This is a genomic window from Mesorhizobium sp. AA23, assembly GCF_001672435.1.
In the GTDB taxonomy this organism is placed as follows: domain Bacteria; phylum Pseudomonadota; class Alphaproteobacteria; order Rhizobiales; family Rhizobiaceae; genus Mesorhizobium.
The window spans coordinates 287,261-344,931 of the sequence record NZ_LYTP01000028.1 but is presented as its reverse complement, the minus strand read 5'-3'; the positions used below and the strand labels follow the sequence as shown (position 1 = coordinate 344,931).

General features: G+C 64.6%; 51 protein-coding genes and 1 pseudogene (1 of these 52 cut by a window edge). 25 read left to right on the top strand and 27 right to left on the bottom strand.

Annotated elements, in window-relative coordinates:
* Positions 1-42: 42 nt before the first annotated feature.
* The 5 genes from A9K66_RS21375 to A9K66_RS21355 all read right to left on the bottom strand — a co-directional run bounded on the left by A9K66_RS21375 (position 43) and on the right by A9K66_RS21355 (position 4,454).
* A complete protein-coding gene (locus A9K66_RS21375; protein ID WP_066999040.1) occupies positions 43-267 on the bottom strand; it encodes a F0F1 ATP synthase subunit C in 225 nt (74 codons plus the stop codon).
* A 79-nt stretch (positions 268-346) separates the two neighbouring features.
* The gene (locus tag A9K66_RS21370) at positions 347-1,108 is read right to left on the bottom strand and encodes a F0F1 ATP synthase subunit A (RefSeq protein WP_066999043.1); all 762 of its coding nucleotides are present in this window, start codon (positions 1,106-1,108) and stop codon (positions 347-349) included.
* Positions 1,109-1,173: 65 nt separating this feature from the next.
* The gene (locus tag A9K66_RS21365) at positions 1,174-1,566 is read right to left on the bottom strand and encodes an AtpZ/AtpI family protein (RefSeq protein ID WP_066999046.1); all 393 of its coding nucleotides are present in this window, start codon (positions 1,564-1,566) and stop codon (positions 1,174-1,176) included.
* Positions 1,567-1,857: 291 nt separating this feature from the next.
* Positions 1,858-3,039: a cell wall hydrolase gene (locus A9K66_RS21360; RefSeq protein WP_067327803.1), complete on the bottom strand. Its 1,182-nt coding sequence runs from the start codon at positions 3,037-3,039 to the stop codon at positions 1,858-1,860.
* 140 nt (positions 3,040-3,179) lie between these two features.
* Complete coding sequence (locus A9K66_RS21355; protein WP_067328016.1) at positions 3,180-4,454, bottom strand: MFS transporter; 1,275 nt, start codon at positions 4,452-4,454, stop codon at positions 3,180-3,182.
* A gap of 118 nt (positions 4,455-4,572) precedes the next feature.
* Here A9K66_RS21355 and A9K66_RS21350 point away from each other — a divergent pair, with 118 nt between their 5' ends.
* Positions 4,573-5,490 (top strand): LysR substrate-binding domain-containing protein, encoded by a 918-nt coding sequence (locus A9K66_RS21350; RefSeq protein WP_067328015.1) that lies wholly within the window; start codon positions 4,573-4,575, stop codon positions 5,488-5,490.
* A 108-nt stretch (positions 5,491-5,598) separates the two neighbouring features.
* Here the strand turns inward: A9K66_RS21350 and der are convergent, their stop codons facing one another.
* On the bottom strand, positions 5,599-7,029 hold the full coding sequence (der, locus tag A9K66_RS21345; RefSeq protein ID WP_067327802.1) for a ribosome biogenesis GTPase Der: 1,431 nt from the start codon (positions 7,027-7,029) through the stop codon (positions 5,599-5,601).
* Between the two features lie 6 nt (positions 7,030-7,035).
* Positions 7,036-7,701 carry a tetratricopeptide repeat protein gene (locus A9K66_RS21340; protein WP_066999055.1) on the bottom strand — a complete coding sequence of 222 codons (666 nt, stop codon included), beginning with the start codon at positions 7,699-7,701 and terminating at the stop codon, positions 7,036-7,038.
* 202 nt (positions 7,702-7,903) lie between these two features.
* Between A9K66_RS21340 and A9K66_RS21335 the strand changes: the two genes are divergently transcribed.
* Positions 7,904-8,908 carry a polysaccharide deacetylase gene (locus A9K66_RS21335; protein ID WP_067327801.1) on the top strand — a complete coding sequence of 335 codons (1,005 nt, stop codon included), beginning with the start codon at positions 7,904-7,906 and terminating at the stop codon, positions 8,906-8,908.
* A gap of 69 nt (positions 8,909-8,977) precedes the next feature.
* On the opposite strand, the gene sbmA is transcribed toward A9K66_RS21335, so the two are convergent.
* From sbmA to A9K66_RS31285, 3 genes and pseudogenes are all read right to left on the bottom strand, one after another.
* The gene (sbmA, locus tag A9K66_RS21330) at positions 8,978-10,237 is read right to left on the bottom strand and encodes a peptide antibiotic transporter SbmA (RefSeq protein WP_066999060.1); all 1,260 of its coding nucleotides are present in this window, start codon (positions 10,235-10,237) and stop codon (positions 8,978-8,980) included.
* Between the two features lie 122 nt (positions 10,238-10,359).
* Entirely contained in the window at positions 10,360-11,520 is a 1,161-nt protein-coding gene (locus tag A9K66_RS21325) for a YbfB/YjiJ family MFS transporter (protein WP_067327800.1), read from the bottom strand.
* Positions 11,521-11,592: 72 nt separating this feature from the next.
* Positions 11,593-11,776, bottom strand: a pseudogene (locus A9K66_RS31285) (hypothetical protein).
* Between the two features lie 95 nt (positions 11,777-11,871).
* On the opposite strand from A9K66_RS31285, the gene A9K66_RS21320 reads away from it, so the two are divergent.
* The 3 genes from A9K66_RS21320 to A9K66_RS21310 all read left to right on the top strand — a co-directional run bounded on the left by A9K66_RS21320 (position 11,872) and on the right by A9K66_RS21310 (position 14,553).
* The gene (locus A9K66_RS21320) at positions 11,872-12,786 is read left to right on the top strand and encodes a LysR substrate-binding domain-containing protein (protein ID WP_067327799.1); all 915 of its coding nucleotides are present in this window, start codon (positions 11,872-11,874) and stop codon (positions 12,784-12,786) included.
* 140 nt (positions 12,787-12,926) lie between these two features.
* Positions 12,927-14,183, top strand: a complete 1,257-nt coding sequence (locus tag A9K66_RS21315) for an aminopeptidase (protein ID WP_067327798.1) — start codon at positions 12,927-12,929, stop codon at positions 14,181-14,183.
* A gap of 22 nt (positions 14,184-14,205) precedes the next feature.
* Positions 14,206-14,553: a DUF488 domain-containing protein gene (locus A9K66_RS21310; RefSeq protein WP_067327797.1), complete on the top strand. Its 348-nt coding sequence runs from the start codon at positions 14,206-14,208 to the stop codon at positions 14,551-14,553.
* Between the two features lie 197 nt (positions 14,554-14,750).
* Here the strand turns inward: A9K66_RS21310 and A9K66_RS21305 are convergent, their stop codons facing one another.
* The 9 genes from A9K66_RS21305 to A9K66_RS21265 all read right to left on the bottom strand — a co-directional run bounded on the left by A9K66_RS21305 (position 14,751) and on the right by A9K66_RS21265 (position 23,828).
* Positions 14,751-15,098 carry an ArsC family reductase gene (locus tag A9K66_RS21305; protein ID WP_082954003.1) on the bottom strand — a complete coding sequence of 116 codons (348 nt, stop codon included), beginning with the start codon at positions 15,096-15,098 and terminating at the stop codon, positions 14,751-14,753.
* Positions 15,099-15,282: 184 nt separating this feature from the next.
* On the bottom strand, positions 15,283-15,636 hold the full coding sequence (locus tag A9K66_RS21300) for a nuclear transport factor 2 family protein (protein WP_066988871.1): 354 nt from the start codon (positions 15,634-15,636) through the stop codon (positions 15,283-15,285).
* A 107-nt stretch (positions 15,637-15,743) separates the two neighbouring features.
* Positions 15,744-16,721, bottom strand: a complete 978-nt coding sequence (locus tag A9K66_RS21295) for a 2-dehydropantoate 2-reductase (RefSeq protein ID WP_067327795.1) — start codon at positions 16,719-16,721, stop codon at positions 15,744-15,746.
* Entirely contained in the window at positions 16,721-18,250 is a 1,530-nt protein-coding gene (locus A9K66_RS21290) for an acyl--CoA ligase (RefSeq protein WP_067327794.1), read from the bottom strand. Before A9K66_RS21290 ends, A9K66_RS21295 begins: the two co-directional genes overlap by 1 nt.
* Before the next feature lie 50 nt (positions 18,251-18,300).
* Positions 18,301-19,887, bottom strand: a complete 1,587-nt coding sequence (gene ggt / locus A9K66_RS21285; RefSeq protein ID WP_067327793.1) for a gamma-glutamyltransferase — start codon at positions 19,885-19,887, stop codon at positions 18,301-18,303.
* Positions 19,888-19,911: 24 nt separating this feature from the next.
* Positions 19,912-20,712 carry an ABC transporter permease gene (locus tag A9K66_RS21280; RefSeq protein ID WP_067327792.1) on the bottom strand — a complete coding sequence of 267 codons (801 nt, stop codon included), beginning with the start codon at positions 20,710-20,712 and terminating at the stop codon, positions 19,912-19,914.
* Positions 20,709-21,632, bottom strand: coding sequence for an ABC transporter permease (locus A9K66_RS21275; RefSeq protein ID WP_067327791.1), 924 nt, complete (start codon positions 21,630-21,632; stop codon positions 20,709-20,711). The genes A9K66_RS21280 and A9K66_RS21275 overlap by 4 nt, the downstream gene beginning before the upstream one ends.
* The gene (locus A9K66_RS21270; RefSeq protein WP_067328014.1) at positions 21,629-22,711 is read right to left on the bottom strand and encodes an ABC transporter ATP-binding protein; all 1,083 of its coding nucleotides are present in this window, start codon (positions 22,709-22,711) and stop codon (positions 21,629-21,631) included. The genes A9K66_RS21275 and A9K66_RS21270 overlap by 4 nt, the downstream gene beginning before the upstream one ends.
* A gap of 76 nt (positions 22,712-22,787) precedes the next feature.
* Positions 22,788-23,828 carry an ABC transporter substrate-binding protein gene (locus A9K66_RS21265; RefSeq protein ID WP_067327790.1) on the bottom strand — a complete coding sequence of 347 codons (1,041 nt, stop codon included), beginning with the start codon at positions 23,826-23,828 and terminating at the stop codon, positions 22,788-22,790.
* A 226-nt stretch (positions 23,829-24,054) separates the two neighbouring features.
* On the opposite strand from A9K66_RS21265, the gene A9K66_RS21260 reads away from it, so the two are divergent.
* Entirely contained in the window at positions 24,055-24,756 is a 702-nt protein-coding gene (locus A9K66_RS21260; RefSeq protein WP_066988885.1) for a GntR family transcriptional regulator, read from the top strand.
* Between the two features lie 9 nt (positions 24,757-24,765).
* On the opposite strand, the gene A9K66_RS21255 is transcribed toward A9K66_RS21260, so the two are convergent.
* The 6 genes from A9K66_RS21255 to A9K66_RS21230 form a co-directional block, all read right to left on the bottom strand.
* Positions 24,766-25,851 (bottom strand): ABC transporter ATP-binding protein, encoded by a 1,086-nt coding sequence (locus tag A9K66_RS21255; protein ID WP_067327789.1) that lies wholly within the window; start codon positions 25,849-25,851, stop codon positions 24,766-24,768.
* Positions 25,841-26,443 (bottom strand): cupin domain-containing protein, encoded by a 603-nt coding sequence (locus A9K66_RS21250; RefSeq protein ID WP_066988889.1) that lies wholly within the window; start codon positions 26,441-26,443, stop codon positions 25,841-25,843. Before A9K66_RS21250 ends, A9K66_RS21255 begins: the two co-directional genes overlap by 11 nt.
* A gap of 206 nt (positions 26,444-26,649) precedes the next feature.
* Positions 26,650-27,720: an ABC transporter substrate-binding protein gene (locus A9K66_RS21245; RefSeq protein ID WP_067327788.1), complete on the bottom strand. Its 1,071-nt coding sequence runs from the start codon at positions 27,718-27,720 to the stop codon at positions 26,650-26,652.
* A gap of 27 nt (positions 27,721-27,747) precedes the next feature.
* Entirely contained in the window at positions 27,748-28,569 is an 822-nt protein-coding gene (locus A9K66_RS21240) for an ABC transporter permease (RefSeq protein WP_067327787.1), read from the bottom strand.
* Positions 28,566-29,453: an ABC transporter permease gene (locus tag A9K66_RS21235; RefSeq protein WP_067327786.1), complete on the bottom strand. Its 888-nt coding sequence runs from the start codon at positions 29,451-29,453 to the stop codon at positions 28,566-28,568. The genes A9K66_RS21240 and A9K66_RS21235 overlap by 4 nt, the downstream gene beginning before the upstream one ends.
* Positions 29,454-29,549: 96 nt before the next feature.
* On the bottom strand, positions 29,550-30,833 hold the full coding sequence (locus A9K66_RS21230) for an FAD-dependent oxidoreductase (protein WP_082954001.1): 1,284 nt from the start codon (positions 30,831-30,833) through the stop codon (positions 29,550-29,552).
* A 196-nt stretch (positions 30,834-31,029) separates the two neighbouring features.
* Here A9K66_RS21230 and A9K66_RS21225 point away from each other — a divergent pair, with 196 nt between their 5' ends.
* The 5 genes from A9K66_RS21225 to A9K66_RS21205 all read left to right on the top strand — a co-directional run bounded on the left by A9K66_RS21225 (position 31,030) and on the right by A9K66_RS21205 (position 36,360).
* Entirely contained in the window at positions 31,030-32,187 is a 1,158-nt protein-coding gene (locus A9K66_RS21225; protein WP_067327784.1) for a fumarylacetoacetate hydrolase family protein, read from the top strand.
* 271 nt (positions 32,188-32,458) lie between these two features.
* The gene (locus A9K66_RS21220) at positions 32,459-33,391 is read left to right on the top strand and encodes a substrate-binding domain-containing protein (RefSeq protein WP_067327783.1); all 933 of its coding nucleotides are present in this window, start codon (positions 32,459-32,461) and stop codon (positions 33,389-33,391) included.
* Positions 33,392-33,495: 104 nt separating this feature from the next.
* On the top strand, positions 33,496-34,482 hold the full coding sequence (locus A9K66_RS21215) for an ABC transporter permease (protein ID WP_067327782.1): 987 nt from the start codon (positions 33,496-33,498) through the stop codon (positions 34,480-34,482).
* Positions 34,483-34,487: 5 nt separating this feature from the next.
* Positions 34,488-35,282, top strand: a complete 795-nt coding sequence (locus A9K66_RS21210; protein WP_067328013.1) for an ATP-binding cassette domain-containing protein — start codon at positions 34,488-34,490, stop codon at positions 35,280-35,282.
* Positions 35,283-35,337: 55 nt separating this feature from the next.
* Positions 35,338-36,360 carry a LacI family DNA-binding transcriptional regulator gene (locus A9K66_RS21205; RefSeq protein WP_067327781.1) on the top strand — a complete coding sequence of 341 codons (1,023 nt, stop codon included), beginning with the start codon at positions 35,338-35,340 and terminating at the stop codon, positions 36,358-36,360.
* A 388-nt stretch (positions 36,361-36,748) separates the two neighbouring features.
* On the opposite strand, the gene A9K66_RS21200 is transcribed toward A9K66_RS21205, so the two are convergent.
* A complete protein-coding gene (locus tag A9K66_RS21200) occupies positions 36,749-37,330 on the bottom strand; it encodes a TetR/AcrR family transcriptional regulator (RefSeq protein ID WP_066989382.1) in 582 nt (193 codons plus the stop codon).
* Between the two features lie 252 nt (positions 37,331-37,582).
* Between A9K66_RS21200 and A9K66_RS21195 the strand changes: the two genes are divergently transcribed.
* From A9K66_RS21195 to A9K66_RS21145, 11 genes are all read left to right on the top strand, one after another.
* Positions 37,583-37,819, top strand: coding sequence for a hypothetical protein (locus A9K66_RS21195; protein WP_067327780.1), 237 nt, complete (start codon positions 37,583-37,585; stop codon positions 37,817-37,819).
* On the top strand, positions 37,813-41,007 hold the full coding sequence (locus A9K66_RS21190; RefSeq protein ID WP_067327779.1) for a multidrug efflux RND transporter permease subunit: 3,195 nt from the start codon (positions 37,813-37,815) through the stop codon (positions 41,005-41,007). The genes A9K66_RS21195 and A9K66_RS21190 overlap by 7 nt, the downstream gene beginning before the upstream one ends.
* 14 nt (positions 41,008-41,021) lie before the next feature.
* Entirely contained in the window at positions 41,022-42,176 is a 1,155-nt protein-coding gene (locus A9K66_RS21185) for an efflux RND transporter periplasmic adaptor subunit (protein ID WP_067328012.1), read from the top strand.
* Positions 42,177-42,337: 161 nt separating this feature from the next.
* A complete protein-coding gene (locus A9K66_RS21180) occupies positions 42,338-43,030 on the top strand; it encodes a GntR family transcriptional regulator (protein ID WP_067327778.1) in 693 nt (230 codons plus the stop codon).
* Between the two features lie 27 nt (positions 43,031-43,057).
* Entirely contained in the window at positions 43,058-44,161 is a 1,104-nt protein-coding gene (locus A9K66_RS21175; RefSeq protein WP_067327777.1) for a mandelate racemase/muconate lactonizing enzyme family protein, read from the top strand.
* A 326-nt stretch (positions 44,162-44,487) separates the two neighbouring features.
* Complete coding sequence (locus A9K66_RS21170) at positions 44,488-46,152, top strand: ABC transporter substrate-binding protein (RefSeq protein ID WP_067327776.1); 1,665 nt, start codon at positions 44,488-44,490, stop codon at positions 46,150-46,152.
* A gap of 85 nt (positions 46,153-46,237) precedes the next feature.
* On the top strand, positions 46,238-47,176 hold the full coding sequence (locus tag A9K66_RS21165; protein ID WP_278057229.1) for an ABC transporter permease: 939 nt from the start codon (positions 46,238-46,240) through the stop codon (positions 47,174-47,176).
* The gene (locus tag A9K66_RS21160) at positions 47,173-48,057 is read left to right on the top strand and encodes an ABC transporter permease (RefSeq protein WP_067327775.1); all 885 of its coding nucleotides are present in this window, start codon (positions 47,173-47,175) and stop codon (positions 48,055-48,057) included. The genes A9K66_RS21165 and A9K66_RS21160 overlap by 4 nt, the downstream gene beginning before the upstream one ends.
* Positions 48,050-50,071, top strand: coding sequence for an ABC transporter ATP-binding protein (locus tag A9K66_RS21155; protein WP_245307630.1), 2,022 nt, complete (start codon positions 48,050-48,052; stop codon positions 50,069-50,071). Before A9K66_RS21160 ends, A9K66_RS21155 begins: the two co-directional genes overlap by 8 nt.
* Before the next feature lie 325 nt (positions 50,072-50,396).
* The gene (locus A9K66_RS21150) at positions 50,397-51,719 is read left to right on the top strand and encodes a homoserine dehydrogenase (protein WP_067327773.1); all 1,323 of its coding nucleotides are present in this window, start codon (positions 50,397-50,399) and stop codon (positions 51,717-51,719) included.
* A 121-nt stretch (positions 51,720-51,840) separates the two neighbouring features.
* Positions 51,841-53,328 (top strand): FGGY family carbohydrate kinase, encoded by a 1,488-nt coding sequence (locus A9K66_RS21145; protein ID WP_067327772.1) that lies wholly within the window; start codon positions 51,841-51,843, stop codon positions 53,326-53,328.
* A gap of 1 nt (position 53,329) precedes the next feature.
* On the opposite strand, the gene A9K66_RS21140 is transcribed toward A9K66_RS21145, so the two are convergent.
* Positions 53,330-54,292, bottom strand: coding sequence for a sugar-binding transcriptional regulator (locus tag A9K66_RS21140; protein WP_067327771.1), 963 nt, complete (start codon positions 54,290-54,292; stop codon positions 53,330-53,332).
* Between the two features lie 239 nt (positions 54,293-54,531).
* On the opposite strand from A9K66_RS21140, the gene A9K66_RS21135 reads away from it, so the two are divergent.
* From A9K66_RS21135 to A9K66_RS21125, 3 genes are all read left to right on the top strand, one after another.
* Entirely contained in the window at positions 54,532-55,518 is a 987-nt protein-coding gene (locus A9K66_RS21135) for an ABC transporter permease (protein WP_066989390.1), read from the top strand.
* Positions 55,519-55,631: 113 nt separating this feature from the next.
* Positions 55,632-56,570: a sugar ABC transporter substrate-binding protein gene (locus A9K66_RS21130; RefSeq protein ID WP_067327770.1), complete on the top strand. Its 939-nt coding sequence runs from the start codon at positions 55,632-55,634 to the stop codon at positions 56,568-56,570.
* 27 nt (positions 56,571-56,597) lie between these two features.
* Positions 56,598-57,671, top strand: the 5' portion of a protein-coding gene (locus A9K66_RS21125) for a sugar ABC transporter ATP-binding protein (RefSeq protein ID WP_067327769.1). 435 nt of this gene lie beyond the right edge of the window; the window shows 1,074 of its 1,509 coding nt (coding positions 1-1,074); the start codon lies at positions 56,598-56,600; the stop codon falls past the right edge of the window.

Genomic DNA, 57,671 nt, shown 5'->3' with positions numbered 1-57,671 from the left:
GCGGGGCCGCACCATGCGGCCCCTTTCGTCAGCGCGTGGTTCTTACCTGAAGACCAGCAGCAGCGCGATGAGGAGCGAGAAGATGCCCAGCGCTTCGGTCACGGCGAAGCCGAAGATCAGGCGGCCGAATTGGCCGTCAGCGGCCGACGGGTTGCGGAGCGCACCCGAGAGATAGCTGCCGAAGATGTTGCCGAGGCCGATGCCGGCGCCGCCCATGCCGATGCAGGCGATACCAGCGCCGATAGCAGCTGCTGCAGTTGCGTCCATTTCAAAACTCCTGTGGTTTTCGTAATCGTTGCGGTTGGTACGTTGGGTATGCTGGCGCCGGGGCGCCGGTGAAAATCGATCAGTGGCTCGGGTGCAGAGCGTCGTTCAGATACATGCAGGTCAGCACCGCGAAGACGTAGGCCTGCAGGAAGGCGACCAGCAGTTCCAGCGCCGTCAGGGCAACCGCCATGGCGAGCGGCAGGACCGAGCCGGCGATGCCGACCGCACCCAGCGCGCTGAGGCTGACGACGAAGCCCGAAAACACTTTCAGCGTGATGTGGCCGGCCAGCATGTTGGCGAAAAGACGAACCGAGAGGCTGACCGGACGCGAGACAAAGGAAATGACTTCGATCGCCACCACCAGCGGCATCAGATAGCCAGGCACGCCATGCGGCACGAACAGCTTGAGGAAGCCGAGGCCGTGCTTGGCGAAGCCGTAGACGATGACGGTGCCAATGACCAGGATCGCCAGCGTGAAGGTGACGATGATGTGGCTGGTGACGGTGAAGAAATAAGGGAACAGGCCGATCAGGTTGGCGACCAGCACGAACATGAACAGCGAGAACACCAGCGGGAAGAACTGCATGCCCTGCTTGCCAGCCGCATCGCGCAGCATGTTGCCGACGAACTCATAGGCCATTTCCGAGACCGACTGCAGGCGGCCAGGGATGAGGGCGCGGCTGGCGGTGCTCATGTAGAGGAAAGCGGAAGCGACGGCGATCGTCACGACCATGAACAGAGCGGAGTTGGTGAAAGAAATGTCGTAGCCGCCGATATGAAGCGGGATGATCGGATGGATCTGGAACTGGTGGATCGGATCGACCTGGTCAGCAGCAGCCACTTTAAATCCCCGTCAAAGCCACAACCGGCTTCTTAAGTTTCTTTCGCGCCTTGCGGCGCCTTACTTCAGTCCTTCGGTTCGGGCGGCTTGCCGCCCTGGCCGAATTCCGATGCAAGTCCCGACGAACGCAGGACATTGAGTATACCGGCGCCAAAACCCAGCAGCAGGCCGACGATCAGACCCCAGGGCGCGATTCCCGCCAAGCGGTCGATGATCCAGCCCAGGCCGACACCAACCACCACTCCGGCGATGAACTCGCTGGACAGTTTCAGGGCCTGACCGTAACCGGTCGCAGCTTTCGCTTCGTCTTTCCCCTCGAGCCGGTCCGTGCGTCTTGATGCAAGCGATGCTTCAAGCTCGCGCCGGCGGCGCTCAAGTTCGTCGTCGCGGATGGTGGCTTCTGGCTGCCTGCCGCGGCCGGTTTCTCCGGTTCCGTCTGGCCCGTTTTTGTCGGCCATCGCAACCCCCCTGCCCGGGCAGACGATCACCGTCCGTCCGCTTCTAAAGTCGCCGGCAACATAGTTAGCGGGTCCGCGCCCGTCAAGCCACGGGCCGAACTTCAAAGCGATGTATTTTCCGCTTTCAAATCAATGGGTTATCCGGGTGCGACATCGTGCCCGTCACGCCTGTGCGAGGACTCGGCGCGAATCCGGGCGACAAAGCCGCGCTGATCGGTGCGCGCAGCAAACGAGAAAGAGCGTTGCCGCGGGGTGCCGATCAAGCGGCTCAGTTCGAGCCGCCTAAACGGCTCAGCTCCAGCCGCCGCCATAGGTGCGATAGAAGATGTGCAGGCCGATCCTGGTCATGCGCTGCATGGCGCGCGCCCAGCCCGGATGGACGTAATTGGCGTAGTAATGCGTCGAGGATCCGACCTCGGGGATGAAGATCTTGCCGGCGGTCACCGCCATGGCGACATCCTGGGCGGTCTTGTACGCGACGGGGTCGTTGATGCGCTTCTTCCTGCCGTCACAGGCGAAGGAGAACTGGCAGCGGTTGAACCAGTTGTCGTTCTGGTAGACGACACCGCAGATCGTCTTCGGATAGGCAGGGTTGCGGACGCGGTTTAGGATCACCTGCGCCACCGCGGCCTGGCCGCGCACCGGTTCGCTGCGCGCCTCAAAATAGATGCCCTTGGCGAGGCATTCCTGTTCCGGCTTGGAGAAGACGGCCGCCGGCAGCGGATTCTGCATCCAGGCGTGATCCCCCTTGCCCATCGGCGGGATGAAGCGGCCGTCATTCGGATCGTCCTGCAGCAGAGCCTCAAAGGGCGAGGCCTTGGCATAGTCCGGCGCCGACTGGGCATAGGCGGTGGCGAGGATGTCCGGCTTGTCGTTGTTGACGAGAGCGACGAGAGCCGCCGGCAAATCCGGATCGGGCTTCTTGTCCTCGCGGATGTGGAAGGCCTGGGCGATCTGGATTTCCTTGCCCTTGATGCCGGGCTTGGCGAAAGTCAGCTTCAGGCCGCTGTCCATCGCCGGACGGAGCAGCGAGGAGGTGCGCTCGAAGATGGAGCCGGCGCTGAAATTCTTCGGCGGCGCAACGGGCGACACCTGGACGAGGCGGCCCTTCTTGTCGGCGCGCACGACGCGGTCCTCATCGGGCGTAGCGCCGGCGACATTGCCCTTGCCGCGGAGCGCCACCGTGCCAACGCCAGGCAGGTCCACGCCGGAGCCGGAGATCGAGCCCGTGGCGGCCGAATCGACGAACGGCATCTCGGCGGCGTGCACCGAGCCGGCGACGGATTTTTCGACATAGGCATTCCAGCGATGGCTGGGCGACTCCAGCCCGGACACGAGGCTTGCCATATCCTGGTAAGCGACGACGGACGGAAAGCCGACCCAGAAGCCGAGCCCCAGAACCAAAGGAGGAAGGAAGGAACGTTTATTCGCAACGGCGGCGGCGACGAGCCGCGTAAGAACGCGTCGATGCACGGAACTCTCCAGAAACGCTACTGACCCCGGAGAGCCAAAATGAAGCATTAACCTTGATGGGGGGTTAACGGCACCGATCGTGTTTTTTTCATGTTGCAGATAAGCCGGCCTCCGCCAGCTGTGGAAAGCCGGCGAAAACGTCAGGCCGTGCGCAGAAAAATCGGCCATGCGATCGCCGCGCAGATCGCGGCCGCCAGCCACACGCCCGGCCATGCGAAGAGAAGCAGAAGCCAGGGAATGGCGATCGGCACCAGGCAGAACCCGACAAAGACCAGAGTGTTGGCGAGGCTGAGCGCGGTGCCGACATGGCCGGCACCGGCAAGCGTCGCAAGCTCGGTATAGGCAACGCCATGCCAGGCCGATACGCAGATGCCGGCTACGATCACCATAAGGGGCAGGAGCAACAGCACCGACGGCTGCCTGGCTGCAGCGATGGCCAGAACCCATAGCACCAGGAAGGCCAGCGCGCTCAGCGCGCTGCAGAATCTCAGGAACGGCCTTCGGTTGCGGTGGCGGTCGGTGTAGCGGCCGCTCCAGACACGCATCACCATGGCGCCCGTCTGCACGGCGGCGAGGGTGGCGCTGGTCACCCATGTGCCCGTGCCGGCAAAGTCGTGCAGGAAGACGGAGGCAAAGGTGAGCACCGCCACCTGCGGGAAGCAGAGCAGGCCGATGGCTGCCGAGATGCGCCAGACCTCGATGTTGCGCAGCGGCGCCGGGCCGGTCGTGACGGCGGCGGCATGCGCGTCGCCTTGCGTCGGCGGCTCGTGCAACCAGCGCCGGGCAAAGCAAGCCGAGAGCGCGGAGAGAGCCGCCAGCAGGCCGAAGACGGCGGCGAAGCCGAAGCCCAAGGCTAGCCACGGCAGGACGAGCGCGCCGAGCCCGCCGCCAAGCGGCACCGCCGTCTGCCTGATGCTCATGGCGAAGCCGCGCTCGTCTTCGCCGAACCAGCCCATGATGGCGCGGCCGCTGGAGCCGTTGACGCTGCCGCCGAGCAGGCCTGCAACGAGCAGGCTGGCCGAAAGCAGCACGACACCGGGAGCGGCTGTTTTCGTCGGCACGACGAGGATTGCCATGGCAAAAAGCCACATGGCGGTCGCGCCGAGCCCGGTCAGCAGCACGCGGCGGTCGCCCCAGCGGTCGGTAAGCACGCCCCAGGGCAGTTCGCTGAGCGCCACGCCGAGGCCGAGCAGACCGAGCGCAGCGCCGAGCGAGGCATTGTCGAGATGGTAACCCTGGCGCATCACCACAGCCGTCGCCGGGATGCCGGAGAAGGTAGCGGAGAAGCCGGCATTGGCGGCGACGCCGATGCCGAGCACTTTCCATCGATGGGTGGGCCCGAAGGCGCGGCCAGCCGAAGCGGCGGCGCCTGCCGCGGACCGCCGGCAATCGTTGCGAGTTACGATGGCGGACATGATCTCGTATTCCCTCTGCGCCGGTCGATCGGTCTTGACCGGTCGGATGTAGCGCCATAGCTTCATCCAGAAAATCAGCAAGTTTTTGATCGATAATCCTGAAAATAAGGACGATCTCATGCGACGCGTCACATTCGACCTCGACGTGCTCAGGACCTTCGTCACCGGCATGGAGCTTGGCAGTTTCGCCAAGGCGGCCGAGCGGCTCGGCCGCTCGACCTCTGCCGTCAGCGCGCAGCTGAAGAAGCTGGAAGAACAGGCGGCGACCCCGGTCTTCCGCAAGGCGGGGCGCGGCCTGGCGCTTACCGAAGCCGGCGAGACGATGCTCAGCTATGCGCGGCGTCTCATCGAGCTCAATGACGAGGCGGCCTCAGCTATCCGCGACGTCGAGCTGGAAGGCCGGGTGCGGCTCGGCCTGCAGGAGGACTTCGGCGAGGCCGTGCTGCCGGAGGTGCTCGGCCGGTTTGCCCGTGCGCATCCCAAGGTCCGGATCGAAGCGCGGATCGGACGCAGCCATGAGCTCGCCGAGCGCGTCGTCTCAGGCAGCCTCGACATCGCGCTGGCCTGGCACGACGGCACGATCCTGCCCTACAGCCGGCATGTCGCCGAGGTGCAGGCGCGCTGGATCGGCCCGGCGAAACCGATGCAAGCCGGCCACAATGGTGAAGCGCTGCCGCTGGTGTTGTTCGAGGCGCCATGCCTGCTGCGCACCGTGGCGACCGAGACGCTCGACCGCGCCGGCCTCGCCTGGCGCATGGCGTTCTCGAGTCCCAGCCTCGGCGGCATCTGGGCGGCGGTCGCCGCGGGTCTCGGGCTGACGATCCGCACCGATATCGGCCTGCCAGCCACTGTCAGGGCGATCGCGCCGGGCGTGCTCGGGCTGCCGCTCCTGCCGATGATGGCGCTGCATCTGCACCAGAAGGATGCCGAGCTCGATCCGGTGGCGGCACGGCTGGCAGAGATATTGCTGGAGGCGGCGCTGGATACGCTGCCCGAGGGAGCGCGTTTCGGCGAGGGCTTGCGAGCGGTCGCGTAGGATTCCACGCTATTCTTCATCCTCGAGCGGAGCAAGGAGCGAAGCGACACGGCACAGACCCGTGAATGACGACGGGAGGGGCGCTGCCGACCCTTTCCCACAAAGGGCTCAGCGCTTCTTCGCCCGACCTGCGAAAGGATTCTCCGAGGTGCGCAGCGCCATGCGGATCGGCACGCCGGGCATGTCGAAAGCCTCGCGCAGGCTGTTCGAGAGGTAGCGGACATAGGATTGCGGCATCGCGTCCGGGCGCGAGCAGGAGACGACGAAACCCGGCGGCCGGGTTTTTGCCTGCGTGACATATTTGATCTTCAGCCGGCGGCCGGCGACGGCGGGCGGCGGATGATGCGCCAGAATGCCTTCCAGCCAGCGGTTGAGCTTGCCGGTCGAGACGCGGCTGTTCCAGACCTTGTGCGTCTTGATGACGGCGTCCATCAGCCGATCGAGGCCGCGCCCGGTCTCGGCAGAGACCGTCACCGCCTGAATGCCGCGCACTTGGGGAAGCAACCGCTCGGTCTTTTCGCGCAGCTCGGCCAGAAGCTCCTGCGGGTTGTCGATCAGGTCCCATTTGTTGAAGGCGATCACCGGCGCGCGGCCCTCGCGAATGATCAGGTCGGCGATTTGCAGGTCCTGCTTCTCGAAGGGGATGGTGGCGTCGAGCACGATGATGACGATCTCGGCGAAGCGGATAGCGCGCAGGCCATCCTGCACCGAAAGCTTCTCGAGCTTTTCCTGGACTTTGGACTTGCGCCGCATGCCGGCGGTGTCGAACAGCTTTATCCGGCGGCCGCGCCAGTCCCAGTCGACCGAGATGGAATCGCGGGTGATGCCGGCCTCGGGTCCGGTCAGCAGCCGCTCCTCGCCGATCAGCGCATTGATCAGCGTCGACTTGCCGGCATTGGGGCGGCCGACCACGGCTATGCGCAGCGGCTTGGTCTCGTCATAGGCCGGCTCGGCGTCGGGGTCGGCGATATCCTCGCCGATAAGCACCTCGCTCACGGCGATCTCATCGCCCGGCTGTTGCGCGTCCTCGCCGAAGGCGCGTTCCTCGCCGAGTGCCGCGATCACCGCATCGCGCAGATCGGGCATGCCTTGGCCATGCTCGGCCGAGACGGGGATCGGCTCGCCGAGGCCGAGTTCCCAGGCTTCCAGCATGCCGCCTTGCGCGCCTCGCGCTTCCGCCTTGTTGGCCACCAGCACCACCGGCTTGCCGGATTTGCGGACCACGTCGGCGAAGGTCCGGTCGTCGGGCATCAGGCCCGACTTGGCATCGACAGTGAAGAAGATCAGGTCGGCCTCGCGAATGGCGATCTCGGTCTGCTGGCGCATGCGGCCGGGCAGCGTCGAGGCCGCCGCATCCTCGAAGCCGGCGGTGTCGATGACGTCGAAGTGAAGATCGTAAAGCTTGGCGGCATGGACGCGACGATCGCGCGTCACGCCCGGCGTGTCGTCGACAAGCGCCAGCTTCTTTCCCACCAGCCGATTGAAAAGAGTCGATTTGCCGACATTAGGCCGGCCGATGATGGCGACTTTGAACGTCATCCGGGGTCACGAAGCGTTGCCCGACCCGCGGATCAGCTCGGACATCAACTGCGCCCGCTGGCGCGCATTGCGCGGGGCGCCGTCATCCGAAGCGATCTGGTCGAACAGTTTCAGCGCATCCGCCGACTTGCCTTCCTTCCAGGCGGCAAGGCCGAGCGCCTCACGCGCCGAGCTGCGCAGCGGATTGGTGTCGGCGGTGAGCGCCTCGACACGGCTGGAGACATCGGCAAACGAGCCGTGATCCACCAGCAGCAGCGCCGCTCTCAGCCTCGCCATGTCGCGGATGCCTGCGGGAATGGCGCTGTCGGCCGCGACCGCATCGAAATCCTTGACGGCGGCGTCGACGTCTCCCTTGTCGGCCTTGACGGTCGCCGCCCGCATGCGGGCGAGCAGCGGATAGGCGCCATAGCCATCCTTTTCAAGCTGATCGAGAGCGGCGATCGCCTCGTCGTTCTTGCCGTCATTTGCGAGCTTGAGCGCCTGCGAGAAGGCATCGCCCGACCGGTTGGCGCGGGTCTCGTCCCAGTAGCGGTAGCCGACGAAGGCGGCAGTCGCCACCACGATCAGGATCGCGGCACCGAGCAGGGCAGGACCAAAGCGGTCCCACAGCGCCTGCGCCTGCTCGCGACGAATCTCTTCGTTGACTTCGCGGATAAAACTGTCGTCCGACATCAATCAAAAACCATTGCGGCCCCGGAACGGAGCGCTTCTTGAGCCCCGCGTTTTAGCGAAATTTCGTCGGCATGGAAGGGGGATCGCCGGAAAATCGGCGGAGGCTCCCAGTGCCCCACAGGCCTTGCCGGAACGCATCGATGCTACATTTGGGCGATAGACGGCTTTCCTACAGCCCCAAAGGTTGCCCAAAAGGTTGCCAGTGCCACGTTCGTTCCGCGTCCTTGCGTTCAGCCTCGCCTGGCTTGGCTCCGTTGGCACGGCGCTTGCCGATCCGCCGAAACCGATGGCGGCGAAACCAAAGCAGATCGTGCTTATCTCCTTCGACAGCGCACGCGAGATCTCGCAATGGGAGCGCAGCCGCGCGCTGGCAAAGCGCACCGGCGCGCATTTCACGTATTTTCTGTCCTGCGTCTTCCTGCTCTCGCCGAAAACGCGCGCCGAGTACGTCGCGCCCGGCAAGGGTGCCGGCAAATCGAATATCGGCTTCGCCGCCTCGGAGCAGGATGTCGCGGACCGGCTGCAACAGATCCGGCTCGCGGCCGCCGAAGGTCACGACATCGGCAGTCATGCCTGCGGACATTTCGACGGCAGGGGCTGGAGCAAGGCCAACTGGCTGGCCGAGTTCTCGGCGTTCGGCCGCGTCCTCGAAAACGCCTATGCGATCAACGGCATTTCGCCCGAGCCCTCTGGCTGGCGTGAATTCGCCCGCCATGCCGTGATCGGTTTTCGCGCGCCGTACCTCTCGACCGGCAAGGCGCTTTACGAAGCGCTGCCCGAGGCCGGCTTCCAATATGACGCAAGCGGTGTCTCGAACGGCCCTGCCCTGCCGCGCGCAAAGAACGGCACCACCCGCTTTGCATTGCCGCAGATTCCGGAAGGGCCGAAGTCGAAGCGGGTGGTCGCCATGGACTACAACCTCTATGTTCGCCATTCGGGCGGCTTGGAGAAGCCGTCGATGGCGGGCGTGTTCGCCGACCGCGCCTATCGGGCGTTTCGCGCAGCCTTCGATGCGCAATACAACGGCAAACGACTTCCGCTGGGGCTCGGCTTCCACTTCACGCAGATGAATGCCGGCGCCTACTGGAACGCGCTGGAGCGCGTTGCCGGTGAAGTCTGCGTCATGGAGCAGGTCGAATGCATCAGCTTCCGCGACTATATCGAGCGGCAGCGCTCCGGCGATGCACGGGTTGCCGTGGGCGGCTGAGCCGCCCACTTCCAATCTCTTGCCTGGGCGCAATTCCGGACGGAAAGGCGCTCCGCAATTGTTCCGAGTTCACGCCGGATCCTCCGCGCTCTGCCGCGCGAGATAACGCTGGTCGATGTCTGGCAGCGGCTCGCCTTCCAGCGTTGCCTCGAAGGCGCGCAGGCGCTTGTGCACTGACTGCAGCTCGACGATGGTCGACCAGGAATTCAACAGGAACTGCAGCGAATTCGTCACCTTGCCGAAGGCGTTCGAAATCTGGTTCAGCGCACCGAAGGTGATCTTGTGCGCAACCAGCGAGGGCCCGAGGATCAGCAGCGAGAAGATGTTGTCGGCCTGCAGGTAGGTGTACCGGACGACGTTGAAATAGATGTAGTGGAAATAGAGCCTGAAGTAGTTGCGGCGCACATTGTCGAACAGTTCCGTCGTCGTCGCCGGCTGCGCCCGGTCGGGATGGTCTTCGCCGTAGACGAGTTCCTTGCGATAGGCGGCCTCGACGCGCTGGTTGCGGAACTGGAGGCCCGGCAGCTTGATGCCGGCGAGCATCACCGAGGCCGTGCCGAATATGCACCACCCCAGCGCGGCAACGACCAGGGGCTGCGGCACCGCGCCCAGGATCGGCAACTCGGTGATGTGCGCTTGCAGCTGGATCATCACCGGCAGGAAGGCGATGAGGGTCATGATCGACTGGACGAAGCTCGAGCCCAGGTCCTCCATGATCTGCGAGAAGCGCATCGTATCTTCCTGGATGCGCTGCGAAGCGCCCTCGATGTGGCGCAGCCGGCCCCAGTTCGCCATGAAGTAGTCGTTCATCGCTGTGCGCCAGCGGAAGATCCAGTGGCTGACGATAAAGGCGTTGACCACCTGCACGTTCATGCCGACCAGCGCCAGCCAGGAGAAGTCGGCCAACCCCCTGTAGAACTCGATGTCAGTCGATGGCGTCGTTCCGGACATCAGCCCCTGGACATAATCGAAGAAAGGTCCGTACCAGTTGTTGACGGCGACGCTGACCTGCACGTTGAAATAGATGAAGAAGAGAATGACGGCGGTCATCAGGATCGACCAGTTCTGCCACGGATGCGGAGCATACCAGCTCCAGAACGCGTAGAAGATCGCCACACAGGCCACGAAGTACATGTAGAACCACAAGAACGGCTTCGACCATAGAACCGCGATGCCGATGATGGGCGGCGCACCCGCAGCCGCCGGCGGCATGCCGAGGATGGCGCCCAGCTGTTCGCCGCCGAAGAACCAGAACAGGATCGCCGCAAGGCTCCAGAGGGCGGCCGAGGTGAAGAAAAGCTTCGGCTGCGGGAAGAAGGATACGAACACTGTGGCGGGTTTCCTCGGTCTGACCGCAAATCAGCGGCGTTGCTGTTCGGCGGGCATAAGGTCACACATTACTGGGAAAGAAAATGCCCGGCCCGGCGCCCGGCACCGAACAAGACCACAAATCATGGCGATTTTGGTGCAGCCGACCAGGCAACGACGCCGGAGACCAGCAGAGCGGCAGCCGCCATGATCGAGGCGAGCACATAATTGCCCGAAGCCTGGGCGAGCAAGCCGGCGGCAATCGGACCGATGATCTGGCCGAGGCCGAAGGCGGCGGTCATCACCGCGAAGATGCGGCGCGGCGCCTGCGGCGCAAGCTGCCTTGCTGCCTGCAGGCCGAACGCGGTGATGGCAATGAACGTGCCGCCGAGCAATATGGCAGCCAGAAGCGGCCCGCTGAAACCTTTGACGACGACGCTGGCGATGACGCCGATCACTTCGACCAGGCAGCTCACGGCATAGGCCGTATAAAGCCCGATCCTGCCGGCGAGCTTTTGCCAGAACCAGGTCGAGGGGAAGCCGGCAAGACCGGCGATCATCCAGACCGAGGCCTCGAAGACGCGTCCGCCGCCGTCCTGGCGAACGATGGCGACCAGAAAAGTGGCCGTCACCACATAGCCCAAGCCGAACAGCCCATAGGCAAGGATTATCTTCGTCAGCGATCTATCCTTCGGCAACGCCGGTTCAGGCCCGTCGATGCCATTGGCGGGCGTGGCGGAGCCCGCGAGGATCGCGACGAGGAGCAGGCCGACAGCGGAAATTGCTCCCGACCATAGCCAGCCCGCGGGCCAGCCGGCATGGGCCGTGACGAGGATGGCCAGCAGCGCCGAGGACGCCGCAATGCCCAGGCCGACACCGCCGAAATGCAGCGCTTGCAGATCGCCGCGGCCTGCCTTTGCAAGATGGCTGAAGACGATCGACGACATGAAAACCATGACGAAGGCGCTGGCCAGGCCGGCGAGAAAACGAATGGCGAGGAAAGCGGCCATCGTCTCGTTCAGTCCCATCGAAGCCGCGAGCACGGCGCTCGCGGCAAGGCTTGCGAACATCAGCAGACGCTCGCGGCCATGCGCCCAGCCGCCGGCCGCGGCGAGCGCGCCAATGAGATAGCCGAGATAGTTGGCGGAAGCGATCCAGCCGGCGTCTGCCGGCGTCAGGTGCAACTCTTCCATCATGCCGGGCAGGATCGGCGTGTAGACGAAGCGGCCGATGCCCATGGCGACGGCGAGAGCCGTCATGCCGGCGAGGGCAAGGCGCAAGGGAGATGGCGAAGCGGCTTTCATTGCAGCGCAGCATAAATGTGTGCACGTGCGAAACAATGCGATTGCGTTGGGCCAGGCCGGCTTGGTCCGCCTTCAGCGGCAAGCCGTCTCGTACACCGTGCGGCCGGCCGTGAGCCGGAACGGCATATCGCCGAGCTCGCGCTCCGACATGGCGTCCAGCACCGGATGCGACAGAGGATCGACCGTCGCCGTCGTCCTGCCAAGCCTGTCTTGGCTCAGCGCCGGAAAGCCCCTTCAGCAAAGAGAAAATCTTCATCGACCTGCCTCCAAACCCGGTTTGCCTCGCTAGAATCCGCTTTTCGTCGGCACGTTTCAATTGAGATTTGAGACCAGCAAGTTTAGAAAAACTGGATGACGATCCTGAACCGTGTCCACCTCAATGGCTTGCGTGCCGTCGAAACCGTTGCCCGCGTTGGATCGCTTGCCGCGGCGGCTGCCGAACTCAATGTTTCGGTCAGCGCCGTCAGCCAGCAGATCAAGCGCACGGAAAAACAGCTGGGGCAGGCGCTGTTCGAGCGGACGTCCGGCGGACTCGTGACGACGGAATTTGGCGTCGTTTTCACGGCCCGGCTGAGCGCCGGCTTCCGCGAGCTTGCGCAAGCGGTGGCGTTGGCCGACGAGGCAAGGGAATGCACCCTGGTGGTGTCGGTGGCGCCCGCCTTCGCCTCGAAATGGCTGTTGCCCAGGCTGTCGCGGCATTTTGCCCGCCATCCCAACGTGCTCTTGCGCATAGACGCTTCAGGCAGGCTCGCCGATCTCGACCATTCCGATATCGACATTGCGATTCGGATGGGCCACGGCGCTTGGCCGGGAGTAACCGCGGAACTGCTTTTGGCGCAGGAAGTGTTTCCGGTCTGCGTACCAGCGATCGCGGCCAAGCTGAACTCGATCGAGGACCTGGCGCGGACCTGCGCCATCACCGACGAGCGGGCAATGATCAGCTGGGATAGCTGGTTCAAGGCGGCCGGCGTCGAGCCGGTCACTTTCCAAAAAGGCGCGCGCTTCACCGATCCGATGCTCTGCCTGGAATCTGCAATCGCCGGCCATGGCGTGATGCTCGCCTGGCAATTGCTGACCGCCGATGCGCTGGCCGATGGCCGGCTGGTCGCCCCTTTCGGGGTGCGAGCTGAAAGCGGGCTCGGCTACTGGATGGTGACCTCGGCCACCAAAAGCGAAAGCCGAAAGGTGCGCGACTTCAAGGCCTGGGTCCGCGAGGAGATCGAAGCGACCAAGGCGCAGTTCCGGGCGCTCGACAGCGCCGCCTGAGCTCGTTTGAGCATGATCTTGTCCGAACGCCGCCATGCACTTTTCGCGATCATGCCTGGAGGCCCAGTCGATCGCGGTGGAAAGGCCGGGCGCAGCGGTCTATGTAAGGATCAGACCTCACAATCACGGCAGGCAGGATCATGACCACACATTCGCGCGGCGTCTCGGCAACCATCGACCCGGTGAAGCTCGACAGGCTGGCCGAAGTCGCCGTCAAGGTCGGGCTGCAGCTGCAGCCGGGACAGGACCTGGTGCTGACGTCCTCGATCGCGGCGCTGCCGCTGACCCGGCGCATCGTCGAGCATGCCTATAAGGCCGGCGCCGGGCTGGTGACGCCGATCTTCAACGACGACGAGATCACGCTGGCGCGTTTCCGCTATGGCGCCGACGCCGGCTTCGACCGCGCCGCCGGCTGGCTTTACGAAGGCATGGCGAAAGCCTTCGCCAACAATGCGGCGCGGCTTGCGGTGCGCGGCGAGGATCCGTCTCTGCTGTCGGCGCAGGACCCGGCCAAGGTGGCGCGGGCCAACAAGGCGAATTCGATGGCGTACCAGCCGGCGCTCGAAAAGATCACCGGTTTCGACATCAACTGGAACATCGTGGCATATCCGGATGTTGCCTGGGCTCGCCAAGTGTTCCCGGGCGAGCCCGACGATGTCGCGGTGGTGAGGCTCGCCGACGCGATCTTCTCGGCCTCGCGCGTCGATGTCGAGGATCCGATCGGCAACTGGAAGGCGCACAACGCGGCCTTGGCCGAGCGCACGAAATGGCTGAACGAGCACAATTTCCACGCGCTGCATTTCACCGGACCGGGCACCGACCTCACCGTCGGCCTGGCGGAAGGTCATGAATGGATGGGCGGCGCTTCGACGGCGAAGAACGGCATCACCTGCAATCCGAACATCCCGACCGAGGAAGTCTTCACCACGCCGCATGCGAGGCGCGTCGAAGGCCATGTCTCCTCGACCAAGCCGCTCTCCTACCAGGGCACGCTGATCGACGAGATCTCGGTGCGCTTCGAGGGCGGTCGGATCGTCGAGGCCAAGGCCTCGAAGGGCGAGGACGTTCTGAAGAAGGTGCTGGACACCGACGAGGGCGCGCGCCGGCTCGGCGAAGTGGCGCTGGTGCCGCATTCCTCGCCGATCTCGAAGAGCGGCCTGCTGTTCTTCAACACGCTGTTCGACGAGAACGCCGCCTGCCACATCGCGCTCGGACAGTGCTATTCGAAGTGCTTCGTCAACGGCGCCTCGCTCAGCCAGGACGAGATTGCCGAGCGCGGCGGCAACAAGAGTTTCATCCACATCGACTGGATGATCGGATCGGACAAGATCGACATCGACGGCGTCGGCAAGGACGGCAGCCGCGTGCCGGTGATGCGCAAGGGCGAGTGGGCCTGAGAGACCCGACGCGGAGACAGCCTTGGACGTGGCGGTAAAGCGCGTCTACGAAGCGCCGGAGAGGAGCGATGGCCAGCGTGTGCTGGTAGACCGCGTCTGGCCGCGCGGCGTCTCCAAGAAGGACGCCGCGCTGGACCTTTGGCTGAAGAAGATCGCGCCGAGCACCGAACTGCGCAAATGGTTCGGGCATGATCTCGAACGATGGCCGGAGTTCCAGAAGCGGTACTGCGCCGAGCTGGACGGCAACGAGGAGGCTGTGGCGCAGCTGCGAGAACTGCTGCGCCACGGCAAGGTGACGCTGCTCTTCGGCGCGCATGACGAGGCGCATAACAATGCGGTGGCGTTGATGGGGTATTTGCGGAGGGAGTAACCTCTCTCTCGTCGTCATCCTCGGGCTTGACCCGAGGATCCATGCCGTGACTGTCACCGAAGGACGCAACGGAGCAGAACTCTTAAACCGCCACAACGCTTTAGCGTCGCGGCATGGAATCCTAGGGTCTGCGCGCGTCGCTTCGCTCGTTGCTCGCCCTAGGATGACGAGGGATAGTGTGCCGCGCCTGCCGAATCCTACTTCACCGCCTCTTCATAAACATCCGGCTTGAAACCAACCAAGATGCGGCCACCCACCTCCAGCACGGGCCGCTTGATGATAGTGGGCTTGGCGAGCATCAGCTTCTTCGCTTTCTTCTCGTCGAGCGCTTCCTTATCCTTCTCCGGCAGTTCGCGAAAAGTCGTGCTGCCCTTGTTGAGCAGTCTCTCCCAGCCGACCTTATCGACCCAGCCATTCAGCCTTTCCGCCTCGATCCCTTCGGCGCGATAGTCATGGAAGCGGTAGGGAAGGTCGCGGCTCTCCAGCCAGACGCGCGCCTTCTTGATCGTGTCGCAGGTGGTGATGCCGTACATGGTGATCGTCAATTCGGACCTCGGGCGGATGGATTGCGAATCTGGCCGAATCCTAGGCTTGCCTTGCCCGCTTTGCCAGCGTGACTACGTGAAGACGATTTGGCGCTCTCCATGGCGGCCGGAATATCATCTTGGCCGCCATGTCTGATTTTCAGATCCTGCAACGAAGATTCGGAATGCCAGACGCCGATCGGCTTCAATAGTAGAAGCGCTCTTCGCTGATCTTGCCGTTCTTGACCGTATAGAGGCCAACCTCATCCATTTTGACGCGTTCGCCGGTAGATTTGGGCGTCACGTCAAAGGTGAAGCGCAAGGCGAACTGGTCGCCATTGACGTAGGGGCCCTCGATCGAGCCGCCGTGAACCTCATGGTTCGCTTCCCACCATTCGCCCTTCTGCTTTACGGCGTCCCTGCCGCTGCAAACGGCCATGGGCCCTTCCATCGCCTCGTAGCTGACGATGTTATCGGCATTGTATTTCGCGGCAGCGCCGCGGTTGTCGCCCTGCTTGAGGAGTTCGGTGAAATGCTTGGCGACTTCGGCAGTGGTCATGATTTCCTCCCGGTTTGGACAGACCCGAGATAGGGAGCTCCCTCGTGACCTGCCATCGCCGAAGCGTCGGTAGCTGACAAATCGTGTCAGGATCGAATGCCGGTCTGCTAACAGCAGCCGCGCTGGATCGCCAGCCGGCGCACCAGCGCCAGCACGGTGTCGATGGCGGGCGTCGGCTGGCCGGTCAGGCGGCCAAGCTCCTGCACTGCCGTTACCAGCGCGTCGACCTCCATCGGGCGGCCGCGTTCGAGGTCCTGCAACATCGAGGTCTTGTGCTCGCCGACGTCGCCGGCCCCCTTGATGCGCCGGTCGACGGGGATCACGAAGCGCACGCCGAGGAGCTCCCCAATCGCCTGCGCCTCCAGCATCATGGCGCGGGCGACGGCCCGCGTGCCTTCATCGGCGACGATCGCCGCAAGCGTGCTGCCGGTCAGCGCCGAGATCGGGTTGAACGAAAGATTGCCCCAAAGCTTCACCCAGATTTCCGAACGTATGTCCTCGCGGACCGGCGCCTGCAGCCCGGCCTTGACCATCTCGCGCGCCAGCACAGTCACCCGCTCGCTTTTTTCGCCCGAAGGCTCGCCGAGCGAAAAGCGCGTGCCCTCGACATGGCGGATCCGCCCGGGCGCATCGACCTCGACGGCCGGATAGACGACGGAGCCGATGATGCGCTCAGGCCCGATGGTCTCCCAGATCCTTCCGCCGGAATCGACCGCATCAAGCCGCGTGCCTTCGAGCGCGCCGCCGGCCTTGTAGAAGTACCACCAGGGCACGCCGTTCTGCATGGTGACGACGGCTGTCCCCTCGCCCAGCAGCGGTGCAATCTCGCCCAGCGCCGGCGCCAGAGAATGCGCTTTCAGCGCCAGCACCACGTAATCCTGAATGCCGAGTTCTTCGGCCGTGGCCGCTGCTCTCACCCGGGCGATCGTCTCCTTGCCGTCCTCGATGAGGCGTAGGCCATCGGCCTGGATCGCTTCGAGATGCGCGCCGCGCGCGACGATCGACAGATCGACGCGGCCGGCAATCGCCAGCTTGGCGGCGAGATAGCCGCCGATGGCGCCGGCGCCGAAGACTGTAATGCGCATCAGCTCAAACCGAGTTTTGCCGCGAGGCCTATGCGCTGCAATTTGCCGGTGGCGCCCTTCGGGATCTCGTCCAGGATCACCACCTTGCGCGGCACCTTGAAATCGGCGAGCCGAGTCGCGGCAAAGCCGCGAATGTCGGCCTCGCTGGCGCTCTGGCCTTCCCGCAGCACGACAGCGGCAGCCACTTCCTCGCCGAGCTTGTCATGCGGCATGGCGAAGGTGACGACCTGCGCCACCGCCGGATGATCCATCAGCACGCCGTCGACCTCGAGCGGAGAGATCTTTTCGCCGCCGCGATTGATGATCTCCTTCAGCCGGCCGGTGACGCGCAGATAATTGTCCTCGTCCAGCACGCCCTGGTCGCCGGTGTGGAACCAGCCATGCGCGAAGGCGCTGGCGTTGGCGTCCGGATTCTTCTCGTAGCCGGCGGTGACGTTCGGGCCGCGAATGACGATCTCGCCGATCTCGCCGGGCTCGAGCAGCCTTCCATCCGGCGCCATGACGGCCACTTCCGGTCCGGCCGAGGCGCCGACGCTGCCCGGCTTGCGCAGTCCGGGTGGCAGCCGGTTGGACGCCATCTGGTGCGCAGCCTCGGTCATGCCGTACGCCTCGATCACCGGACAGCCGAAAGTCGCCTCCAGCTCTGCCATGACCTGCGCCGGGAGTGAGGCCGACGACGAGCGGATGAAACGCAGCTTCGCTTCGGCCAGTTGCTCGGGATTGCGCGCGGCGCGCGGCAGGATCGCCTGGTGCATCGTCGGCACCGCCGTATACCAGGTTGGCTTCGCTTCGGAGAGCCATTGGAAAAAGCGCAGCGCGTTGAAGCCCGGCGTGCAGAAGACGCTGGCGCCGGCGGCGAGCGAGGATAGCACCGCGGCGATCAGCCCGTGGATGTGAAACAGCGGCATGATGTTGAGGCAGCGGTCGGCCGAGCCCAGGCCCAGCGTGGCGCCGATATGCGCGGCCGAGGCGGCGAGGTTGGCGTGGCTGAGCGGCACCAGCTTCGGCCGCGATGTAGTGCCGGAGGTATGCAGAAGGAGAGCGGTGTCGCTGTCTTCGGCCAAGCCGGAGGCAACCGGCGGCCCGACCGGGCCGCCCTCTATGGTGAAGATGCCGGCCGGCGCGCCTTCAGGCACCGCCAGCCGCAGCACCGCAATGCCGAGGCGTTCGGCAACTTCGACCGAGGGTCCTTGCTCGTCCTTGCCGACAAGGATCGCCTTGACGCCGATGTCGCTGAGATAGAAATCGAGCTCGTCGGCCCGGTAGGCTGGATTGAGCGGCGCTGTGGACGCCGCTGCGGCGACCGCGATGAAGGCCGTTGCCATCTCCGGGCCGTTCGGGAGCACGATGGCAACGCGGTCGCCACGGCCGATGCCGAGCGTGTTGAGCCGGGTCACGGTCTCTTGGATCAGACGCCGCAGCCCGCCATGCGAGAGCACTGTCCGGTCGGGCGCGGCGATGGCTGGCGCATCTTCGGCGCCGGGCGCGAGGCGATGAGCAAGATCAAAGGGTTTTTCGCTTGTTGTCATGGTTCCAGACTATGTTTCGAACGATCGGCCGATGTCCAGCAAAGGGCTGCTCAGTATCCGAGCGCCAAGCCGTCCTTGCGCGGATCGGAGGCGCCGGTCAGCGTGCCTTTTTCCCAATCGATGAGCACCGCCTGCCCGCCGCCGAGCGGATGGTCTGGCTCGACAACACGATGGCCGCGGCGGCGCAGGCCTTCGACCGTATCGGGACGCACGCTTCGCTCGGCTTCCACGACGTCGTGATTGTAAAAGACGCGCGGCGCATCCAAGGCCTGCTGCGGATCCATGCCGAAGTCGATCATGTTGGTCAAAAGATGGACATGGCCGAAGGGCTGATAGCCGCCGCCCATGACGCCGAAGGGCATCACGGCACGGCCGTCCCTCACCATCATGCCCGGCATGATCGTGTGCATCGGCCGCTTGCCCGGCGCTATTGCGTTCGGATGCTTCGGATCGAGCCGGAACGAAGTGCCGCGGTTCTGCAGCACGACGCCGGTCTTCGGACCGACGACGCCGCTGCCAAAGGAATAATAGGTCGAGTTGATGAAGCTCACCGCGTTCCGGTCGCGGTCGACGACGGTGATGTAGACCGTGTCGCTGCCCGGCAAATCGACGCGCGGCAAATGCGTCATGGCGCGTTCCCGGTCGATCTCGGCGCGCAGCCGGTCGGCATAGGCGATGGAGAGGAGTTCCTTCACCGGCACCCGAACGTGATCCTGATCCGCGAGCAGGTTGTCGCGGTCGCGATAGGCCAGCCGGCCGGCCTCGATCTCCAGATGCAGGCGCTCTGCGCCATTCGGTTCAAGCGCGCCGAGATCGAAGCCTGAGAGCACGTTCAGCATCAATAGCGCGGTCAGGCCCTGATTGTTCGGCGGCATCTGGTGGATGTCATGACCGCGATAGGAGGTGCTGACCGGCGTCTTGTAGTCGCCCTTCGTCGCGGCGAAATCGTCCAGCGTATGAAGGCCGCCGAGTTGGCGAAGCCGACCGACGATGTCTTCCGCAACAGCGCCTTCGTAGAAACCGGCGCGGCCGCGCTTAGCGATGATGCGCAGCGTTTCCGCCAGTTCCGGCTGGCGATGCACATCACCGGGCTTTGGCGGCTTGCCGCCCGGGAGGAAAATGCGCGCCGCCACTTCGTCGGCCGACAGGTCGGTTTCCGGATCCTCCCAGTCGAAGGCGACGCGGTCGTGTACGACGTAGCCTTGTTCGGCGTAATGGATGGCGGGAGCGAGCGCTTCGGCTATGCCCTTTCGGCCATGGTCTTCCAACAGCCGACACCAGGCGTCGACGGCGCCGGGAATGGTGACCGCGTGCGCGCCCTGCTTCGGCAGCTCGCTGAAACCTCTCTCCAGATACCAGTCGACCGTAGCGGCCTGGGGCGCGCGGCCGGAGCCGTTGAAGGCGATCACATTGCCTTCTCCCTTCGGGCAGTAGAGCACGAAGCAGTCGCCGCCGATGCCGGTGGATTGCGGCTCGACAACCGCCTGCACGGCCGCGGCGCAGACAGCCGCATCCATGGCGTTGCCGCCGGACCGCAACATGTCGATGGCGGCAAGTGTGGCGAGCGGATGCGAGGTCGCGGCCATGGCTTCGGTGGCGCGGACCGGCGAGCGGCCTGGAAACTGGAAATCACGCATTCTGTTCGAGGTATCCCTGTATTCTCAACGTCCGCGGCCGAAAAGCTGGGCGGCGGACAACAAGACGATCGATAGCACGATCAGGCAAGTCGAAATGGCGGCAATCGTCGGATCGATCTGGTCGCGCAATGCATTGAACATGCGGCGCGTCAGCGTCGTGGTCTCACCGCCCGAGATGAAGAGCGACACCACCACCTCGTCGAAGGAGGTGATGAAGGCAAAGAGCGCGCCCGAGACGATCGAGAAGCGCAACTGCGGCATGGTCACCTGGAAAAAGGCCGCGAAGCGGCCGGCGCCAAGGCTGCGCGCCACCATCTCCTGGTTCATGTCGTAAGAGCGCAGCCCCGACAGGACGGTGAGCACGACCAGCGGCAACGCCTGGACGGTGTGGGCGATGACGAGGCCGGTCAGCGTGTTGTTGAGGCCAATGCGGGCATAGAGAAAGAAAGTGCCGATGCCGATCAGGATGACCGGAATGATCAGCGACGCCGTGAGCAGCGCATTGATGGCGCCGGTCAGCCTGAGCGTGCCGGCGTTGATGGCATAGGCAGCTGCGGTGCCGAGCGGCGTCGCCACGATCGCGGTCATCACCGCCACCTTCACCGAGACGATGGTGGCGTCGCGCCATTCGACGGAACCGAAATAGCTCTCATACCAGCGCAGCGACCATTGCTCGGGCGGGAACTGCAGCAGCGTCGAGCCGGAGAAGGACATGATGACAATAATCACCGAGGGCGCGATCAAAAACAGCATGACGAGGCCGCCCAGCAGATAGAGCCAGAGGCGTTGCCAATGCGTTATAGGCAGGCTGCTTTCGGCGCTCATCGCTGGCTCCAAACGCCGGTGGCGCGCGCGCCGAGCAGCCACTGGAAGAAGCCGAGCAGCGCCAGCGTGACGGCAAGCAGCACGACGCCGAGCGCAGCACCCGCGCCCCAGTTCGAGTAGAGGCTGGTCGCCTGCTCCATGCGCATCGCCCACATGATGACCTTGCCGCCGCCCATCAGCGCCGGCGTGACGAAAAAGCCGAGGCAAAGCACGAAGACGATGACCACGCCGGAGGCGAGGCCCGGCAGCGACAGCGGGAAAAAGATCTGCCGGAAGGTGGCGGCGGGGCTGGCGCCGAGATTCATGCCGGCGCGCAGGCAGTCGACATCGATGGTCTTCATCGAAGCATAGAGCGGTAGCACCAGGAAGGGCAGCATGATGTGGGTCATGCCGATGACGACGCCGGCGAAATTGTTGGCGAGCGGCAGCGGCTGGGCGATCACGCCGAGATCGATCAGCCAATTGTTGATCAGCCCCTTGCGCTGCAGGATGACCAGCCAGGCATAGGTGCGCACCAGCACCGAGGTCCAGAACGGCAGGATGACGAAGATCAGGCAGATCGAGGCGGCGCGGCGCGGCAGTTGCGACAGCATATAGGCCAGCGGGTAGCCGAACAGCACGCAGGCGCCAGTGACAACAAAGGCAACCTTGAAGGTGGTCGCGAAGGTCTTGATGTAGGACGCCTGCTCGAAGAAGCGCGCGTAATTGGCGAGGCTGAGCTGGCCGCTCTCGTCGAACAACGACAACCAGAACAGCCAGCCGATCGGTACGATGATGACGGCGAATACCAGGAACAGCCCGGGCGACAGCAGCGCCAGAAGCCCCAGCGCCTGGCGCCTGGCATCCGAGCGCAATGCCCAGGCGTTGAGTTCCCCGTCCTGCCCGACGGCGTGACCAAGACTGGCGGACCCGACGCTCATTGATCCGACACCAGCACGACGTCCTGGGCATCGATGCCGAGCGCGATCGGCTCGCCCGGCGCCGGCAGCTTCGCCAGCACGTCGCTGCGACAATAGTCGCGCAGCGTCACCTGGCGGCCGTCGCGAAGCGTCGCATAGCAGATGAAGCTGTCGCCCTGATAGATGACATCGCCGACCGTTGCCGGCAGCGCGTTGACGGGACGTGCCTGATCCGCGTCGGCGAGCAGCCGCAATTTCTCCGGCCGCACCACCATCAAGTGCCGACCGGCGGACGGCGCCGGGTCATTCATGCGCAGCTTCCGATCCTCATACCAGACGCTGCCGTTGCGGCATTCGACCGGGATGAAATTGGATTCGCCGATGAAGCCGGCGACGAACTTCGTCTTAGGCCGGGCGTAGAGCACCTCGGGCTGGTCGATCTGCTCGATGCGTCCGGCATTCATGACCGCGATGCGATCGGACATGGTGATCGCCTCGCGCTGGTCATGCGTGACGTAGACCGTCGTCATGCCGAGCCGCCGATGCAGGTTGCGCAATTCGATCTGCATGTGCTCGCGTAAGCCTTTGTCGAGCGCCGACAGCGGCTCGTCCATCAGCACGATGCGCGGCTCGAAGACGATGGCGCGGGCCAAAGCCACGCGCTGGCGCTGGCCGCCCGAAAGCTGGTCGACGCGGCGCTCGCCGAGACCTTTCAGCTGCACCAGGTCCAGCGCCCGCTCGACACGCTCGGCCGTTTCCGCCGCCGATACGCGCCGCTGCTTCAGCGGAAAGGCGATGTTGTGGAAGACGTTCATATGCGGGAACAGCGCATAGTTCTGGAACACCATGCCGATGTTGCGCTTGTGTGGCGGCATGGTGATGATCTCCTCGCCGCCGACCGTGATCGAGCCGGCATTGGCCCGCACAAAGCCGGCCAGGATCATCAGCAGCGTGGTCTTTCCCGACCCCGACGGACCGAGCAGCGTCAGGAATTCACCGGCCGCGACATCGAGGCTGAGATCGCTCAGGATGGAGAGCGCGCCGAAGCGCTTCTCGATACCGTGGATGCCGATGGGAAGCGCTGTCGGCGCAAGAGACAAGAGCATCTCCTTCAACTCCGGATCATTGATAGCGCGGCGGAGCAGCGCCTCGTCGCGCCGCTCCGCCGCGCAGTCGTTATTGCTGGATCAGGTTGTTGAACTTCTCCGTCGCCTCGACGAGGTTGTCGCGCCAGAACTCGGGATCCTGAAGCACCTGCTTCTTGACGTTGTCGGGCGCGGAGTTGATGTCCTTGATGCGCTCCTGCGGGATCTTGCCGGTCTCGAAGGCCTTCTCGTTGGCCGGGCCGTTGTCGACATAGAGCGGCAGATTGGCCTGGAGGTCGGGGCTGACGAACTTGGCCAGCGCTTTCATCGCGAGGTCCTTGTTCTTCGAGCCCTTCGGGATGACCATGCAGTCGGCGGTAAGCACACCCTGGTCGAAGGAGAAGCTGACAGGTGCGCCTTCCTTCCTCAGGGTGCCGGCGCGGCCGTTCCAGATGCTCGCCATATCGACCTCACCGTCCTTGACGAGTTGCATGGCCTGCGCGCCCGAGGTCCACCAAGCGTCGATGTGACCCTTGACCTTATCGACGGATTGCAGCGCGCCGTCGATGTCGACCGGATAGACCTTGTCGATCGGAGTGCCTTTGGCGAGCGCCGCGACGCTCAGTGTCTCCGTCGCCTGGCTGCCGGAGAGCGCCCGCCGGCCCGGGAATTTTTCCACGTCCCAGAAATCGGCCCAGGTCTTCGGTCCCTTGTCGCCGAAAACATCGGTTCGGTAGATCAGCACGACGGACGTGTAAGAGATGCCAACCCAGTCGTCATGGACGAGCTTCGGGTTGATGCCGCTCTTGTCGATGACGTTGTAGTCGAGCTTTTCGAACAGGCCCTCCTTGGAACCGCGCGCGCATTCGTCGGCGCCAAGCTCGGTGATGTCCCATTTCACCGCATTGCCGGTGACCTGCAGGCGCACGTCGTCGAGGCCGTTGGTGGTGTCCTGCTTGATGGTGATGCCGAGCTCCTTGGCCGTCGGATCGAAGAAGGCCTTGGTCTGTGCCTCCTGATAGGTGCCGCCCCATGAGGCGACGGTGATGGTGTCGGCGGCCGAGGCCGGAACGGCGGCCGAGGCCAGCAGGCCGGCTACGGCCAGACCGTGAATGCAAAGTCTCTTCGTCATTTTCGCTTCTCCAACCGGTGTTCCCATTATCGTTGATTTGGTATGCGAATTTGTATACAATTTTGAGTGTAATTCTCCGGAAGCCGATGTCAACATGTGCCGAGCGTATTTTGGGCGGCGATGAGTTGAGGCTTCGGGTCGGGAGCGTTTGACACGGCCCTGTTTCAAGCAGGAGCCAAAAGGCACTAGACTGCGAATCCGTGACTGACCGTTGGAGGCGGGACGCTTGAGCAAGGAGAGAAAGAACACGCTGCGCGATTCGGTGTTCGAGAAGCTGAAGGCGTTGATCATCACCGGCCAGATCCCGCCAGGCGGCCGCGTGACCGAGAACGAGATCGCCGAGCGCCTGAAGGTGAGCCGCACGCCGGTGCGCGAAGCCTTCAACCGTCTCGAGCGCGACGGCCTGGTGATCGGACGTCCGCGCCAGGGCTATATCGTTGCCGAGTTCAACCTGACCATGTTCCGCGAGGCCTTCGACATTCGCGAGCTGCTCGACGGGCGCGCGACCGAGCTGGCGGCGGCGAACGCGACCGCCGCCGACAAGGCGCGGCTGCGCGACATGCTCGCCGAATGCGAACGGCTGGCGGCAATCCCCGACCGCAGCACACGAGAGAAATTTGAGGAGCTGCAGGTCGGCATCGATCTGCACCGGGTGATCGCCGAGATCAGCGGCAACGAGATGCTGCACGGCATGCTTTGCGGCATCCTCGACAAATGCCAGCAATATGTGTGGACCGAGCTTCTGTGGCTGGACGAGTGGAAGCTCACCCGCGAGGAGCATACGGGCATCGTCGACGCGATCTGCGCCGGTGATGTCGCTTTGGCCGGCGAGCGCGCTCGCGCGCATGTGCGCGGCTCGCGCGAGAACATCCTGCGCCTGCTGCAGGCCAAGTCCGATTATCAGGGCTTTTTCGCCAAGGCTTCGTGAGGCCGGCGATCAGTTCGAGAGCACAGGGCAGTTGGCGCCACGCCGCAGGCTGACGTGCGCTACGTCGCCGATGCTGAATCGAAAACCGTCGGCGCGGCGTGGAGCATCGATGACAATTGCAGTCCCCTGCCCCAGTTCGGCGTGAAGGCGCAACGTGCGACCGTGGAAGACGATGCCACTCACCCGCGCCGGCGCGGTGCCTTCGGCGGCCTCGGTGGCCGCCACAAGATCCTCCGGACGAACGCCGATGGTGCGTGCGTCGCCAACAGCCGGTATCTCGCCGGTCTCCGGTATGGCCACCAGCGGCAGCTCGCCGGCGGTAAAGCGCAGCCGCTCGCCGTCGCGCCCGACAAAGCGTGACTGCAGAAGATTCATGGTGCCGATGAAGGAGGCGACGAACCGCGTCGCCGGACGGTCGTAAAGCGTCGCGGGCGGCGCGATCTGCTCGATGCGGCCTTTGTTCATGACGACGATGCGGTCGGAAATCGACAGCGCCTCGGTCTGGTCGTGCGTGACCATGACGAAGGTGGTGCCGAGCCGGGACTGCAGTCGCTTGAGCTCGACCTGCATCTGCTCACGCAGATGCGCGTCGAGCGCCGACAGCGGCTCGTCGAGCAAGAGCACACGCGGCTCGCAGACGATGGCGCGGGCAAGCGCGACGCGCTGGCGCTGACCGCCCGACAGTTCGGAGATGCGGGCGCGCAGCTTGTCGGCTAGGCCGACCATGTCAAGCGCCTGACCGACGCGCTTGGCCTGCTCGGTGCCGGACAGTTTGCGCAGCGAGAGGCCGAAGCCGACATTCGCCGCGACGTCCATATGCGGGAACAGCGCATAGTCCTGAAAGACGGTGTTGACCGGACGGTCGAAGGGCCTCAGACCGGTGATGTCACCGCCTTCGAGCAGCACGTTGCCGCTGGTCGGGCTCTCGAAGCCGGCGATGACGCGCAGGCTCGTCGTCTTGCCGCAGCCTGAGGGGCCGAGCAGGGTCAGGAACTCGCCCGCCGCAATGTCGAGATCGACCGCATCGAGCCCGACCACGCCGCCCGGGAAGACCTTCGAGACGTTCTCTAGACGAACGAGCGCGTCAGGCGCCATCGCGCACCTCGGAGGGTTTTGTCGTGTTGACCCACAGGATCTGGCAGCGCTCGGCGCCCGGATTGCGGAAGGCATGCAGCAGCGTGCTCTTGAAGCCAAAGCTGTCGCCGGCCTTCAGCACATAGGCCGTGGCGTCAACCACCAGCTCGACCTCGCCCGTCATCACGAAGCCGAATTCGTGGCCGGCATGGGCATAAGCTTCGGCGGTGCCGCCGCCGGCCTCGACCGTCACCAGCATTCCGGTGAGTGTGGCGGCGGGCGGCGAGAGCAGCGCCTTGGCGATGCCCTCGGACTTGACCGGGATTGCGCGCCGCTTGTCGGCGCGCACGCAATAGAGGTCGTTGACCGCTTCATCGCCGTCGGCGATCAGGGCCGAGGGCTCGATGTCGAGGGCGGCGGCCAGCGGCCAGATCACCTTGACGCGCAGGGAGGACATGCCGCGCTCGATCTGGCTGAGCGCGCCGATCGATATGCCGGCCTTGGCGGCGAGCTCGGCCAGCGACAGCTTGCGCTCGAGCCTCAGCGCCCGCACGCGCCGGCCGACACGCACGTCGGCATCGTCCTTCGGTTTTGCTTCGTCAACAATGTCCATCAAATAGTCCTTGTTGTCTTTCCACCGGTGCGGCGCAGCGCCGCCAGGCCCCCCCTTCCCCCCTTGTGGGAGAAGGTGTCGCCGAAGGCGACGGATGAGGGGTGCTCCAGCGAAGTGAGACGTCGGCGTTCCCTGGATCACCCCTGATCCGTCTCGGCGCTGCGCGCCGGTCCACCTTCTCCCACAGGCGGAGAAGGCAAGTGCGCTCAGCCGCCGGCTTTCACCTTCTCGAACATCTTGGCGACGTCGTCGTTCTGCTTCATCGGTCCGGTGAAGATCGTGCTCTTCAGCATCACGTCGGGATCCGCCGGCAGCTGCAGCTTGTCCAGCTCGTCTTTCGACACGCCGGCGAAGGCGGTCGAAAGCGAGCTGCCATAGCCGTAGGACTGGATGAGGTACTTGCCCGAATCGGCGTCGAGCCGGCTGTTGATGAAGTCATAGGCGAGATCGACGTTCTTGGCGTCCTTCAGCATGACGAAGCCGCAGGCCCAGGTGAGCATGCCTTCCTTCGGCTTCATGAACTCGACCGGCACGCCCTGCTTCTTGAGCGACGTGGCCGACGCGTTCCAGGTCATGGCGGCGACCAACTGGCCGCTGACCAGCGCCTGCTCGACCGAGGTCATGTCGGTGGTGTAGCTCGACAGCAGTGGCCGCTGCTCGCGCAGTTTCGCCGCGACTTTTTCCATCTGCTCCGGCGTCATGTCGAAGGGGTTCACGCCAGCCAGAAGTGCCGCGACGATCGGCGTGTCGTGCACGGCGTCGATGGTCGCCATGCGGCCGGCATATTGCTTGTCCCACAAAAGGTTCCAGCTCGCCTCGGGGTTCTTCACCAGATCGGTCCGGTAGAGGATCGAGGTGTTGCCCCAGTCCCACGGCACCATCCAGACCTTGCCGTCGCCTGCCTGCAAGTCGGGCAGGTTCTTGAACACCGGGAAGATCGAATCCCAATTCTTGATGCGCTTGGTGTCGATCGGCTGCAGCAGGCCTTCCTTGTTCCAGCGCGCCACCTTGTCGTAGCAGGGATGGGCGATGTCGGGCCGGAAGCCGGCCTTGACCTTGGTGAAGGCATCGTCGTCATCGCCGAAGATCGTGGCCTCGACACCATCCGGATGCGCGGTGAGGAAGCTCTTGTTGAAGTCGGGCAGCTCGTAGCCCGACCAGGTGAAATATTGCAGCTTGTCGGCGGCCAAAGCGACGGTCGACGACAGCGCCAGGGCGAGTGCGGCTAGACCCGCGCGGGCCTTGTATCCCGTGATCGATTTCAGGTGGACTGTCATTTTCGTTCTCCTCTTCTTTGTTGTGGTTCAGGCTGGATTGCGGCGCGCGGCGCCGAGGCCGCGATGGCGCAGGATCTCGGCGAGGGTGGCGATGACGAAGGACACGGCCAGGATCACCGTTCCGAGCGCCATCACCGTGGGCAGCGAACGCGGGAAGCGCAGTTGGCTCCAAATGTAGAGCGGCAGCGTCGGCTCGGTGCCGGCGAGGAAGAAGACGACGATGAACTCGTCGAAGGAGGTCAGGAAGGCGAGCATGAAGGCCGACAGCACCGCCGGCAGGCTGAGCGGAAGCATGACGCGCCGGAACGTTGTCCAGTCCGACGCCCCAAGGTCGAGCGCCGCCTCGCGAATGGTCTTTGGGATCGCGGCGAATCGACTGCGCATCACCACCACCGTCGTCGGCAGCGCCACCAGGATATGGCCGAGCACGATTGCAACGCGCGACGGGCCGAGGCCAATGAGATTGACCAGGATCAAGAGCGAGATGCCGACGATGACGCCGGGGATTAGGATCGGCAGCCGGGCTATGGCACTGATCGTAGCCGCGAGCGGCGAGCGGCCGTAGAGGTCCATATAGGAAACGGTGATGCCGCAAAGCGTTGCCCCCGAGGCAGCAACGACACCGATGACGAGACTGTTGGCCAAAGCGCCGGACAGCGCCGGATTGCCGTAGAGGGTCTCGTACCAACCGAGCGTGAAGCCCTGCAGCGGAAACGCCGCCTGGATGGAATCGTTGAAGGAAAACAGCGGGATCAAAAGGATAGGCAGATAGAGGAAGACGAGATAGGCAAGCACATAGAGGCCGAGCCAGCGACCGCCCGCATTTGCCTCTTTGCGCGCCGCGCTCATGTGCGGCTGCCAAACCGGCGGTCGGCGCCGCGCGCGACCAGGACCACGCACAGGATGACCAGCATGACGCAGACCGACAGGGCCGCGCCGAACGGCCAGTCATTGGCCTTGCCGAATTGCGACTGGATCAGCGTGCCGATCATGGTACTGGCCGGGCCGCCGACCATAGCCGGCGTGACATAGTCGCCGACGGTCGGCACGAAGACGACGAGAGCCGCCGCCAGCACCCCCGGCATCGAATTGGGCAGCACGACGCGGCGGAACGACGTGAACGGGCGCGCGCCGAGATCGGAGGCGGCTTCGAGCAGCGATTTCGGGATGGTATCCAGCGCCACGTAGATGGGCAGGATGGCGAAAGGCGCGTAGGCGTGCGCAAGCGTCACCACCACCGCGGCCGGCGTGTTGAGGAAGGCGAGCGTCGGCTCCGACCAGAGGCCGCTTTCGATGAAAGCCGAGTTCAGGACGCCGTTATAGGCAAGCACGATCTTCCAGGCAAAGACGCGCAAAAGGTAGCTGGTCCAGAACGGCAGCGTGACCAGGAAGAGCAGCAGGTTGCGCCGGCGGCCGGCATGGAAGGCGAGGTAGTAGGCGACCGGATATGCAGTAGCGACGGTGGCGAGCGTCACCAGGCCGGCGATGACCAGCGAGCGCAGCGTCACCGTCCAGTAGAGCGGATCGGTGGCCACAGTTACGAAGTTTGCCGCCGTCAGGCCGGCGCCGAGCAGCGAGCCGTCATTGCTCCTGAAGGCAAGGAAGAGCACAAGGCCGAGGGCAAAGAGGATGAGGAAGAAGGTGACCACCCCGCCGGGCAACAGCATGGCAAAGCGGAAAACCGGCGAGATGCGGGTTTCCGGCGATCGTCGCGCTGCAACGATGGTGGACATCTGCTAGCTGCCCATCGGATTTTTGAAATCAGCTAATGATTTTTCATATTCCTGAAACTGTCAAGCTAAATCGGTGATGCGCTGCCGCGTTCAACTTCAGCGCTCGAAGGCATCCAGCATCCGATACCAGGCGATGGTGGCGGCAACGCCGACCTGGCGGAAGGCGTGGAACGGGATCGGCCGGATCGGCGACAGCGGGAAAGGCAATCGACTGACATCGCCGGTCGCGAGGTAATCCGCCATGCGCTTGCCCAGCGCGCTCATCGGTCCGACGCCCCTGCCCTGGCAACCGACCACGGCGAGCAGGCCCTTTTCCGGCTCATGCAGGTGCGGGAGATGATCCGGGGTCATCGCCACACGGCCGAACCAGCGCTTTTCGACGGCGATGCCGGCAAGCGCCGGATAGAGGCGCAGCAGCGCGCGTTCGCAATGCGCCCAATCGGCCGCGCTTGAAGGCAGGGCCATGCGGCCGCGTCCACCCAACACCATCCGGCCATCAGGGCCCTTGCGGTAATAGACCAAGATGCGGCGGGAATCGGAAACGGCTTGCCCGCCGGGCAGGATGCTTGCCGCAAGCTCGGCCGGCAGCGGCGCCGTGGCGATCTGGAAGGAATGCAGAGGCACAATCGTCCGGGCAAGCCCGGGGAGCAGGCCGTCCGTATAGGCGTTGGTGGCGAGCACGACCGCCTTCGCGCGCAGTTCGGCGCCGCCTTGCGTGGAGACCCGCCAGACGCCCGCTTCCTTGGTGAGCCTCACCACCCGCTGCTGTTCGGCGATCCCGACGCCGACGTCCGAGGCGAGGCGGGCAAGCTCGAGCGTGTAGGACAGCGGATCGATGACGCCGGCGCGGCGGTCGAGCCAGCCGCCAAGATAGCCCTTGGCGCCGGTCATCGCGGCGATCTCGGCTCGGTCGAGCAGCTTGACGTCGGCGCCGCGAGCCCGCCATTGCCGATCCCGGTTCGCCGCCGCCTTCAGCGCGGTCTCGGTGTGCGCGGCCTGGATCCAACCGTTCCGCGTGAACGGCACCGCAAGCTTCTCGTCACGGATCACATCGAACACCGCGTCGGCCGTCGAGGCGGCGAAGTCGACCAGGGCCTCGCCGCGCTCCTTGCCAAAGTGCTCGATCAGCCATTCGGGATCATATTTGAGGCCGGGAATGACCTGGCCGCCGTTCAAGCCCGACGCGCCCTGCCCGATCGCGCCGGCATCCAGCACCTGGACGGAAAGACCGGCGCGGGCCGCGTGCAAGGCGGTCGACAGACCCATGATGCCGCCGCCGACGATCACCGCGTCGAGCGTGCCGTCGCTCGACAGCTCGGACTGGAACGCCGGAGCTGTTGGGGGCTTTTGCCAGATCGGATCGGAAAAGGCTGCGGGCAATTGGGTCACCTGAGGCGCTGGAGGCTCGTGAAAATCCTATTGCTGATTTCATGAGCTTGAAAGGGGACCCGATGGGCCAGTCGGCGCTTGGCTATGTGACAGCATGCCATTGGCTCATAACCTCGCCATCGATGGGATAGACGTTTGCATTAAATGCGGGGAAAGTGCCGCGCGACAATCGAGAGGACAGAAGACCATGACCGATTTAACCCGCCTCCCTGGCGACGGCCTTTTCGTCGGCCGCGCCAGGACCAGCGAAGCCTCCCATCCGCTGGTGGTCACGGTGCGCGCAGGCGAGGTCATCGACATCACGTCGAGCGCGGCGCCTACCGTGCGCGACCTCTGCGAGCTGAAGGACCCGGCCGCCTACGTGCGCTCGGCCCGGGCCAAGGCGATCGGCACACTGGAAGACATCGCAGCCAACAGCTTCGAGTCTCAGCGCGACGCCAAGAAGCCGATCCTGCTCTCCCCCGTCGACCTGCAGGCGGTGAAGGCTTCCGGCGTCACCTTCGTCGTCAGCCTGCTCGAGCGCGTCATCGAGGAGCAGGCCCGCGGCTCCGCGGAAAAGGCCGACGCCATCCGCGCCGACATCGCCGGGCTGATCGGCCATGATCTCTCCAAGCTCAAGCCAGGGTCGCCGGAAGCGATGGAGATCAAGGCCAAGCTGATCCAGCGCGGCGCCTGGTCGCAATATCTGGAAGTGGGCATCGGCCCCGATGCCGAGATCTTCACCAAATGCCAGCCGATGGCCTCCGTCGGCTTCGGCGCCGATGTCGGGCTGCATCCGGTCTCCACCTGGAACAATCCGGAGCCGGAGATCGCGATGATCGCCGACAGCTCGGGCCGCATCGTCGGCGCCACGCTCGGCAACGATGTCAATCTGCGCGATGTCGAAGGACGCTCGGCGCTGCTGCTCGGCAAGGCCAAGGACAACAATGCTTCCGCCTCGCTTGGACCTTTCATCCGGCTCTTCGACGAGACCTTTTCCATCGCCGACGTGAAGCGCGCCACGGTGCGGCTAAGCGTCGAGGGCGAGGACGGTTTTTCGCTGGAGGGCGCAAGCTCGATGGCCGAGATCAGCCGCTCGCCGGAAGAGCTGGTCAGAGCCGCGATGGGACCGCATCACCAATACCCGGACGGGCTGGCGCTCTATCTCGGCACCATGTTCGTGCCGTCGAAGGATCGCGGCGAAAAGGGCAAGGGCTTCACCCACAAGGTCGGCGACATCGTCACCATCTCGTCGGAAAAGTTGGGCGCGCTGACCAACCGGGTGCGCCTGTCGCCCGACTGCCCGCCCTGGACCTACGGCGCCAGCCACCTGATGCGCGATCTCGCCAGAGCCGGTCTGATCTAGCAGCGGATCACAACGGCATACGCTTGCTCATCACTGGAGGCTGATGAGCGCAGCGGCGTTTGCCGGGAAAATATCACGGTAACTGATGCAATCTGATGGGATTGCTGATGGCGTGCGGAGCTGTGCCAACATCCATTGACGATCGAGGCTTGCCAGCGGCCGAAAAAGGGAATGCTCTAGAGGCGTCCGGTCGGCGCGGGCAGGAAGATGCGACCCTTGAGGACCGCATCGCGCCTGATGTGGAGGTGGTTTTCAACATGGGAGGAAATCGATGCTTTCGAGGCTGAGACTGTTCGTGCTTGGCTTGATCGCGGCAATCGCCATTCCGGCGATTGCCGAGGCCAAGACCTTCTACTGGATTTCGCATGGCGGGCCGGCCGATCCGGTCTGGACCTACTTCCTGGCCGGTGCCAAGCAATGGGCGACCGACACCGGCAACAAGGTGAACACCTCGTTCCACAATGGCGACGTTGCCTCGCAGCAGGAGGCTGTTCGCGCCGCCATCTCGGCCAAGGCCGACGGCATCGTCACCACCAGCCCCGATCCGGGCAGCCTCGTCGAGATCGTCAAGGAGGCCCGTGCGGCCAACATTCCGATCATCAACTTCAACACGCCCGACCCGAAGGCCAACTTCAACGCCTATGTCGGCGGCGACAACGTCACCTTCGGCAAGCACTGGGCGCAGTATCTGGTCGACAAGGGCCTGGTGAAGAAGGGCGACTTCGTATGGATGCCGGTGGAGGTGCCCGGCGCCACCTATGGCGTGCAGGAAGAGGAAGGCATCAAGAGCGTGTTCGAGCCGCTCGGCATCACCTATGAGGTGACCGAGGCGACGCTCGACCAGGCCGAAGTGATCAACCGCATGGTCGACTATCTCACCGCCCACAAGGGCAAGGTGAAGGCGATCATCGGCCTCGGCGACCTCGTCACAGGCTCGGTCAAGCGCGTCTTCGACCAAGTCGGCGTCAAGCCGGGCGAGATCCCCGTTGTCGGCTGGGGCAACTCGCTCGACACCACCCAGGAAGTGCTGAACGGCTATGTCAACGCCGCGCAGTGGCAGGACCCGCAGGCGACCAGCTACATCGCACTTTCGATGGCGGCGATGGCGTCTGCCGGCATTCCTCCGGGCTTCAACGTCATCACCGGCGCGCTCTATGAAAAGGATACTGCCGGCGTTTATGACAAGATCCTGTCCGGCAAGTAATTGCTGACATTAACGGTCGCGGCTTTCGGGCCGCGATCGCTTCCTGGACCGTCGAGTCCTGACTGATCGCAGCGGGCTCGCCAATCATTCACATCGCGGGCCCAATGGAAAACCGTTCCTTCATCCAAAGTTTCATCGCGCGGCCGGAATTCGGGCCGTTGGTGCTGCTGATCGTCGAACTCGTCATCTTCTGGGGCATCAATCCGGATTTCCTGTCGCCGCAGAACATCTCGAACATCCTCGCCTTCACCGTCGAGCTTGGGCTGATCGCGCTGGCGATGACCTTGCTGATGACGTCGGGCGAATTCGACCTGTCGGTCGGCTCGTTGTTCGGCTTCTCGCCGGTGCTGATGTGGACGCTGTTCAACGGCGGGGTCACCTCGCTGGAGATGGGCTTAGCCATCGCGCTGGTGGTCGCGGCCTTGATCGGGCTTGTCAATGGCTGGTTCGTCACGCAGCTCAAGATCCCGTCCTTCCTGGTCACGCTCGGGATGCTGCTCGTCGTGCGCGGCACCGCGCTTTTCGTCACCGATGGCTTTCCGCAGCGCACCTGGAGCGCCGAAGGCAGCTGGCTTGCGGACATCCTGGTCGGCGACTTCTACATCGGCCCGTTCCGCGTCTATGCCTCGCTGTTCTGGTTCATCGGCGCCGCGATCGCGCTCGGTTATGTGCTGACGCAAAGCCGCACCGGCAACTGGATCCAGGCGGCCGGCGGCAATCCCAACGCGGCGCGCGCCCGCGGCGTCAATGTCAGCCGGGTCAAGATCGGCCTGTTCATCCTGTCGGCGGTGATGGCCTCGCTCGCCGGTGTGATCTCGTCGCTGCGCACTTCGGCTGCCAATCCGAACAGCGGCACCGGCTACGAGCTCGAGGTCATCGCCATGGTGGTCATCGGCGGCACGGCGCTGACCGGCGGCCGCGGCACCATTATCGGCACGGTGCTCGGCATCCTGATCCTGCGCGTCATGCGCAACGGCATCGTGCTGATCGGCGTTCCGGGACTTGCCTACAACATCTTCATTGGCGCGATCATCCTCGGGATGATGGCGCTGCACTCATGGCTCGAACGCCGGCACCAGGCAGGGACTTGAAGACGATGGCCGAGCCTCTGATCCGCATGACGAACATCCGCAAGTCCTACGGGCGCGTACAGGCGCTGGTGGACGCCAACTTCCACGTCAACGAAAAGGAGATCGTCGGCCTGCTCGGCGACAACGGCGCCGGCAAATCGACGCTGATCAAGGTGCTGTCGGGCGCGGTGCCGCTGACCAGCGGCAACATTTTCGTGCGCGGCAAGAAGGTGAATTTCCGCAGCACCAGCGACGCGATCGCTGAAGGCATCGAGACGATCTATCAGGACTCCGCGCTTGTCACGCAGCTGTCGATCGCCCGCAACCTGTTCCTGGGGCGCGAGCCGATCAAACCGCCGCGTTTCCTCAACCGCATGGACCAGGAGGCGATGAACACGGTGGCACGCGACCTGCTCAAGCAGGTCGGCATCTCCAAAAACATCCCGCCGACGACGCCGATCGGCTCACTATCAGGCGGCGAGCGGCAAGCAGTGGCGATCGCGCGCGCCATGCATTTCGACAGCGACCTCATCATCCTCGACGAGCCGACCAACAATCTCGGCGTTGCCGAGACGCAAGGGGTGTTGAGCTTCGTGCGCGGCGCCCGCGATTCCGGCCACTCCTGCATCTTCATCGCACACAACATCCACCATGTCTTCCAGGTCGTCGACCGCATCGTGGTGATGCGCCGCGGCAAGGTGGTGGCCGATGATATCGATCCGAAGAAGACCACCGTGGCGGACGTCGAACGCGTCATCACCGGCATGTCGGACAAGGAGATCCGCGATGCGATTTCCGACGGCCCGCAGCCGCATGGCTGATTTGGCCTGACCTTGACTTTTGACTGGGGCTCGATCCTATCCCATGACCGGACCCATGAAAGCGACCGTAGCCGACATCGCCAGAAGCTGCGGCCTGTCGACCGCGACGGTCGACCGAGTGCTCAACAACAGGCCGGGCGCAAGCGCGGCCAACCGGCAGCGCGTCTTGGAGGCGGCAAAGCAGCTCGGCTATCTGCCGACGCTCGATCAAGTCGTGCTGCCGTCGAAGCCGGCGCATCTCGAATTCTTCCTGCCGATCGGCAGCAACGCCTTCATGGCCGACCTTGCCCATCATATCGAGGACTTTGCAGGGCGCCTGCCGCTGGTCGCCTCCTGCCGCATCCACAATCTCGCCGGGATCTCGCCGGGCGCGCTGCAGGGCGCGATCGAGAACCTCTCGCTCAAGGCCAACGGCGTTGGCGTCATCGCCGTCGACCATCCACGCACGCGCAACATTTTGCGCGAGCTGGTCGAGGCCGGCATTCGGCTGGTCACGCTGGTTTCCGATGTGCCCGCGGCCCCTCGCTCGGCGTATGTCGGCATCGACAACCGGGTTGCCGGACGCACGGCGGCGCTGCTGATGGGCCGCTTCCTTGGCGGCCGGATCGGGCACCTCGCGATGGTCGTTGGCTCGCGCTCCTACCGCGGCCACGAGGAGCGCGAGATGGGTTTCCGCTCGGTGCTCGCAGAAGAGTTCCCCAATCTCACCGTCTCCAGCGCCGTCGAGATCAACGACGAGCCCGACGCCAGCTACAGCGCGACCATGAAGGCCTTGCACAACGAACCGGAACTGCTCGGCATCTACTGCGTCGGCGCCGGACGCTCCGGCGTGGCCAAGGCGTTGCTCGAGGCCAAGCCGCGCAGAAAGCCCGTCTTCATCTGCCATGACCTGACCAGGGAAACGCGCCGCTACCTCGTCGACGATCTCGCCGACGTGGTCATCGACCAGAACGCCCGGCTGATTGCCGAGCAAGCAGTGATCCGCCTGCTCGGCTCGATCGCCTCGTCGGCGCCGTACCTGACCAAGAAATTCATCGAGCCCCGGCTGATCATGAAGGAAAACGTGCCGGTGCAGTAGGCGCGAATGGCATAATGCCGTCGCCTCACTGATTTGTCAGACGATTGATCCGGCAAATCTGCACACCAGCTATGCACGTTTCGTAGTTGCCGAATGGTTGGGCAAATCGTAATTATTGCGGCGTCGGATGTCTTCCTCCTCCCGGACACCGGCGCTGAATGCGGTGCTCCTCCTCCCGCGCCGTATTCGAAATCGAAGCCCGCTGCCTCCTCCTCCCGGCAGCGGGCTTTTTCTTTGCCTGCACTTAGGCGGAGCGCCCCTCACCCGGATATTGCCGAGTCGAATTGCCTTGCAATTCGAGCAATCCGAACTCTCCTGGGGAGAGAGGAGACGGGTCAGCGCCGGCGCTAGCCTGGCCGCGAAGCGGCCGCATCAGGGGAAGCCGCCTTCAGCGTGCCCGGAACGAGGCGATCAGGCTCTCGGCCATGCGCACGAACTGCGCGCTCGGGCCCTCGGCGCCAACGCTCTGCATCGAGACGCGCGCGCCTTCGAGCAACAGCGACAGCGTATCGGCGAGCAACTCGGCCTGGCCGATGCCGGCATCGCGGCAGAGCGCAACCAGCTTTTCGCGCTGGGCTTCCTTCAGTTCCTTGATAACGCGCCGTGCCGGGTGATCGGTCTCGGTGAGCTCGACGGCGGCATTGGCCATGTCGCAGCCGCGACTGTCGGCGCTGAGCAGCTCCGAAGCCTTGCGGACCCAGGCATGCAACTGCGCGAGCTTGTCGCCGGGATGCTCGGCCTCGAACTCGTCCCATATCCTTGAAGCCTTCGCCGCCGTGGCGCGCAGGCATTCGATGATCAGATCGTCCTTGGATTCGAAGTGACGATAGAGCGTCATCTTGTTGGTGCCGGCAGCCTCCGTGATGGCGTCGACGCCGACGCCCTTGATCCCGTGCTTGTGGAACATGTCCTGCGCCGTTTCCAGGATGCGATCCCGGGGGCGGGAACGTTCCGCAACGCCGTCAGTCATCATGCTCTCCTTTCGTCGTTTCCAAAAAAACCGAGGTCACCTCTTGACTAGGGTGTTACCGGTCTGTAACTTTCAGATGTTACTTACTGGTAACACCTATATCGCTCCCCGTCAAACGACAAGGCCCCCCGATAGAGCCCTGCCAGAGTGAGATAGGACGAAAAACCTGCCTGTCATGCGGCTTCGGCCGGTGAAAACGAGAAAAAGCGGTCCGTGATCATCCGATGCGGGCCGCAGCAAGGAGCCGCTCCTATGCAAAAGCGCAAAGACCTGACGATCGACGAAGCCATCCGGGATCCGATGATCCGGCTGGTGATGAAGGCTGATGGGGTCGATCCCAACGCCTTCGAACGGATGCTGCGCTCGCGCGCCGCGGAACAGGCGCCGGAAGATGTCCCGCCATCCTTCCTGGAGGATTCCGGTTCCGTCCGGGCCCGGCGCATGCGCCATTTTGCAAAACCGTTCGGCGAGGCATCCGCGTCATGGTGAACTTCTTCATCCACCGCCCGATCTTCGCATCGGCGATCGCCATCATCATGGTGCTCGCTGGTGCGATCGCCTATTTCCTGCTGCCGGTCTCGCAGTTCCCTGACATCACGCCCCCGCAGGTCGTGGTCAGCGCCCATTATCCAGGCGCCAGCGCGCAGGTGGTGGCCGATACGGTCACCACGCCGCTGGAGCAGCAGATCAACGGCGTGCAAGGCATGACCTATATGTCATCGACGAGCTCGAATGACGGCTCCTCGACCATCACCATCACATTCGACGTCGGCTATCCGCTGAGCACGGCGGCCGTCGACGTCCAGAACCGCGTCTCGCAGGCCGCATCCTCCCTGCCGGCCATCGTCAACCAGGGCGGCGTCACGATCAAGAAGCAGAACCCGAACTTCGTTCTGATCGTCGACCTCACCTCGCCCGACGGCTCGGTCGATCCGGTCGCGCTGAGCAACCTCGCCTATCTCCAGGTCGTCGATCCGCTGAAGCGGCTGCCCGGCGTCGGCGACGTGCAGATTTTCGGCGAACGGCGCTATTCGATGCGCGTCTGGCTCGATCCGGACAAACTGGCCAATCTCGGCATCACCGCCGTCGATGTGCAGAACGCCATTTCCGAGCAGAACGTGCAGGTGGCGGCGGGCAAGATCGGCCAATCGCCGGCGCCGGCCGGCACCGCCTTCGAGATGCAGGTCAATGCGGTCGGCCGTTTGAGCGACCCGAAGGAATTCGGCGACATCGTCGTGCGCGCCAACTCGCAGAACGGCTCGCTCGTGCGTCTGCGCGACGTCGCCCGCATCGAGCTCGGCGCGCTGCAATATTCGTCATCGGCCTTCTTCGGCAATGACCCGACCGTGGTGCTCGCCGTCTACCAGATGCCCGGCTCCAACGCGCTCGACCTGCAGCAGCGGGTCAAGGACAAGATGCAGGAATTGTCGGCGCGCTTCCCGAAGGGCGTCCACTACGCCATGCACTACGATACGACGCGCTTCGTCTCGGCCTCGATGCATGACGTGCTGATCACGCTCGGCGAAGCGCTGGTGCTGGTGGTAGCTGTCGTCTTCATCTTCCTGCAGAGCTGGCGCACTACCATCATCCCGACCATCGCCATCCCGGTGTCGTTGATCGCGACGCTGGCGGTGATGTACATGCTGGGCTTCTCGCTCAATATGCTCTCGCTGCTCGGCATGGTGCTGGCGATCGGCCTTGTCGTCGACGACGCCATCGTCGTGGTCGAGAACGTCGAGCGACAGCTGGAGGCCGGCCTCAAGCCGCTCGCCGCGACGCGCGCGGCGATGGCCGAAGTGACGGGCCCAATCATCGCCACCACGGCGGTGCTGATGGCGGTGTTCATCCCGGTCGCCTTCATCCCCGGCGTTTCGGGACGGCTCTACAACCAGTTCGCGCTTACCGTTGCGATCTCGGTCGGCATCTCCGCCTTCAACTCGCTGACGCTGAGCCCGGCGCTGAGCGCCGCGTTCCTGCGCCATCGCGGCGAAACGCAGTTCGTGCTGTTCCGCTGGTTCAATGCCGGCTTCGACTGGCTGTCGCATGCCTACGCGCATGGCGTGCGCATTCTGATCCGGCTGCGCTGGGCCATGCTCGGCCTGTTCGCGGCGGGCTTGGTCGCCACCTATTTCGTCTGGCAGAAGCTGCCCTCGACCTTCCTTCCGGTGGAGGACCAGGGTTATTTCTTCGTCGTCATCCAGTTGCCGGACGGCGCTTCGCTGGAGCGCACCGACGCGGTGGCGCAGAAGGCGCGCGACATCCTGCAGAACACGCCCGGCGTCGACATCGTCGGCTCGATCAGCGGCCTGAACTTCCTCACCAGCGCCGCGCAATCGAACTCGGCGGTGGAGTTCGCCATCCTGAAGCCGTGGGACGAACGCGGGCCCGACCAGAACGCATCGAAGCTGGTCGCCGAGGTGCGCAACAAGTTGCTGCAGATACCGGAGGCGTTTGCGCTCTCATTCGATCCACCCTCGATCCCGGGCCTCGGCACGACCGGCGGCTTCGAATTCCAGGTGGAAGACCTTTCGGGCCGCGGCAGCGCCGCGCTCAACGAGGTCACGCAGGCGCTGATCGCGGAAGCACGCAAGCAGCCGGAGCTCAATCCGCAGCAGCTGTTCTCGTCCTTCTCGACCTCGACGCCGCAGTTCAACTACGACCTCGACCGCAGCAAGGCGAAGCTGCTTGGCCTCAACCTGCCCGACGTGTTCAACACGCTGCAGATCTATCTCGGCTCCCTCTACGTCAACGACTTCAACCTTTTCGGCCGCACGTTCCGGGTGACGATCCAGGCCGACAAGGACGCGCGCGGAAACGCGAACGACATCTCGCGCCTCTACGTGCGCAATGCGTCCGGCGGGATGGTGCCGCTGAGCACACTGGGCAAGCTGGTGCCGATCGTCGGTCCCGAGACCGTGCCGCATTACAACAACAACGCATCCGCCCTCATCAACGGCGGCGCGGCGCCAGGCTTCTCGTCCGGACAAGCGGTCGCGGCCATGGAGCGGGCGGCGGCAAACGTGCTGCCGCGGGACTTCGGCTATGAATGGACCGGCATCACCTATCAGGAGCTCCAGGCCGGATCGATCGCCTCGATCGTGTTCGGCCTGGCGATCGTGTTCGTCTTCCTGATCCTGGCGGCGCAGTATGAAAGCTGGGCTATGCCCTTCATGGTGCTACTCGCCGTGCCGCTCGCTTTGTTCGGCGCCTTCGTCGTGCTCTTGCTGCGCGGCATGCAGATCGACGTCTACTCTCAGATCGGTTTCGTCATGCTGATCGGCCTGGCGGCGAAGAACGCGATCCTGATCGTCGAGTTCGCCCGACGGCGCCGCGAGGAAGGCCTGACCATCGTCGAGGCGGCGATGGAAGCCGCGCGGCTGAGGCTGCGGCCGATCCTGATGACGGCCTTCGCCTTCATCCTCGGCGTGCTGCCGCTGATGTTCGCGACCGGCGCGGGCGCCGCCAGCCGGCAGTCGATCGGCACCACCGTCTTCGGCGGCATGGTGGCGGCGACGATCCTGTCGCTGGTCTTCGTGCCGGTCTTCTATGCGGTAATCGAGAAGCTGCGCGAGCGCGGCGGCGAGAGCGAACCTGCCGCGGGGCCTCACCATGCCCCGCACCAACAAGAGATTGAACCGACCGCCGAGCCCGTCCGGCTCGCCCAGGCGGCCGAATAGGATTGGAGACCAACATGCGTAAATGGAAAATCGCTTTGGGAACGGCGGTCGCGCTGGGCGCAATCTCGGTGGCAAGCGTGCACCTGCTCGACATGGGCAATCTCAGCCTCAGCGCCAGCACTGCGGGCGCGGCACCTGCGCCCAAGGCGTTCGTCATGCCGGTCCCGGTGGTCAACGTCGTCAAGAAGACGCTGCCGATCTATCTCGACTACGCCGCGCGCGTCGAGCCGATCCGCAACATCACCCTGCAGGCGCGCGTGCCGGGCTATCTGCAGGAGCAGACGGCGCAGGACGGCAGCGACGTCAAGCAGGGCGACCTGCTTTACCGGATCGCGCCCGAGGACTACCGGGCAGCGCTCGACCAGGCGAAGGCGCAGGTGCAGCGCGACGCGGCAGCGCTCGATTACGCGCGGTCCAACCTCGGCCGTGGCACCGACCTTGCCAAGGCCGGGTACCTCGCCAAGGACAGCTTCGACCAGCGCACCAGCAACTTGCGCACGGCCGAAGCCGCCCTTGCGGTCGACCAGGCGGCGGTGCGGACGGCCGAGCTCAATCTCGGCTATGCCGAGATCAAGGCACCGTTCTCCGGGCGGATCGGCCGCAACCAAGCCTCGGTCGGCACCCTGGTGAGCGTCGCCGGCACGGTTCTCAACACGCTGGTGCAGCTCGACCCGATCTACGTCACCTTCAATCCGAGCGAGACCGACCTCGTCCAGATCGAGCAGGCGAAGGCCAACGGTCCGATTGCGGTCGACGTGCTGTTGCCCGGCGAGACCGAGCCCAGCCAGAAGGGCCAGCTCACCTTCATCGACAACACGATCGATCATTCGACCGGCACGATCACGGCGCGGGCAACGATCGGCAACGCCAAGTTCGCGCTGCTGCCCGGGCAGTATGTGCGCGTGCGGCTGCATGTGAAGCAGCAGCCCAATACGCTGATGGTGCCGCAGGTGGCGCTGGGTTCCAGCCAGCTCGGCAAATACCTGTACGTCCTCGGCAAAGACAACACTGTAGACCAGAAGCTGGTGTCGCTCGGCCCGACCGACGGCGATCTGATTTCCGTCACCTCAGGCATCTCCGAGACCGACCAGGTGATCACCGGCAATTTGCAGAAGATCGGACCCGGAATGCCGGTTTCTCCCTTGCCGGAAACGAAACCGGCCAGCTGATAATCCCCCATCAGTCCCGGTCCGACGGCGCCCTCGACACCCACATCGAGGGCGCCGTTTTGTTTGCGCGCCTGCCATCCGCGAAAAAAACGATAGCCGCCCTCTTGTTGGATTGTCGACAATCTGCTTGTCTTGCAGTCGGTTCATCCGGAGTGGCCCACATGTCAAAGCTGGATTTCAGTCCGATCGCGGATACGACGCGCAGGGCCGAGATCGTCGCGCTGCTCAGGCGCGCCATTCTGACCGGCCAGCTGGAGCCTGGGCAGAAGCTTAACGAACTCCGCATTTCCGAGCAGATGCGGGTAAGCCGCGCGCCGCTGCGCGAGGCGATGCGCGAGCTGGTGCAGGAAGGTATCCTGACCAGCATTCCCTATGCCGGAACCTTCGTTGTCGACGTCAGCGCCAAGGACATCGTCGACGCCTATTCCCTCAACAAGGTGCTCGACGACTTTGCCATCGAGCTCGCCTGGCCGCAGCGCGACCAGCGCTTCTTCGACGAGCTCGACCGCCGCCACGAAGCGGTGAAGCAGGCGACGCGGGCGCTCGACACCATGCGCCAGATCGAGACGGCGCTGCAGCTGCACGGGCTGGTCTACGAGTGGGCCGACAATTCGGTGCTGCTCGAAACCTGGCAGCGGCTGACCAGCCGACTGCAAATGTATTTCGCCCTGCACCAGCGTGCGCGCAACGAGCCGGTACCGGCCGAGGACCTGCACGAAACCTATGTGGCGCTGCTCAAGGGCACGGACATGCGCGCCGCCCAGCGCCATGCCCGCGAGCATATCGACAACGATTTCGAAGCGCTTCTTGCCTATGCGCGCAGCCTCGAAAAGCGCGCATCGAAGGGCGCCTGACAAACCCGCGGACAAACGGACACAAACGTGAAGATCAAGAGCATAAAAGCCTACCATGTCGTGCAGCCCTTCGTGGACGGGCCCTACCGCATGTCCAAGGGCCGGGTCGCCGACTGTTTCGATGCGGTGATCGTCGCCATCACTTCCGACACAGGCGTGACCGGCTGGGGCGAGATGGCGCCGCTCGGCAATTTCTACTCGGCCGCGTTTCCCGCGGGAACGCGCGCGGGCGTGCCGGAGATCGCGCCGCATCTCATCGGCCATGACCCGCGCGGGCTGGCCGGCATCGGCAGGTTGATGGACACGGTGTTCAAGGGCCATCCCTACGTCAAAGCCGCGCTTGACATGGCTTGCTGGGATCTCGCCGCCCGTGCGGCCGAGGTGCCGTTGGTAGCGATGCTCGGCGGCCGCGAGAGCGAGACGGCGGAACTTTACCGGGTCGTGACCCACGGCACGGTCGACCAGATGGCGGCACTTGCCAAGCGCATCGTTGCCGAAGGCTACCATCGGCTGCAGGTCAAGGTCGGCGGCAATGTCCGTGACGACATCGAGCGCGTGAGCGCCGTCGCATCAGCCGTGCCGAAGGGCACGGTGATCTTCTGCGACGCCAATGCCGGCTGGACGCCCTACCAGGCGCGCCAGTTCGCCGATGCCACGCGCGGCATCGACTACACATTCGAACAGCCCTGCACGACGATCGAGGAGAACATGTCGGTGCGCCGCATGCTCGACAAGCCGATGGTGCTCGACGAATCCGTCACCTCGCTGGGCGAGATGCTGGAAATCCATCGCCGTGGCGCGGCCGATGGGCTGACGCTGAAGATCTCGCGCCTCGGCGGAGTGACGCAGACGCGGCTGATCCGCGACGTCGCCGTCGATCTCGGTTTCATGATCACCGTCGAAGACACCGGCGGCGCGGAGATCGACACCGCCGCGATGGCGCATCTGTCGCTGTCGACGCCGGAAGAGCGCCGTCTGCATGCCATCGCCTTCCACGAATGGGTAACGGTGCGCACCGCCTCCAACAAGCCGCCGGTCGCGGGCAGCCGTATGGGCATTCCCGACGGCGCCGGGCTTGGCATCGACGTGGTGCCGGACCTGCTCGGCAAGCCGTTCTTCAAGATCGGCTGAGATGAGGATCGGGAGCAGCGCGGCAACCCGATCCGGCTAGCAGGCTTTTCGCTGACCTGAACTGGGAGATCGTCAAAAGGAAAGGAGACCGGCAAATACCGAATCGAGGCGGCCACGATTTCGATCGGGGGCTGCGAGCCCGAGCTAGGCATGCATCAAGAAAATCTGACCTGTCCGCTTCAAGGAGCGGATGGACCGGACCAAAGTGCATGTTACAGTTCGTTCGGCCGAATTCTTGACGATGGCCGGGACCGGAGAACTCCACGGAACGTCGTCAACCGGAATGCACTCGCCAACCACAAGAACTGGGGAAAGGGTTTAGACCCATGAGCAAGAACTACCGCGTCCTCGATCTCATCCGGCGCAACCGCACGCCGCTTGAAAATCACCTCATCGACGGCCTCATCGACGGCCGCGTCAGCCGCCGCGATTTCGTGCGCCACGGCAGCCTGCTCGGCCTGTCGCTGCCGCTTCTCGGCCGCATCGGCATGGCCGCCGGCTTCGGCGGCGCGCCCTCGCTTGCCCGCGCCCAGGGCGCGCCGGGCGCCACCATCCGCGTCGGCAGCAGCGTGCCGGCCGCCGCGATCGACCCGGTCACCATCGCCGACGCCGGCGGCCTGCTCGTCATGCAGCAGGTCGCCGAATTCCTCTGCGTCGACGGCCCCGACCTGGTGCTCAAGCCGGCACTGGCCGAAAGCTGGAAGCCGAATACCGATGGCTCGGTGTGGACCTTCACGCTGCGCAAGGGCGTCAAGTTCCACTCAGGCGGCGAGATGAAGGCCGAGGACGTGGTGGCCAGCATCGACCGGCTTGCCGATCCCGCCAACTCCTCCAACGCGCTGTCGGTGTTCAGCGGCATCCTCTCGAAGGGCGCCAGCAAGAAGGTCGACGACTACACGGTGGAATTCCATCTCGACGCGCCGAACGGTAATTTCCCCTACATGCTGTCGTCCGACAACTACAACGCCGTCATCATCCCGGCGAGCTACAAGGGCGATTACGAAAAGAGCTTCGACGGCACCGGACCGTTCAAGCTGGAGAAGTACACGCCCAAAGTCGGCGCCTCCTTCGTTCGCAATGAGAACTACTGGGGCGAAAAGGCCCTGCCGGAGCGCACCGAATTCACCTTCTTCACAGACATCCAGCCGCAGATCCTGGCGCTACAGGGCGGCCAGATCGACATCATCAATCAGATGCCGGTGCTGGCGGGCGTCGCCGTCCTCAACGATCCGAACGTGAACGTCATCAGCCTGAAATCGTCGGCGCATCAGCAACTGCATCTGCGCTGCGACGACGGTCCGATGAAGGACCCGCGGGTACGCCGCGCCATTGCGCTCAGCATCGATCGCAAGAAGTTGGTCGCCGGCCTGATGAAAGGCCGCGCCCAGGAGGGCAATGACAGCCCGTTCGCCGGGGTCTATCCGTCGACGGACACCACCGTGCCGCAGCGCGAGCAGGACATCGCGCAGGCCAAGCAGCTGATGGAAGCGGCCGGCGCCGGCAAGGGGTTCAAAATAACGCTGACCACCGAGCGCTATCTGGAAATCCCCGAATACGCGCAGCTGATCCAGAACTGGGTCAAGGAGATCGGTATCGAGCTCGAGCTCAACATCCTCGACCAGAGCGCCTATTACGGCGATGCCGTGTTCGGCAAATCGAACTGGCTGGATTCGGTGATGGGCATCACCGACTACGGCCACCGCGGCGTGCCGAACGTCTATCTCGCGGCGCCATTGAAGAGCGAAGGCACCTGGAATGCCGCGCATTTCAAGAACAAGGACTATGACCAGCTGGCGACGAGCTATATCGCTGCCCTCGACCTCGAGGCGCAGAAGGCTGCAGCCGGCAAGATCCAGAAGCTGCTGCTCGAGGAAACGCCGGTGATCTTCGGCTATTTCTACGACTACCTGACTGCAACGGCGAAAGGCGTGGCGGGCGTACAGCCCACCGCCATGTCACAGCTGTTCCTCGAAAAGGCTTCGAAAGCCTGACGCGAGGGAGCAAGCTTATCCCTGACATCCGGCTCTCGACGGAGAGCCGGCTCCAATAGGAGTATTCGCCATCCTCGGCTTCCTCATCCGGCGCCTGGCTCTGTCGCTCGTGACGCTGTTCCTGCTCAGCGTCATGGTGTTCCTGGGCGGCCAGGTGCTGCCCGGCAATGTCGGGCGCGCGATATTGGGGCCGTTTGCCGACCAGCGCGCCGTCGACGCGCTCAATCACTCGCTCGGCGTCGACCGGCCGCTGCTCGTCCAGTACGGAAGCTGGATCTGGAACTTCCTTCATGGCGACATGGGCACGTCCTACATTTTCCGCGCGCCGGTGGCGCCCTTCGTCATCGACGCTTTGGGCAATTCGATGAAGCTGGCGCTCGTCGCCTTCGTGCTGGTGGTGCCGATCGGCATCCTCGGCGGTGTCATCGCTGCGCTCAACCTCAACCGGCCGCTCGACCGCATCATCAGCCTCGGCGGACTGTCTGTGACGGTGCTGCCCGAGTTCGTCACCGGCATCATCCTGATCCTGATCTTCGGCGTCTGGCTGCGCTGGCTGCCGATCGCGGCGGCCTGGCCGAAGGGTGCCGGCGTCTTCACCCAGCTCTATTATCTCATCCTGCCGTCGCTGCCGCTGTTTCTGGTGCTGTTCGGCTATATCGCTCGCATGGCGCGGTCGGGGATGATCGAGGCGCTCGATTCCGACTATACGCGCACCGCGGTGCTTAAAGGTCTGCCGTGGCGCACGGTGATCTGGCGGCATGTGCTGCGCAACGCGCTATTGCCGACCATCACCGTCATCGCAACCCAGACCGGCTACCTCATCGGCGGCCTTGTCGTGATCGAGACGCTGTTCCGCTACCAAGGCATCGGCTCGCTGATCTTCACCGCCGCGCGCGGCAAGGATTTTCCGATGCTCGAGGCCGGCATCCTCACCATCGGCATCGTCTATGCGGTGGCCACATTGATCGCCGATTTCCTCTATTCGGTGCTCAATCCGCGCATCCGGCTGGGAGCGGAGCAATGAGCGCGACAGACACACCCGCTAACCTGCCAACGCCGGACGCCGCGACACAGCGCAGCCCCTGGGGCGAGGTGCTGCATTCGCTCTTGCGATCGGGAACCTTCCTCACCGGGCTCGGCATCGTCCTGCTCTGGATCGTCTGCGCGCTGTTCGGCGAGCATTTCGTCCCCTACGATCCGCTTGCCGACGACATCATCAACGCGCTGGCGCCACCGTCGGCCGAGCACTGGTTCGGCACCGACCAGATCGGCCGCGATGTCTTCTCGCGGGTCATCGTCGGCTCGCGCGATATCCTGACGGTGGCACCTTTGGCCACGATTCTGGCGACCATTGCCGGCACCGCGCTCGGGCTCGTCATCGGCTATTTCCGCGGCATCGTCGACGATATCGTCAGCCGTATCCTCGAAGCCTTCATGGCGATCCCGGTGGTGATCATCGCACTGCTCGCCATCGTCGCGCTCGGCACCTCCAAGATCACCGTGATCGTCGTCATCGGCTTGAGCTTCGCACCGATCATCGCCCGCACGGTGCGCTCGGCGGTGCTGGCCGAACGCGAGCTCGATTATGTCGCGGCGGCAAAACTTCGCCACGAAGGCGCGCTGCACACGATGTTCGTCGAGATCCTGCCCAACGTGATCCCGCCGATCCTGGTCGAGACGACGGTGCGTCTGGGCTATGCGATCTTCGCCGTCGCCACGCTTTCCTTCATGGGCTTCGGCATCCAGCCGCCCTCGCCCGACTGGGGACTCTCGATCTCCAGCAATTACGGCATGATCGGCGGCGGGTTCTGGTGGACGGTGCTGTTCGACGCGCTGGCGATCGCCTCGCTGGTGATCGGGGTCAACCTGGTGGCCGACGGCGTCCATGGAGCGTTCAATGACTGACAGGGACGCGCTCGAGCTCAACGATCTCTCGGTCGCCTATCGCGTCGGGCGCCGCAACCGGGCGGTGCTGCGCAATGTCAGCTTCAAGATCGGCCGCGGCGAGGCCTATGGGCTGGTCGGCGAATCCGGCTGCGGAAAGTCGACCGCGGCGCTGTCCGTGGTCCGCTACCTGCCGCGCAACGGCTCGATCACCGGCGGCTCGATCGCGCTCGACGGCCAGGATGTGATGAAGCTCGATGCCGAGGCGCTCAGACGCGCCCGCGCGGAAAGCGTCTCCATGGTCTATCAGGATCCCGGCAAGGCGCTGAATCCATCACTGCGCATCGGCCGCCAGCTCACCGAGATCTTCGAGCTTGCCGGCATGTCGGGACAGGCGGCGAGCGACAAGGCGATCGCGATGCTCAATCTTGTGCGCATCTCGGATCCGGCCAGTGTCATGCAGCGCTACCCTCACCAGCTTTCCGGCGGCATGCAGCAGCGCGTGGCGATCGCCATGGCCTTGGCCAACGACCCCTCGATGCTGATCCTCGACGAGCCGACGACGGGTCTCGACGCGACGGTCGAAGCCGAAGTGCTCGACCTCATCGCGCAACTGCGCCGCGAGCTTTCGGCCTCAATCCTGTTCATCAGCCACAACCTCGCCGTGGTCTCCAACATGTGCGACCGGGTCGGCGTGCTCTATGCCGGCATGCTGGTCGAGGAAGGCTCGACGAAGGACGTCTTCAACGATCCGCGCCATCCCTACACGGTCGCTTTGCTGCGCTGCCTGCCGCGCGGCGGCCAGCGCAAGGACCAGGGCCGGCTCGACACGATCCCCGGCTTCCTGCCCGGCATCGGCGCCACGATCGTCGGCTGTGCCTTCGCCGACCGCTGCGCGCTGGCGACCGAGCGCTGCCGCACCGAGCCGCCGCCGCTCTATGAGCTTGGAGGCGGCCGGCTGTCGCGCTGCCACTATCACGACAAGGCGCAGTCGCTGCCGCGCGCGACACCCGCCGAGATTGCCGCCGTCGCGCCGAAGCACGCACCGCCCGTGCTGCAGGTCGAGGGGCTGAACAAGACCTATGCCAGCCATGGTCGTGCATTGAGGGCGGTGAAGGACGTTTCAGTCAGCCTCCGGCCCGGCGAGACGCTCGGGTTGGTCGGCGAGTCCGGCAGCGGCAAGACCACCTTCGCGAGGCTGCTGCTCGGCCTCGTGCCGCCGGACGAGGGCGGCAGCATCGAACTGGAGGGCAAGCAGTTGGCGCCGCGGCTTGCCAGCCGCTCGGAGGACCAGGTCAAGGCGGTGCAGATCGTCTTCCAGAATCCGGATTCGGCGCTCAACCGTTCGCATTTGATCCGGCATATCCTCAGCCGCGCTTTGAAGCGGTTGGGCGGGCTCACCGGCAAGTCGCTGGAAGCGCGCCTCGAAGAGCTCGTCCGCTCGGTGCGGCTCACCGACCGGCATCTCGCCGTCAAGCCGCGGCAGCTTTCGGGCGGTCTGAAGCAGCGCGTGGCGATCGCCCGCGCCTTCGCCGGCGATCCGCGCATCGTCGTCTGCGACGAGCCGACCTCGGCGCTCGACGTGTCGGTGCAGGCGGCGATCCTCAACCTCTTGGCCGACCTGCAGTCGAAGCAGGATGTGAGCTACATTTTCATCTCGCACGACCTCGGCGTGGTGCGCTATCTGTCCGACAAGATCGCGGTGCTCTATCTCGGCCGCATCATGGAGTTCGGACCGTCGGAAGCGGTGTTTTCCGGCCCGCATCACCCTTACACGGAAGCTCTGTTGTCGGCCGTTCCGAAACTCGACCGGACGGAAAGCTCGCGCATCCGCCTCGACGGCGAAATCCCGAGCGCGGCCAACCCACCCACGGGTTGCGTTTTCCACACGAGATGCCCGCGCAAGATCGGCGCGATCTGCGAGACGCAGGAGCCGGAACTAAGCGAGGCCGAGCCCGGGCACACAATCCGCTGCCATATTCCTTTCGCGGAGTTGGCAAGGCTGCAGAAGCCGAAGGCCGTGGAGCCGGCATAGTCGCCGCCAGCAAACGACAACGCCTGCTGGATTCGCTGCGCCGATGGCTGGCGCAAGGGCGGCAAGCGCGCTGACACCGGCGCGGCCCTCCGTCAGCGACGTCCACGGCGTCCGCCGGGCGGCAAACCTCGTTTCTCCGCATAGGGGTTCCCTCGCGCCTCGATCCTGCCGGATCTCCCCCCGCCCCGCATCGTCTCGGAGCCTCGTTTTAGCTCATTCCTAAGACGACCGCCGAAATGGCGGTTGAAATATTTTTCAAACGGTCATAGGAATGTTCAAAGAGTGATCGCGGCGCGGGCGGCGCCAAGGACCGGAGGAAGCGAACATGTCCCATCCGCAATTCGCAGCGGAACTCCTGCAGCGCGCTGAGAAACAAGGACCGATCACCATCGGTCTCGCCGGCGCCGGACAGATGGGAACAGATATCGTCGTTCAGGTCGCACTCATGCCGGGCATGCGCATCGGCGCCATTTCGGAGGTCAGGCCGCAGGCGGCGATCGATGCGGCGCTGCTGGCCGGCCATGATCGTTCCGATATTGTGCAGGCGCCCAATGCCCCGGCCATTGATCGCGCCATCGAGGGCGGCAAGATCGCGGTCACCGAGGACCTGCATGCGCTCGCCGCCGCCGGCCGCATCGACGTGATCATCGACGCAACCGGAAATCCCAATATCGGCACGCTGTTTGCGCTCGAGGTGATGAAGAACGGCAAGCATATCGTCATGCTAAATGTCGAGGCCGACATCACGATCGGCCGATTTCTGAAGGAAGAGGCGCGCAAGGCCGGCGTCGTCTACACAGGTGCGGCGGGCGACGAGCCTGCCTGCACGCTGGAGATCATCGGCTTCGCCAGAAGCCTCGGCTTCAACATCGTTGCCGCCGGCAAGGGCAAGAACAATCCGCTGAAGTTCGACGCCGTGCCGGCCGACTACGAGAAGGAGGCGGCCGAGCGCAACATGAATGCGCGCATGCTGGTCGAGTTCGTCGACGGCTCGAAGACGGCAATCGAGATGGTGGCGATCGCCAACGCGACGGGACTGGTGCCCGACGTGCCAGGCATGCACGGCCCTACCGCGACGCTAGAAGAACTCGCCAGCGTGCTCTGCCCGCGCGAGGATGGCGGCGTGCTTCATCGCAAGGGCGTTGTCGACTATTCGATCGGCAAGGGCGTCGCGCCCGGGGTGTTCTGCATCATCGAAACCAAGCATCCGCGCGTGCTGGAGCGAATGATCGACCTCAAGGTCGGCAGGGGCCCCTATTTCACGATCTTCCGGCCCTATCACCTCACCAGCCTGGAAGTGCCGCTGTCGGCGGCGCGCGCCGTGGTCTACAAGCGCGCCGACATGGAACCGCTCGACCATCCCGTGGCCGAGGCGGTGGCGGTGGCCAAGACCAGTCTCGGCACCGGCCAGTCGCTCGGCATGATCGGCGAGAACGACTACCGCGGCTTCGCCATGACCTGGGAAGACGCGCGCGCCAAGGGCGCGCTGCCGCTCGGGCTTGCTGAACGTGCCAAGGTGGTGAAGCCGGTCAAGGCCGGCGACTTCCTGACCTATGAAAACTGTGTACCCGACGATTCGATGGTGATAACCCAGATCCGCCGTCGTCTCGACCAGTCGGACGGACGGTTCGTAACCAACGCGGCCTAAAGCGCGTCGCGCGGGATCGGATCCAGGCGACGCGCTTTAGGTCCTTTTTTATGCATGTCGTTTTCGCAAAACCGCTGCACACTTTTGCGCGACATGCTCTAACCCTCCGGATCCCAGCCTGATGGACGATGTGGTAATCGGGATCGACGCCTCGACGACCGCCGTGAAGGCGATCGCTTTCGCGCGCGACGGCTCGGAGCTTTTCCAGGCACGCGAAACCTATCCGCTGTCCAATCCGGCGCCCGGCCATTTCGAGCAGGAGGCCGAGCATTGGTGGGCGGCGCTGCTGTCGGCGCTGCAACACGTCGCCAAGGCAATCGATGCCTCACGCGTTAAAGCCATCTCAATCGCGCACCAGCGCGAGAGCTTCACGCTGATCGACAACGCCGGCAAGCCGCTCATCCCCGCCATATTGTGGCTCGACGAACGCGCCCGCCGCCAGGTGGCGCGGCTTTCGGAAGAACTCGGCCGCGAGGCGATCCGCGACTGGAGCGGCAAGCCGCCGGACCCGACGCCGGCGCTCTACGCTTTGGCCTGGCTGACGGAGCACCGGCCGCAAACGCTGGCGGAAGCGGCCGCGCTGGTCGACGTGCACGCCTTCTTCGTCCACCGGCTCACCGGGCGACTCGTCACCAGCACGGCGAGCGCCGATCCGCTCGGCCTGCTGGACATAGCGCATGGCGTCTGGCACCCGAGGCTGGTCGAGGCGGCGGGACTGCGGCCGGAGCAACTGCCGGAGCTCGCAGCCCCTGGCGCGGTCTGCGGCACGTTGTCGGAAAGCGTCGCGGCGGCGATCGGCCTGAAGGCCGGCACGCCGGTTATTGCGGGCGCCGGAGACGGCCAGGCGATGGGCCTCGGCATGGGAGTCTACGGGCCCGGCAAAAGCTATCTGTCGTTGGGCTCAGGCGTCGTCAGCGGAAATTATTCCGGTACGGTGACAACGTCGGATGCATTCCGCACGCTGGTTTCGCCGACCGGCTCCGGCTTCATGCTGGAGACGGTGCTGCGTTCCGGCATGCAGTTGGTCGACTGGATCGTGCGCACTACCGGCGCGCCTTCGGCCGCGGTGCTGGAGAAGGCTGCGAAGGACGTCGCGCCAGGCAGCGACGGATTGCTCGTCATGCCCTATTGGGCCGGCGTCATGAGCCCTTACTGGGACGGCTCGGCGCGCGGCGCCATCGTCGGCCTGTCGCTCGATCACGAGCCAAAGCATCTCTTCCGCGCGGTGCTGGAGGGCATAGCGCTGGAGCAGGCGATCGCCACCGAGGCTATGGAGGAACAGACCGGCAAGGCCGACGCGATGATCGCGGCCGGCGGCGGCACCAATTGCGCACTGCTGATGGAAATCATGGCGAGCGTGCTCGAGCGCCCGCTCTTCGTCTCGCCGGTCAACGAAGCAGCGGCGCTGGGAGCCGCCATGCTCGCGGCCTCGGCAATCGGCTGGTTCGCGTCACCGGAAGAAGCGGCAAAGGCGATGGCGGCACGGCCGGCACGCCAGGTCGATCCTGTCGAGGCGCTTGTTCCGACCTACCGCGCACGCAAAGAAGTCTATCGTGATCTCTATCACGCGACACGCGATATCCACACGCGGCTCGGCGCGATTACCTGAACTACCGGCTAAGCAGCCCCTTGGCCGCGTCTTCGTCGGTGATCAGCACCGAGACCTTCGTATTCGCAAGTGCGGCGCGCATGACGGCGATCTTCTCCCGCCCGCCCGACACCAGGATGGTGGTCGGAATGTCGGAGAGATCCTGCAGCGGGTAGGCGCAGACGCGGCGGTTGACCTCATGGTCAACGATGCGGCCCTCGGCATCGATGAAGTGGCAGAGGATATCGCCGACCGCGCCCGCCGCCTGCAATTCCTCCAATTCGCTGGGCTTGATGAAACCGTAATTGGCGATCGGGCTGTCGTTGGAAAAGGAGCCGACGCTGAGCACGGCGATGTTGGCGCGCCGCGCCCTAAAGACCACATCCTGGACGCTGCGCTGGCTCATGAAGGCATCGCGCTGCTCCGGCCTGTCGGCATAGACGGGCACGGGCAGCAGATAGCATTCGGCGCCGATCTTCTCAGCGAATTCCCAGGCGCTCTCGGTCGGATTGAGCGGCTGCGCATGGGTGAGGCCGCCAAGCATCGAGACCACCGTGGTCCTGGCGATCGGCCGCCTGGGCAATTCGTTGATGGCGAATTTCAGCGTCCTGCCCCAACCCAGTGCGATAACGTCGCCCGCATTGACGTTGTCGGCGAGATAGGCGGCGGCGGCATGGCCGATCATCAGCGGCGCGTTGCTCCTGTCGGCAGCCGACGGCACGACCACCGCCTGGCTGAGGCCGAAGCGCTGCTTCAGGCGTTCCTCCAGCTGCACGCATTCGACGACGCTGTCGCGAATGCGGAACTGGACGACGCCCTCCTCGCGCGCGGCCGACAGAATCCGGTGCACCTTGATACGGCCGACGCCGAGGATCTCCGAGATCCGCTCCTGCGTCAGCCCTTCGACATAATAGTGCCAGGCGGCTCGGGCCTTGAGCTCGGCATCCGGAAAACGCGAGACCCTGTCGTTCTCGATCACCGCCATGCTTTATGCCTCCGTATGCGCTCGACTTCCCTATGGCAAACTGTCGGTTCACGCAAACTGCCGCCGAATGGCTGCGCGGCACTTGACAATTTTCTGATGAACGTTTTAGCTGAACAAAATTGCAGTTCAAAGATAAATTGTTCACAAGGGAGGATGCCTGGTGAACAAGAGCGGAAGGCAAGGCACGCCTGCCCGCTGACGGAGGAGACGAAGTGGCCGTGAGCAACGAGACGAGCGAGTTGAAGGCTGGCACCGGCGCCGCGCAGGCCGCTTCCGGTGCGAAGCTTTCGGCGCTGTTTGCCGGCACGATGGGACCGCTGATCGGGCTGGTGCTGCTGTGCCTGGCGCTGGCGCTGACCACCGACACCTTCCTTACGGTACGCAACATCCTCAACGTGCTCGACCAGGTGACCGTGCTCGGCATCATGGCGATCGGCATGACGCTGGTCATCCTGATCGGCGGCATCGACCTTTCCGTCGGCTCGGTGCTGGCGCTGGCCTCGATGGTGATGGGCTATGTCGCCTATCCCGACTATCTCAATCTCGGCGTCCCGGCGGGCATCGCCGCGGCGCTCGTCGTCGCCGCCCTCTGCGGCCTGGTGTCGGGCCTGCTGGTGACGGTGACGAAACTGCCGCCCTTCATCGCGACGCTTGCCATGATGTCGGTGGCGCGCGGCCTCGCCAACATGATCACCGACGGCTCGCAGATCGTCGGCTTTCCCGACTGGTTCACCAACCTCTCGATCGTGCGCCATTTCGGCTTCCTGTCGGTCACCGTCGGGCTGATGATCGTGCTGGCGATCGTCTTCGCGATCTTCCTCAATTACCGCGCCACCGGCCGCAGCCTCTACGCGATCGGCGGCAGCGCCGAGGTTGCCCGCCTCTCCGGCATTCCGGTGAAGTCGCTGACCAACTGGGTCTACGCAATCTGCGCACTGCTGGCGGGACTGGCCGGCATCGTGCTCGCGGCCCGGCTCGATTCCGTGCAGCCGAGTTCGGGCGTCGGCTACGAGCTCGACACGATCGCCGCGGTGGTGATCGGCGGCGCCAGCCTTTCCGGCGGCATCGGCTCGATCGGCGGCACGGCGATCGGCGTCCTCATCATCGGCGTGCTGCGCAACGGCCTCAACCTGCTCGGCGTGTCACCCTTCATCCAGCAGGTGGTGATCGGCGTGGTGATCGCGCTGGCGGTTGCCACCGATACCTGGCGGCGGCGCCGCCAATAGGAATTCGCCCGGATGTCCGGGCGGAACGGATCGGTCGATCCGAGACTGGGACTGTCCGGCCGAGGGCGCCGCGATGCGCAGGCTGACAGATTGAACACCAACGGAGGAAAAACATGCTGACCAAACGTTCACTGCTGCTTGCGGCCGCGGCCATCGTCCCGCTGCTCGGCCTGTCCGATGCCGCCTCGGCCAAGGACGCCAAGAAGCTCGGCCTTGCCGTCGCCAATCTGCAGGCGGACTTCTTCAACCAGATCAAGCAGTCGGTCGAAGCCTATGCCAAGGAGAAGGGCATCGAGGTCATCACCGTCGACGCCAAGGGCGATTCGGCCACGCAGGTCAGCCAGGTGCAGGACCTCGTCACCCAGAACATCGACGCGCTGATCTATATCCCGGCCGGCGCCACCGCCGCGACCGTGCCGACCAAGACCGCGAAGGCCGCCGGCATCCCGGTGGTCAATGTCGACCGCAACGCCGACGGCGCGCCCGGCGACACCTTCATCGCCACTGACAGCGTCAACTCGGCCAAGGGCGTGTGCGACTACATCGCCAAGCAGGCCGGCGGCAAGGGCGAGATGGTGATCATCCATGGCCAGAAGGGCACGACGCCGGAAGTCGACCGCTCCAAGGGCTGCGGCGAGGCGCTCAAGGCCTACCCGGACATCAAGGTGGTCGGCGAGCTCTGGAGCGATCAGTGGCACCAGGACGAAGGCTTCAAGCTGGCGCAGGACCTGCTGCAGGCCCATCCGAATGTCTCGATCATCTTCGGCCAGGCCGACGCGCTGGCTCTGGGCGCCGCGCAGGCGGTCAAGGTCGCCAACCCCGACCACAAGGTCTGGATCGCCGGCTTCGACGGCGACGTTGCGGCGCTCAAGGCGCTGAAGGACGGCGTGTTTGACGTCACCGCGACCCAGCAGACGCAGGGCATGGGCCGGCTAGCCGTCGACTCGGCGATCAAGATCGTGGCGGGCGAAAAGCTGCCGGCCGAGCAACTGCAGGACGCGACGCTGACCACCAAGGACAATGTCTCGCAATTCATCGAGAAGCATCCGTAAGGCGGCAACCGTTGAGAGAGCGCCACGATGTCCACTGAACCTCGCCATAGCGAAGGCCCGCATAACGGGCTCTTCGTCAACGGCCTCTGCAAGAGCTACGGACCGGTGCAGGTCCTGGCCGATGCGAGCTTCGAGGTGCGGCCGGGCGAGGTCGTGGCGCTGCTCGGCGAGAACGGTGCCGGGAAGTCGACGGTGTCCAACATCATCGCCGGTTCGACCAAGCCTGATGCCGGCACCATCATCTGGCGGGGGAAGCCCTATTCCCCCGCCAATCCCGCCGCGGCCATCGAGGCCGGCGTCGGCATGATCCATCAGGAATTGAAGCTGCTGCCGGACCTATCGGTGGCGGAGAATGTCTATGTCGGGCGGCTGCCGATGCGGGGCGGCCGCATCGACCGGGCAACCATGAACGCGAAGGCCTCGGCGCAATTGAAGCGCCTCGGCCTCGACGTCTCGCCGGAGCGCAAGGTACGCACGCTGCGCGTCGCGGCACAGCAGCAGGTGGAGATCGCCAAGGCGCTGACGCTGAATGCCGAGCTTCTGATCCTCGACGAACCGACCGCCGCGCTCGGCGGCGAGGAGACGGAGCTGCTGTTCAAGCAAATCCGCAAGCTCAAGGCCGAAGGCATGTCCTTCATCTATATCAGCCACCGGCTGGACGAGATCGCTCAGATCGCCGACCGTGTGGTGGTAATGCGCGACGGCCGCATCGTCGCCCGGCACGAGCGCGCCGACATCCCCGTGCGCACGGTCGTCGAGCAGATGGTCGGACGCAGCGTCGAACGCATGTTCCCGAAGCTGTCGGCGCCGGGCACCGAGACAGTGCTCGAAGTCGAGAACCTGTCCTCGCCGGAGCGCAGCTTCAACAATGTTTCGTTCGCGGTGAAATCGGGCGAAATCCTGGGCATCGCCGGGCTGATCGGCGCCGGCCGCACCGAACTGGTCAGCGCGATCGCCGGCGCCGATCCAATCTCGTCCGGCGCGGTGCGGGTGGCGGGCCAGCCTGTTCATCTCAGCGGCCCCGCGGCGGCGATCAGGGCCGGCGTCGTGCTGGTGCCGGAGGACCGCAAGGAACAGGGCGTCGTATTGGAGCAGACGATC

Coding starts and splice junctions, on each gene's coding strand:
- A9K66_RS21160 (WP_067327775.1), top strand. CDS start 47,173: ATGAGCGCGACAGACACACCCGCTAACCTGCCAACGCCGGACGCCGCG.
- A9K66_RS21300 (WP_066988871.1), bottom strand. CDS start 15,636: ATGACCACTGCCGAAGTCGCCAAGCATTTCACCGAACTCCTCAAGCAG.
- A9K66_RS21355 (WP_067328016.1), bottom strand. CDS start 4,454: ATGTCCGCCATCGTAACTCGCAACGATTGCCGGCGGTCCGCGGCAGGC.
- A9K66_RS21150 (WP_067327773.1), top strand. CDS start 50,397: ATGTCCCATCCGCAATTCGCAGCGGAACTCCTGCAGCGCGCTGAGAAA.
- A9K66_RS21180 (WP_067327778.1), top strand. CDS start 42,338: ATGTCAAAGCTGGATTTCAGTCCGATCGCGGATACGACGCGCAGGGCC.
- A9K66_RS21240 (WP_067327787.1), bottom strand. CDS start 28,569: ATGAGCGCGGCGCGCAAAGAGGCAAATGCGGGCGGTCGCTGGCTCGGC.
- A9K66_RS21205 (WP_067327781.1), top strand. CDS start 35,338: ATGAAAGCGACCGTAGCCGACATCGCCAGAAGCTGCGGCCTGTCGACC.
- A9K66_RS21325 (WP_067327800.1), bottom strand. CDS start 11,520: ATGAAAGCCGCTTCGCCATCTCCCTTGCGCCTTGCCCTCGCCGGCATG.
- A9K66_RS21375 (WP_066999040.1), bottom strand. CDS start 267: ATGGACGCAACTGCAGCAGCTGCTATCGGCGCTGGTATCGCCTGCATC.
- A9K66_RS21210 (WP_067328013.1), top strand. CDS start 34,488: ATGGCCGAGCCTCTGATCCGCATGACGAACATCCGCAAGTCCTACGGG.
- ggt (WP_067327793.1), bottom strand. CDS start 19,887: ATGCGTGATTTCCAGTTTCCAGGCCGCTCGCCGGTCCGCGCCACCGAA.
- A9K66_RS21350 (WP_067328015.1), top strand. CDS start 4,573: ATGCGACGCGTCACATTCGACCTCGACGTGCTCAGGACCTTCGTCACC.
- A9K66_RS21250 (WP_066988889.1), bottom strand. CDS start 26,443: ATGGACATTGTTGACGAAGCAAAACCGAAGGACGATGCCGACGTGCGT.
- A9K66_RS21280 (WP_067327792.1), bottom strand. CDS start 20,712: ATGAGCGCCGAAAGCAGCCTGCCTATAACGCATTGGCAACGCCTCTGG.
- der (WP_067327802.1), bottom strand. CDS start 7,029: ATGACGTTCAAAGTCGCCATCATCGGCCGGCCTAATGTCGGCAAATCG.
- A9K66_RS21340 (WP_066999055.1), bottom strand. CDS start 7,701: ATGTCGGACGACAGTTTTATCCGCGAAGTCAACGAAGAGATTCGTCGC.
- A9K66_RS21130 (WP_067327770.1), top strand. CDS start 55,632: ATGCTGACCAAACGTTCACTGCTGCTTGCGGCCGCGGCCATCGTCCCG.
- A9K66_RS21275 (WP_067327791.1), bottom strand. CDS start 21,632: ATGAGCGTCGGGTCCGCCAGTCTTGGTCACGCCGTCGGGCAGGACGGG.
- A9K66_RS21155 (WP_245307630.1), top strand. CDS start 48,050: ATGACTGACAGGGACGCGCTCGAGCTCAACGATCTCTCGGTCGCCTAT.
- A9K66_RS21215 (WP_067327782.1), top strand. CDS start 33,496: ATGGAAAACCGTTCCTTCATCCAAAGTTTCATCGCGCGGCCGGAATTC.
- A9K66_RS21245 (WP_067327788.1), bottom strand. CDS start 27,720: ATGACAGTCCACCTGAAATCGATCACGGGATACAAGGCCCGCGCGGGT.
- A9K66_RS21170 (WP_067327776.1), top strand. CDS start 44,488: ATGAGCAAGAACTACCGCGTCCTCGATCTCATCCGGCGCAACCGCACG.
- A9K66_RS21315 (WP_067327798.1), top strand. CDS start 12,927: ATGACCACACATTCGCGCGGCGTCTCGGCAACCATCGACCCGGTGAAG.
- A9K66_RS21320 (WP_067327799.1), top strand. CDS start 11,872: ATGACGATCCTGAACCGTGTCCACCTCAATGGCTTGCGTGCCGTCGAA.
- A9K66_RS21190 (WP_067327779.1), top strand. CDS start 37,813: ATGGTGAACTTCTTCATCCACCGCCCGATCTTCGCATCGGCGATCGCC.
- A9K66_RS21195 (WP_067327780.1), top strand. CDS start 37,583: ATGCAAAAGCGCAAAGACCTGACGATCGACGAAGCCATCCGGGATCCG.
- A9K66_RS21235 (WP_067327786.1), bottom strand. CDS start 29,453: ATGTCCACCATCGTTGCAGCGCGACGATCGCCGGAAACCCGCATCTCG.
- A9K66_RS21295 (WP_067327795.1), bottom strand. CDS start 16,721: ATGCGCATTACAGTCTTCGGCGCCGGCGCCATCGGCGGCTATCTCGCC.
- A9K66_RS21145 (WP_067327772.1), top strand. CDS start 51,841: ATGGACGATGTGGTAATCGGGATCGACGCCTCGACGACCGCCGTGAAG.
- A9K66_RS21140 (WP_067327771.1), bottom strand. CDS start 54,292: ATGGCGGTGATCGAGAACGACAGGGTCTCGCGTTTTCCGGATGCCGAG.
- A9K66_RS21255 (WP_067327789.1), bottom strand. CDS start 25,851: ATGGCGCCTGACGCGCTCGTTCGTCTAGAGAACGTCTCGAAGGTCTTC.
- A9K66_RS21200 (WP_066989382.1), bottom strand. CDS start 37,330: ATGACTGACGGCGTTGCGGAACGTTCCCGCCCCCGGGATCGCATCCTG.
- A9K66_RS21225 (WP_067327784.1), top strand. CDS start 31,030: ATGACCGATTTAACCCGCCTCCCTGGCGACGGCCTTTTCGTCGGCCGC.
- A9K66_RS21220 (WP_067327783.1), top strand. CDS start 32,459: ATGCTTTCGAGGCTGAGACTGTTCGTGCTTGGCTTGATCGCGGCAATC.
- A9K66_RS21185 (WP_067328012.1), top strand. CDS start 41,022: ATGCGTAAATGGAAAATCGCTTTGGGAACGGCGGTCGCGCTGGGCGCA.
- A9K66_RS21265 (WP_067327790.1), bottom strand. CDS start 23,828: ATGACGAAGAGACTTTGCATTCACGGTCTGGCCGTAGCCGGCCTGCTG.
- A9K66_RS21290 (WP_067327794.1), bottom strand. CDS start 18,250: ATGACAACAAGCGAAAAACCCTTTGATCTTGCTCATCGCCTCGCGCCC.
- A9K66_RS21365 (WP_066999046.1), bottom strand. CDS start 1,566: ATGGCCGACAAAAACGGGCCAGACGGAACCGGAGAAACCGGCCGCGGC.